This is a genomic window from Capnocytophaga cynodegmi (genome assembly GCF_002302475.1).
GTDB classification, from domain to species: Bacteria; Bacteroidota; Bacteroidia; order Flavobacteriales; family Flavobacteriaceae; genus Capnocytophaga; species Capnocytophaga cynodegmi.
Window position 1 is genome coordinate 460,839 of sequence record NZ_CP022378.1, and the last position, 57,671, is coordinate 518,509.

A 57,671-nucleotide genomic window follows, 5' to 3' on the forward strand; every position below is an offset into this window, starting at 1 on the left:
CCCTTATATTCCCCTTTTAAAATCGTTAAAAAACCTGCTTTTGCTCCATACATTTGGTGATATTCAATAATTCCATCAACACAAGCGTAAATAGGTGTTCCTACAGGGGCATAAAGACCTAATCCACTATGTTCTCCAGTACTTCTTTGTGACTTTCCATACTTCTTTACATCTTCATTTGTTGTTTGTGAATTTATTAACATCGAAGCGTAAGGATTCCACCCCTTAATTTTAGATTTCTTATTCAGATTCGTCCCTTTATTATATCATCCTCTTACCTGTGGATTTAATATTGGATCATGAATATCTCCGTGATCAGCATTATTACTGAACACCCTGTTCATTTGCTCCACCCAAGCAAAAGGCTCAAAATACCAAAACGTATCTGTTTTAAACTCTAATTTATCCCAAAAATCATACAATGCATCATATTTAGCTTGTATTTCATCAAGGTGTTCATCTACATACTCTTGCTTGGCTTTGGGATAGTGGTATTTAATAAACTTCTCATAATCTGATTTTATTTTTGCCCATTTGTATGACCATTCGCTTTTGTGTTTGCATACCATCCGAGAAAAAATATGACTCAATTAGGGTTTGTTGTACGAAGTTCACAATTAAAGAGACTTGTTTTTAGCTATTTTTTGGTATTCTGTAAAAACTATTTTTTCATAAAACTTACCTCCTAAAAAGGAATTTATTTCTATAGTTTTTTCTTTCCTTTCGATATTAAAAGTCATCTTTTGATTACCTTTTTCTTCCACATCTTTTGCTTCATGTATAGTAAAATCTCCAATATAAAACAAATTTTTATCAGAAAAATAATAGGCAAAAAAAGTAGTCGCATAATAATCTTCCAAGTGAACGAAAACTATCATATCTCCTACACATTTATAACTACTAACCATAATTTCTCCCATATCCAAAATAATATGTGTTTGATATTCAATATCATTGACAATAATATTGAAATCCTTCTCATCTGTAACTTTTAGATTAACAGAAAAATTATCAAAAACAAATAAATCTGTATTTTCTCTATGTGAAAGTAACTTTTCTTCTTTAAAAACACAATCTATTGTATCCTTTATAGAAAGAATTTCTTCTACTTGTTGCGAAGATGTGGAGGTTTGCTGCTCTGATGAATCGTTATTGATTTTTTCACTTTGAATAATTTCAACAGAATCTTTTTTGATCTGATTATCAAAATTTTGATTTGCTTTTTGATTGTTTTTACATCCAAAAAAATAAATACTTATAACACTAAATATTAGAAACTTAATTATCTTCTTCATTACCAATTATTTTTATCTTTTAATTTTTTTTGATATTCTATCTCCTCTTTTGTTAAATCGTCTTCTGTTTTAAATGCAAAATAAACACAAGGGTTAGTTTTTCCATTTAATCCTCTTGTTGAACCTCCATTTGTTATTTCAAAATGTAAATGCGGGTTACACGTTTCAAAATCCTTTCCATTCTCGCCACTAACTCCTGTTAATCCAATAATATCGTTAGGTTCTACAATATCTCCTGCTTTAAAAAAATCATTTTTACTTAAATGCCAGAACACTAAATACACTTTCTTATCTTCATCAAAATTCTGTTGTAACATTTCTCCTTTATTCGCATATTTTGGAGTATAATCTCTTTTCATTAATTTAAAAATTTCTTTGTCTAAAACTTCCAATACAACACAATGTCCAGCTAAGGATTTTGAAGTATAGATTCTATCTACTTTACTTTTTAAGCAAGCATAAACGGGAGTTCCTGGTACAGCCAACAAATCTATACCTGTATGAATTGGCGTTTTGTTCCCCACTCTAATTTTATCTCCAAAAGAACCGTGCCAAGGTTTATAGTTCCCGTTTTGAGTATATAAACACAGCATAGCATTGTCTATTGGATTTCGCCATTTTGAAACACTAAACACCCTCTTCATTTGCTCTACCCAAGCAAAAGGCTCAAAGTACCAAAACGTATCTGTTTTGAAATTCAACTTATCCCAAAAATCATACAATGCATCATATTTAGCTTGTATTTCATCAAGGCGTTCATCTACATACTCTTGCTTGGCTTTGGGATAGTGGTATTTAATAAACTTCTCATAATCTGATTTTATTTTTGCCCATTTGTATGACCATTCAGCTTTGTGTTTGCATACCATCTTAGAAAAAATATGACTCAATTCGGGTTTGTTATTCTTAGTTTTTAACCTTCAAAATCTCCACAATCACGAATACCTCCAAAATATTCTAAGTTCTCTTCTTTTATCAAAAAATTACTTACTCTTACCCTTTCTGTTTTAGAAATCTCAATTACATATTCTCCTTCATGAGTTAATGAAAAAACAGGAACATTTTTAATTTTTGAGATAATGATTTCAGATATTTCTTTTGAATCTGTTCGTATTTTTAAAGAATCATTTATAACTTCGCAATCCATAATTTGTATTTTCTTTAATTTTTCAGGATATTGATAATTAAAAATTGTTATAACTTCTTTTTCAATCTTAATAGCCATTAGTTCGCTTGAATAACAAACGTCAGCATAATCTACAGCATATCTTTTATAATCTGGTGTTTCTTCATCAGTCTCTTGTGATGCCTCTACTCCAATTAAATTTGTATTGAATATTTCATAAAAATCTTCTGTACAAAATTTCCTTATAGTATCAACTGTAATTTCAGTTTTTTTGAGTTCCTCCTCATTGATTGTGTCTATTTTCGCCTCTATTGTAGAAACAGAAACCTCATTTTGTTTTTTATCCTTACAAGAAAATATAAAAAACACAATTACAAATGCTAAAATTATTTTTTTCACGTTTAAATTATATTAACTATGCCTTTAGGGAATTTTAATATTCCACATCATCTATCTTATAAGATTGATTTTCTTTTATAATGGTTAAATTTATAGTAATGAATTCATTGATAAATTCATCTAAAAAGAGAATAGTATAATGTGTATCATCTACCTTTTTGATTTTTAATGATCTTAACAAATCAGAAGAAGCATCTTGTGCTTTTATAAGAGGATCCCAATCTAATTCTCCAAATTCAATATCATTTTTCAATTTTGAAATTAACTTTTTCGTTAAATACTTTTGTTTAATTTTTTTCTCTACTTCTAAAAAATTTAAACTGGTAGTATCAATAGCGTAAATATATTCTGTATAAAAAGATAAAAGCATTTTTTCAGCTTCATTTTTCTTACTCAATGTGTCTGAAAAAGGTTCTTCTTTTCTAGCTATATCAGTGACTATTTCTTGTGAAAAATTAGCTCTTTCGTTAGATTTATTATTTTTGTTATTACAATTAACAAAAAATAAAAGTAGAATTATATATTTTATTTTCATTACCATCTAAATATTTTAAAATTAGGCTTATATGTTCTGTAATCAGAGCCTGCCCAAAATCCTGATTGAACAAAATCAGAAACCCAACTTTCTCCATTATACATTTGAATGTGCCGTGTTCGTGATATTTATTTTTTCCTTGAAAGGCTTCAAAAACTGCAATATCTCCTTTCTGTGGTTTATATTTATCTAAGCTCAATATATGTACTTCTCCAAATTCTTTTTTAAGAAGAAATTTATCATAATTACAAGCAGAGTTTGGTCGCCCAACAGTACTCATACCTCTCGCTTCTATGGCTAATCTCACATATCTTGCACATTTTCCTAACGATTTCGAATTTGCGTTTTGATTTAAGTGTTTTACAGCTTTCTCTACATCAAATCCCTTTCGCTTAATTTCCCTAAACACCCTCTTCATTTGCTCCACCCACGCAAAAGACTCAAAATACCAAAATGCATCTGTTTTAAACTCTAATTTATCCCAAAAATCATACAAACTTTCACAACTAACCTATGATTTTTATCCTTCAAAATCTCCACAATCAGGAATGCCTCCAAATTTTTCTAAATCTTTTTCAAATATTAGAAAATTATTAAAAATAATATCATTTATGTAATGTTCTCCTTCTATTTTTTCTTCAAAGTCAAGAGAAAACAAGATAATCCCATCTTTATCTAATACCTTACTAATAATTATTTTTGGCAACTCTTTCGAATAAGTATATACAACAAGTTTATCGTCAATAACTTCGCATCTTAAAATATTGTAATATTGATTTATTGTAGGTTGAAAATAATTATATGTAAAAATTTTTTCCTTATTAACAGTCATTTTCAAAAGATTATACGAATAACAAGCACTTGCTAAATCAATCCCATATTTTTCATAATTGTATTTATCTTCTTCATTTTCTCCTAAAAACTCTACTCCAATCAAATCTTTATTAAATAAATTACAAAAATCTTCTACAAAAAATTTACTTATTGTATCTGTTAATATGTCGTTTTTTTTATTTTCTCCTATATTCGTAGTGTCTTTTTCTGTTTCTACAATAAAAACAGAAACTTCATTTAGTTTTTTATTTTTACAAGAGATAAAAAAAAATATAAATACTAATACTAAGATTACTTTTCTCATCTTTTTAATTTATTTGATTAAACTTTGATTAATACTATTTTCTAACATTTCTTCCAACAATCGCAATGGGTCAAATAAATCTTTTCTACGTTGAAAAGACATTCCTTCTTTGTATTTTCCTGATTTTGCATATAACATATCTGTATATTTTACCTTACTATCAGATAATTTTCCTATTGCTTCTCCTGTGTACATTTCTATGTGTAGCATTCCTCTTTTGTCAGGTTTAGGTTGTAACACATAAGGGCTTTTATCTTTTTTGCCTTCGTTTTTCTTATTATACAGAAGTCCTACTTCCGCGATTTGTTGTCCTTGAACTACTTTGTCGCCAACTTTTACTTTTATACCTTCTTTGCTAACCTCGCCATATAAAACTATTAATCTATGTCCTCCTTTATATTCATAATCGTGTTCTATTACAATAGCATAAGTATTATAATAATAAAAATATACATCTTTTACAATTCCATCTGCAATCGCATAAATAGGCTCTCCTATGTCATAGTACAAATCCCTTGCTGCGTGTAACCTACCTCCTTCTCTAACGACTCCAAAAGTAGGAGATTTGGATTCATTAAGAGTATAATCATAAACTTTATAACTATTGTTTTTAAATCCTTTGGGATGATTTAAAGGAATTTTCTTAAATGGAAATATAAGTTCTGATTTTTTTTCCAAACACCCTCCTAATTTACTCTACCCAAAGTATCTTTTTGAAAAAATAAAATTTTTATCAATCACAAACTTGTGTTTCTAGGCAAGCTTTATTTAAATTTTCAACGGGAATAGCGTAAAAAGAGAAGGGTTCTTCCAAAATTTCTCCATCTTGATTAATACATTCCCAAAATGTAATTCCATTTTGATTATCTACAATACTAACCCTAAATTTATTAGGAACGTGTGACTCTTTTATTATAAGTAACTCTTTTTCACTAACTTTTTCCATTTTTATTGAAAAAGTCAAAGGCTCTATTTCTGTTATAGATAAAGAATCTTTTGTTAACAAAACATATTCATAATTTGCTGTATCTGCACAACTATACTTGTATTTCTTATCTTGTTTTACAATCTCTAATAGTTTTGTATTAAGAGTAACTTTTTCTATTTCAGATAATTTTATTTCACCCATAATGGCTTTTTTACAGCCTATACTATCCATTTTCTTGTTTTCTTGGGTAATAGAAGATATGTTCTCGTTATTAGTTATGGATACTTTATTATTTTGACAAGCAAATAATACTCTAAGCATAAAAATGTATAAAAATATTTTTTTCATATTATCTATTTTTTCTGATTTGTGATACAATATAAGTTCTTTTTTTGGAATATGCTGGTTTTCCTTCAATCCTATTGCTGTAGACATATAATTTATTGTCATCACTCGCTCCTAAATTTTTATTAGAAGTGGCAACTTCGTAAAATCTATAAAATATTTGATTATTTTCATTTCCTCTCCCTATAACAACAATAAAATGGTCTGTTGTGCCTTCGTTAATTAACTTCCCTCCTTTTTTGTAGTTTAGAGTATGATTACACCAATCAAAATAGGATTTCCCTTTTCTAATTCTGCATCAAGATATTCTTTACTCTTTTCTAAATTCTCAGTTACATACTCCAACTCTGTATTATTATTTATTTCTCTTGCCAATACTATAGCATCTGCAAGGTATCCTGATTTGGCTCCTAATCCCGATTTTGTTAAAATTTGTTGGCAAGTTTTCCAACAAGCGACACTTTGAGCATTTGAATCCCCCCATTGACTATCAAATTGAGTCTGCCATTCAATCTTATCTCTCAAATCAATATCTGATTTTATTGAAGAAAACACCCTCTTCATTTGCTCAACCCACGCAAAAGGCTCAAAGTACCAAAACGTGTCTGTTTTAAAATTCAACTTATCCCAAAAATCATACAATGCATCATATTTAGCTTGTATTTCATCAAGACGTTCATCTACATACTCTTGCTTAGCTTTGGGATAGTGATATTTAATAAACTTCTCATAATCTGATTTTATTTTTGCCCATTTGTACGACCATTCGCTTTTGTGTTTGCATACCATCTTAGAAAAAATATGACTTAATTCGGGTTTGTTGTACGAAGCTTGTAACTCTTCGTTTTGGATTTTGCCGTCTTTATTCTTGTCTATAAGAGCAATTATTTTCTTGATAAACTCCGAAGTACCTTCGTAATTATTCACACTTTTTATTGGATACATCCTATGATTTTCAGCATCGTACATCTTAAACCCAAACTTATCCCAATGATACGCACTGAATTTTTCCAATTTATCACTATCCTTTATCCAGCCTTTACGCTCTATACGGTTGCCTGTCTTGTCGTGGTAATGACAAACCACATAATACCATTTATGGTTGTCAAACTTTTTTGTCTTTTTTCGTAAATCTACTGTTACTTTTTTATCAACAACTTCCTGTTTCTTTATATTGTTGGTAGGAAGTTCAAAAAAACCTCTGATATAGTATTAGGAAGCTGTATTTCATCTCCTTTTTTGATACTAACACCCTTAAAATTGTCCTTATCTACCCAATAAATCTTCTTCTCCTTACTAAAATGCGTATCTACTCGAAATTTTTCCTCGCCTATTACACGTAAAACAAAATCTACATACCATCTTTGTTGATATTTCTGTTGTTCATCGGTTATTTTTACCAAATTTTCCAAAGTCTCTAACTGAACACAATCTCCTTGTACTGCTAAAATCTTTACTTTGGTACTTTGGGGAATAAACAAAATTCGCTTAATGTAATTTTTCAAGATGGTTTTTGCTGGTAATTGGGCGTAAAATTTCTCATTTTTGCCATCATCTTCCTTATTAGAAATAAAATCTTCGCCATTATCGGGCGTAATACAGATTACCATCTACGTGCTCTAGAAGCAAATAATTTTTTAACTTTTAATTTTATTATAAGTTCCTCTTATTTTAAACTTCTCTATTTCAATAATAAAATTAGTCCCTTTGTCTCGAATCTTAAATTTTAAATTATTACAAATGTTTTGATAAGTTTCTATTGAAAAAACAGAGTTATACAACGTATTAGTCCTTTTTTCAAATTTTATTAATTCAAATGTTGGAAACTCATCACTTATCGAAGGTAAAAGCAATATAAAATCTTGATTTTTATTTGATTTTAACACCCTTATTTTTTTTAAGGATGTTTCTAATGAAGCATTATAATAGAAATTGAACGAATCGAATATTTTTTGTTTATTTATTTCAATAATTGAGCTATCTTCATCAAAGAAAATGGTAAGTTTTATACTTTCACTGACAAAAGAAATGTTATATACGTATGTTTCATCTTTTTGAGAAATCTGTTTAATTTCTGTTTTTACTTCAGAATAATCTAAGTATTCTCCTGATTGAGCGTAGTTATCACCGATAAAAATAAGCAATGTGCATATTATAAATCTTCTAACTAAATTATAAAAATACTTACTCATAATCTTTTTTTTCTTTATAAATATCTGTTAAACCTTCAAATTCGTATATTTTTCCAGCCTTAGCCGTATCCTGTTGCATTTTTTTTTCTTCCTCACTCATTGTGTTAAAATCCTTAAATTTTACAAAAAAACCAGGATTTATCCTCTCTTTTTTAGGATTTCTTATTTCAAAATGCAAATGAGGAGCACAAGTACCATCAGGAGTCTTGTTTTTTACAACTCCTGACACTCCTGCTTCCCCAATTGGAATATCTAACTTTCTGATTATCCAACCTTTTTTAACAAATATCCTTCTCAAATGAGCATATTGGAGAATTATATCCTTATCAGTTGAAAAATCACCCAATTTTTCATATTCCATATTGGGATATAATTTATTATATTTCATATAGTGTTCTATAAAAGCTATTTTATCAAGAACCTTTAAAAATATTTGCTTTCCATATCCATTCGGAACATTTCCGTCGGTAACAATTTTTTGTACTTCACATTCAACACAAGCATAAACAGCCGTACCTGGTACGGCGAACAAATCTAATCCATGATGTTCCGAGCTTCCTCTTGTTTTTCCAAAAAGTCCCCAATGTTTTCCATTTTCGTTGAATTGCCCTGAAACTTGACTTTGAGTAAAAATAGTGCACATCGGATTATCCACTGGATCGTGCCATTTTGAAACACTGAACACCCTCTTCATTTGCTCCACCCACGCAAAAGGCTCAAAATGCCAAAACGTCTCGGTTTTAAAATGCCTTTTTCTTTTAATACCCCCAAAAAAATCATATAGTAAATCGTGCTTAGCTTTCACTTCATTGAGACGTTCCTGTATTTGGGAGGTTTGGTATCAGGATAATGATATTTTAAAAATGCTTTGGTGTTTATCTTTTTTCGACCAAAAGAGTTATTATGTATCTTTTACTCAAAGATGAAGTATCATCTTCTGAATTATTTATCTCTTTCTCAAACAGCAATTCCCATTTTCCGTTTTTCTTCTGATAATATTTTCTCACAAAAGGAAAAGGAATACTAAATTCTTCATCACTATCTATTTCTATGTATTTTACAGGAACAAACATTCCTATTATTCCCCAATTTCTATTATTTTTTATCTTTTGTCTCAATATCTTGTCAATTTTTTCATTATCTCCATCTGAAAAATAATAATAATCATACAGTTCATTATACAAAGGCTTTAGCCCATTATTTTTTTCAAAATTTTTCAAATAATCAATATCTGATTTTAGTATTGGCATATAATAAATCGTAAAATGCCCTACGTTGGGTATTAGATAAGATGACAATACAGTCTTATCCGAAGTGTCAAGATATAACTTTTCGTCTTTATCAAAATATTTTATTACGTTATTATTTTGTTTTTCTTGTGCATTACAAGAAAATGATATGAAAAATATACAGCTTATTAAAAAATATTTTGTTCTCATTTTATTACATTTCCTTTTGTTGTTTCATCAAATTTGGTTTTCATAAATTGCTCGGGGTCTATTCTATTTTTCTTAGAAAAAGACTCTAAAAAAGCCTCTATATGTATATGTCTGTATTCAGGGTAAATCCCGTGTATAAGCACTCCTTTTTCGTTATAAACAGAAGCTGCATTACCTGTGCTTCCTGCTTTTCCTATAATTTCTCCGTGTTTTATTTTTTGTCCTTTCTTTACCAATACTTCATCTAAGTGAGAATATTGCAAATAGACAACTCTTCCTTCTCTGTCCTTTGATTTGATAACCAAATAGTTTCCTAAACTATTGGCTTTGTATTCATTGGGCTTAAAAACATTCACAACACTATAAACCTCTCCACAAAGCATTGCATACACTTCCTCACCAGAAGGAGCTAAAATATCTGTTCCCGTATGGTAATATCCTTTGGGATAAGGATATGTTGCATTATATCTTTTGACTCGGCGAAATCTATTTTTATTTACATTATTACTTTGATTATTAAGACGAGGAGTCGTTACCACATCTTGATAATCAACACATTGAGAACAGTCATCTGGACAAACACTGAACACCCTCTTCATTTGCTCCACCCAAGCGAATGGCTCAAAGTACCAAAACGTGTCTGTTTTAAAATTCAACTTATCCCAAAAATCATACAATGCATCATATTTAGCTTGTATTTCATCAAGACGTTCATCTACATACTCTTGCTTAGCTTTGGGATAGTGGTATTTAATAAACTTCTCATAATCTGATTTTATTTTTGCCCATTTGTACGACCATTCGCTTTTGTGTTTGCATACCATCCGAGAAAAAATATGACCCAATTCGGGTTTATTATAAGAAGCCTGTAACTCTTCGTTTTGGATTTTGCCGTCTTTATTCTTGTCTATAAGAGCAATTATTTTCTTGATAAACTCAGATGTACCTTCGTAATTATTCACACTTTTTATTGGATACATCCTATGATTTTCAGCATCGTACGTCTTAAACCCAAACTTATCCCAATGATACGCACTGAATTTTTCCAATTTATCACTATCCTTTATCCAGCCTTTACGCTCTATACGGTTACCTGTCTTGTCGTGGTAATGACAAACCACATAATACCATTTATGGTTATCAAACTTTTTTGTCTTTTTTCGTAAATCTACTGTTACTTTTTTATCAATAACTTCCTGTTTCTTTATATTGTTGGTAGGAAGTTCAAAAAAAACCTCTGATATAGTACTAGGAAGCTGTATTTCATCTCCTTTTTTGATACTAACACCCTTAAAATTGTCCTTATCTACCCAATAAATCTTCTTCTCCTTACTAAAATGCGTATCTACTCGAAATTTTTCCTCGCCTATTACACGTAAAACAAAATCTACATACCATCTTTGTTGATATTTCTGTTGTTCATCGGTTATTTTTACCAAATTTTCCAAAGTCTCTAACTGAACACAATCTCCTTGTACTGCTAAAATCTTTACTTTGGTACTTTGAGGAATAAATAAAATTCGCTTAATGTAATTTTTCAAGATGGTTTTTGCTGGTAATTGGGCGTAAAACTTCTCATTTTTGCCATCATCTTTCTTATTAGAAATAAAATCTTCACCATTATCGGGCGTAAATACTTCTATATGGGTAGCTACATAATTAGGGTTGTTGAACAATCCTTGTCTGCCTACCCAGCCGATAAACTCCCCCCCTTTTACGTCAATATTACAAGTTACCACTTCATCTTTAGGGATTTGATTTTCCAAAAATTTAGGCAATGACTTAGGCTTTGTAGTGGTTTTCTTAGCATCTTTTTTCTGATTCTCTTTATTTTCAGAAGGCTTCGTTGCCAGATGTTCCTCTAAGACAAATCCTTCTTTTTCTTGATATTTGATTTTATACCAAGTATGTTTTTTGTCCTTCCCTTGAACTTCAAATTTGTTTAAGATTGTTATCTTTTCTCCATCTTTGACAACTCCTTTTGTAGGTGCGTTCTTTCTCGCCTCTGAATACAAAAGAAGTCCTTTATCTTTTAATTTATCGCCCCAAAAGACAACTTGCCCCTCGTTGTTTAAAGTTTTTTTATCTTTCTTTTCTCGCGGGATTACAATGGTTTTACCTTCAAAAACAACTTTATAGACACCTTGTTTTTCATCTTCAGTTTGTATTTTCACTTTAGAATATAAAGGTATGAACGTACTACTATCCAACGAAAGTACACCACTTTCCTGTTGAGGTGTCTTCACTTTTACTGTGTAAGTATTCTCTTGTTTTTGTTCTTTTGGTTTGTTTTCCTCTTTCTGTTGCTGCGAACCAAAACTCAAATGTTGGTACAAACTATAAAAAGTCATTTTAGTATCCTCACTACTTTCATAATCGTGGCGTATGAGTACAAAATTGTTTGAGAAAGAAAACTCTTTTTCTCCCTTAGTTTTCACTCTTTTAAGCTCTTGATTGTACCGAAAAGCTATGATTTTTCCTTCCGCGATGGCTTTTATGGGTGTTTTATTCTCTATTCCTTCAATATGTATCCCCCCATGCCAACAATGGTAATACCCTATTGGATAAAACCCATTTTGTAAACTTGTAGTCTTTTTTGCTGGGTAACTAACCTTCATAAAAAATCACTTTTAAATGTTTAAATCAAAAAAGGGCAAGTCATTTATTTCCTCTTTTTCTTCAGAATTTATTTCCGTAAAAGCTAGTGCTTCAATGGCATCTACTCTTGTAGGAGAACTTCCTCCTGTCCCTATCAAAACCGTAGCTTCTCCACTTACTATAACGCCCCCGTGAGCTGTCATATCCCCCACTGTAGCAGCGGGTTTACCCTCTATTAGCACTGTAGAAACTCCCTGTACAATTACATCAGGGCCTCCTGCTGCACAAGTGCAAATTTCTCCCATTGTGGTTGCTGGTTTTCCACCTATCAACACACTACTTGCCCCTGTACTCACAGGTCCTCCTACGTGAGGTACTGTACCTGTTGTCATTGGGCAAGTGTGCATACTTCCTATTGTAGCTGCTTGTCCTGGCATTTTTTATTATCAATTAGTTAATTTTCACAATATTCGCAGTTATTTCAACTAAACTTTTGCCTGTAACTTTGGTTTGAGCTCCATTAAATTCAGCTTGTGTTTTTCCTTCAACAAAAGTAGTATCTGCTTTCAAAGTAGCTTTATTTTGAGCTTCAATGCTCAAAGCATCATTACTCTTCAAAGTCATATTTTCCTCTGATTGTAAGCCCATATTTGTTTTGCTAACCAACTCTATATCTGATTCAGTATTTACTACAAATTTTGATTTTGAGTTAATTAAAACGTCTTGCTGAGTGATTATCTCCACATTTTCTTCAGCATTTAATTTTATGTTTTTTGCTGAAAATTCCATCGTTTCTACTGATTGTACTAACAAAGATTTTTGCTTCGTATCAAAAGTAATTACACTTCCATCTCTATCCTTGATAGTGATTTTTTCGGCATCTTTCGTATCATCAAAAACGATAGTATGCCCGCTTTTGGTCGTTATACTCCTTATGTCATTTGACATCTCAACAGCATTCCCCTTATGAAACATATTGCCACTCACATAAGGACGATGTGGATCACCCTGTTCAAAACTCACCATCACTTGGTCTCCTACTTCAGGAATAAAAGCCACTCCCCTATTGGTCGATCCATCACTGAGTACTCCAGCATCCAAACTTTGCACACGAAGCCAATTCGTCCTCAAACTATTATGTTTCTGCCAGTAGAACTGTACTTGTACACGACCTTGTCCCTCAGGGTCTTCATTGCTTACCACTTCCGCTATCTCAGGATAAGCTATCGTTTGTGGACTGAACAACGAATACTCCAAACCTTGGGGAACCGCTACAAAATGATTCTCATAACTTCCTGACTTATCAACTCGATGTTCAACAGACACCACCCGATATACGCCTATCTCATTGCCCAAATCATAATGTGATGAAAAATGAACACAAATAAGTCCGCCTATTTTTACACGCGAAGTTTTCGTCTTGCCTTCTATCACGTGCATCTTACCTAAAGTAGCATTATACTGACCTTGTAACACTTCATCTAAGCCTCCTTCCGAACGATTTGACGACGGAGAAGCTAATATTCCCTTAGCCTTATACAACGCCTCTTTTCTGGAAATTAACGGGGTCAGTACCATATTACGACGCTCAGGCTCTATTACTGATTGTGAATGCATATATGTATCATTCGCAGAAAAATAATCATAATACGATTGCATAGAAGGAAGCGTTTGTACAGCTGTCTTCAAACTGATCAAATCCTCATCAAAAGTCAATTCTTCTTGTTCATTAGTAGTAGGTGTACCAAAATGTAACTCCTTACCATCATAGAAAAATAGTTCATTATAAAGAGATGACAAACGATTCAAAAAGGCAAAGACACTCTCCTTATATTGCATTGCAAAGGCGAGAGTCTCTTTAAAATTAGGATTGCAATGTGTTGAAAAATGACTCTGATAATCAGAAGTAAGTTCTCGTATAATGTCCGCAAGAGTATAATCCGTAAATGAAAACATAGAAGGCACGTCATCAAGTATACAAATCGCTCCCTTACCTTTATAACGTATGCAATTCGAATAAGAAATACTCTGAGGTCTTTCCCAAGAATCCATTTCAACTTCTGTAATAAACCCTACAAATTCATACTTTTTACTTTCGTGCTGAAAAACAATATGAATTCGTTCTCCTACAAATTCTGATAGAGAATTAGGCGATTTTTTACTAACCAAATCCTCTCTACCCAAAAAGTCCTCTGTAACTTCAAAAAAATGGCAAGAATTTAAACTCTGTCTCAAAACAAGGGAGTTAAAAACCAAAGGTTCGCCCTTGATATAGACATTCGATTTTACATCTTTCAAAAAAGAAAAATCGGACGAAAATGTGTTAACTGGGGTGCTCATAGAAATAAATTTAAATATAATTTTTTAGGAGTTTTTAAAAAAAATTAATATCATTTAAAAACGCACGAAAGATACAAAAAAAATAAATAAAATAGTTTTGAAGGTAATTTTTTATAGGTCAAACGCACGAAATTTAATATTTTTGTTTTTATGGATTTAGTGAGTTATTTTTCTGACATTGAGGATTTTCGTATGGTGAACAAATGCAATCATCTTCTTTCTGACATACTTCTCATTGGGCTTTTCACCTATTTGAGCAACGGCGAAGACTACGAAGATATGGTATTATTTGCTGAAAATCACCCTGATTTTGTGCCTGAATATTGTAAGCTTCCCAACGGAGTACCCTCGCACGATACCTTTAATCGAGTTTTTAGTTCACTGGATACTAGTGTTTTAAATAAATGCTTAATGGATTGTGGTAAAGCTATTTTGGACACACTTGGCGAAAAACAAATTTGTATTGATGGAAAGAAAATTAAAGGTGTAAATCCTAGAAGTCGTGGAAATATAGGGCTTTACATTGTAAATGCTTGGGTGAGCGAAAACGAACTTTGTATCGGACAGAAAAAAGTAGCAGATAAATCCAATGAAATAACGGCTATTCCTGAAATCATCAATAGTTTAGATATTGAAAATTCGGTAGTTAGCATTGATGCGATGGGCTGTCAGAAAGAAATAGCATCTTTAATTATGGCGAAAAAAGGGCATTATTTACTGTCCTTAAAATCGAATCAATCAGAATTATTTGAGGATGTGGTCTGCGGATTTAAAGCTAGGTCAAGTGATTGTTTTTCAGAAGAATGGGAATATTCTTCGTCTCGATTTGAAACTCGTAAATGCCGTATTTTACAGGCGAAAGATGTGTTGCTTGACGAAAATTTATCGGTTTGGGTGGGGTTGAAAACCTTGATTCAAATTGAATCTGAAAGGCATTTAGGTGCTGATATTCAGAAAGAAACGAGATGTTATATCAGCAGTGAAGAGGGCTTATCGGCGGATTATTTCAATGAATTAGTTCGTGGGCATTGGGGGATTGAGAATGAATTGCTTTGGCATTTGGATGTAACATTTCGGGAGGATTCGTGCCGAGCCAGAGCAGGATTTTTGGCTGAAAACCTATCTGCTTTACGGAAATTAGCTTTACAAATGATTAAGAATCAAAAAGATAAATTAAGCTTAAAGAAACGAAGACTCAAAGCCGCCTACAATACAGATTACTTAAAAGATATTATCCAAAATTTTTCATGCGTTTGACCTAATTTTTTATCAAAAAAATAAAACATAGACAATCTACTAAATCACATTAAAAGTTTCATTTACTACCTGAAATCAATTCAAAACTGATAAAAAATGTGTCTAATAGCGTACAATTTTAATTATTCTCATTTATGTAAACCTGTGTCATCTATAAAATCGAAATTTCTCCACCCTTAGCACATCGTATAGTTGATTTAACAGTTAAACACTTATTACTCCCCACAATAAAAACATCTGATAAAGTATCCCATTTTATAGGTTCAGGAACACAAGGTACAGACGGATTGCATTGCAAACAATTTCCAAAAGGCAAAATATTCTCCATCTTTTTGTTATCAGCTTCTGTAGCTACTAACAATCCCTCCACCTTACTAAAAGACTAACTCATTACCTTCAGAACACTGGTTACTAACGATTTAGAGCATCTAAGTATACTATTCTCGGTTAAAACTTCTTTCATAATCATCTCATTTTTTGTCAAACCAGTATTTTTGTCTTACGAATTTATCTATTTTGTCTATATCATATCCAATATCGCTAGATGTTTTGGAATCTGCTAAATATTTTGCAAAAAATTCTATGCCATATTTTTGCATATATTCTCTCTTTTTTTGATTTGAAGTTAAGTTTTTAAAAACTTCATCATACTCAGAACTAATGATTCCTCTATCCTTCTCTATAATTGTATCTTTTGAAAAACCATCAATCGGAAAAAACTTATTAACTTTCCATTTATTGTCCTTCTTTACTAAATTTGCCAAAAACACAAATATATTATGTCGATCATAATACCTACAAGTATAGTCCAAATCATCAACGGTGTAAAATACAAAGCATTTGTCTTTCGTAGGATTACATAATAAAGCATTAGGATAAACACGTATTTTTTCTTGAGAACAATCCTCATATATCATATAGAAAGGAAAATTACGTTTGAAACATAACTCTTTAAATTCTTGTGAGGTTATTGTTCCGAAAATCGCTCCATAGACTTCTGAAGAGGTAGACTCATACATTATTTTGGCAAGTCGTTCCTCTGTTTCTTTATGATAATGATGGTTATAACAATATTCAATGCTCCAAGCAGAAGCTAATATAATACCAACCATAAGTATCTTTTTCATAACTATTCTCATTTTTCATCAAACCAATAACGTTCATCAACAAAGTTATATCCCAATTCTTGTTTGGAAATTTCCCAAAGTATATTATAAAATTTCTCGACAGGAATTCTTTTTATATAATTACGTTTTTCTTCTTTTGAAAGAATCGTAAAATTCTGCATTTCCTCATTATCCGAGAATATAACTTGTTTTGGAATTTCTCCAAGTGTAACAAACGCATCATAAATATATCCATCACTCTCTATTTTTTCTATTTGCCAAATATTATCCCTTTTAAGTAATTTAGCCATATAAAACTCAATGCCTATGTATTCTGAATTATATGCTTTGCACTCCAAATCCAGAAGATCAACTTTATATATCGCTATACAAGATTTTCTACTAGCATTAAAAATAACAGTATAAAAATCAAATTTAATTACCTCTGTATCACAATATTCGTACAATTTCCTCATTACATATTTTAAATGGCTATCCTTAAATATCTTTGTCTGTATACTTTTTTTTATTTCTTGAGTTTCCTCTATATTTTGAGATTTTTCTACTATTTTAAAAAAACGCTGTTCTTGAGCATAACCTTTATACCATAAATCATATATCCCAACAACCAATAAAAGAACACCTATAAAAATATAAAACTTTTTCATAACCATTAATCTAAATTAAGTTTATCCAAATCCAATAAGTTTGTTTTCTCTACCCAATTCATAAAATCAAGATAAAGCGAGTCTTTTAAGTGTTTTTGGGAATATCTTTCCCATTCTCTGCGTTTATTTCTCCACAATTGAATAGGGGTTTCGCGCCAGTGTCCTTGTAAAGGTGTTAATGACAAGTGAATGGCAATCGCAATTTAAAAATATTATTTTTATCTTTATTAAAACATTTTAATTTTAACATTTTTGACAATTAATTTGAAATTAGTAGTAGTATCATCAATAAAAATTCAGTATTGTTAAATTATTATATCCAATTGATTATTCAATTTCAAAAACAAAAACTTTAAAGAGTTTTCAAGTCCTATGAGCAACACGATAACGAAAGCACCATCATATAATAAAAAAAAACATCCATATAGTGTATTAAAAAACACAACTTAAAATACTCTGTTTTTGGGTTTTTGTATATCTTTGCTAATGTATAGCAAAATCCTCAAGAAATACACTTTTCAATATACAAACTACACTTATAACAAACTTGTGGAGTGAAAATAATTTGAAAAACAAACAATGGGAAATTTAAAATTAAAAGGAAAAGATATATTAAAGTTAGGATATCCTAACAATCAATCGGTTAATGTAGCGTTAGAAGTGATGAAACGCAATTTTAACAATAAAAATCAGGCGTATATAAAATCTTTATTAAAAGAAATTCTGGCAAACCCGAAAGCATTTGAAAAACATCTGACCTTTGGGCAAATCGCTGAAGAATTGCTTTCTTCCAAAAAGACAGAAAAACGCCAACTCAATACACAGCGAACTGATTTCAAAATCTTTGGAGAAAACATTTCAGAGGAAGCCAAAAACCAACTTTACACAGCTTTAAAACTGCCTATTTCGGTGAGTGGAGCGTTGATGCCCGATGCTCACAGTGGTTATGGCTTGCCTATCGGGGGCGTTTTAGCGGTTGAAAATGCTGTAATTCCGTATGGCGTGGGGCTTGATATTGGTTGCCGTATGTGTTTGAGTATCTTAGATATACCTATTTCGTATCTCGATGGTGCGAAGGACAAATATGAGAAAATACTTGTAGAACACACCAAATTTGGAATGTATGAAACTCACAAATCGCACATCGACCACGAAATTTTCGACCGAGATACTTTCGACCTTATTCCAATTCTTAAAAGGCTAAAAGGTAAAGCCATCAAACAAATGGGAACTTCGGGCGGAGGCAATCATTTTGTGGAGTTTGGAGAGGTAAAAATTCTGGAGGAAGATGAACAAATTGGGCTTCCAAAAGGGACTTACTTAGGCATATTGTCACATAGTGGTTCGCGAGGTTTTGGGGCGGAAATAGCCCAATATTATGTGCGAAAAGCAATGGAACAATGCCCATTACCCAAAGAAGCTCAGCAATTTGCGTGGCTTGACCTCGACACACATCTCGGTTTGGAGTATTGGACAGCGATGAACCTCGCAGGGGATTATGCTTCGGCTTGTCACGAGGATATTCATCGGCGATTGATAAAGGCTTTGGGAGGAAGATTGAAAGCACGGATTGAAAATCATCATAATTTTGCGTGGAAAGAAACTCACAATGGCAAAGAAGTGATTGTACATCGCAAGGGGGCAACTCCCGCAGGTAAGGGAGAACTCGGTATTATTCCCGCATCAATGACCGAGAAAGGTTTTATCGTTCGCGGAAGAGGAAATTCTGATTCGCTTTGCTCAGCATCGCACGGAGCTGGTCGGGAACATTCCAGAGCAGCTTGTAAAACGCTTTTCACACAGAGCGACATCAAAAAAGAACTGAAAAACAAGAAAGTAACTCTCATCGGAGGGAATACTGAAGAAGCTCCAATGGCATACAAAAACATCAATGAGGTGATGAATGCCCAAACCGATTTGGTAGACATTTTAGGTAGCTTTCAACCGCGAATTGTGCGAATGGATAAATAATTTAGGTTAAATAGTGATAATCTTTTGAGGATTACTTGGGAGACTATCCCTCATATTTGTATGAAATTTAGAATATGATAGACTTATTAGCGTTTTGCAAATCAGGAGAATTTGAAAATATAAAATTGGGTCAGACCAAAGAATGGATTTTGGCAAATTTTACTGAACCTGACTCGATTTGGGATAATCAATACGGGCAAAGTATTTGGACTTATGGTGATATAGAATTTCATTTTGACAATGAAGAGTTAATTTTCATTTTTTCAGATAATTTTAGCAGAAAAGCACTTTCGACAGGCGAGAATTTAGAAATTAATCCTTGGATATTTGAAAAACCTAAAACTTTGAAACTTAAAAAAGTAATGGAGATTTTAAATACTGAAAATATAGATTTCATAAAGCAAACTACTTCTATAAGTATTATATTAAAACTTAAAAGTGGAGTGGAATTTACCTTTGAGAATGAAAAAGATATTCCTAATTTAAATCCCAATCAATACATTTTATCAGCATTTTGTTTAAAAATTTGATTAAAAACTCAACAAAAAACAATTCATTGTGAGTAAAATAGAAAACCATATAGAGGAAATAAAAATCTTTTGACAGAGTTTGATTTGAGTAGAAAATGATGATTGGAAGACTTTTTCAAAATCAAAAATTCGTGTTTTCTGATTTTAAAGGACAGAAAATAGAGCAATTAGTAGCTGTATATGATGATTCACATTGCAAAAATGTTATAATGGTCTACCTTAAAGTAAAAAATCATTCGTGGCATCAATTCTTTTTAGATATTGGCATCGGTTTTTGGGAAAATTGGGGAGAAAATGAAATAGAAATAGACGATAGCTTTACTTATATTGACAAAACTAACGATTTTGGAATTAAAAATAACATCATTGAGAAGATTTGGTGTGAAATTGACACAAATGACAATAGTCAAATTAACATAAAACTTACTGATGGCAAACAAATTACCTTAAAAACAATATGTAACACACATTGCGAAAACGAAGATAGATTGGAAATCAATAAATTTATCGATAATTCAGAAAATCCATAAGAAAAAAAGGGGAATACATTATTTCTTTCTAAAATATTCTAAACTTCAATACTATGACAAAAGAAAAAAATATATTCAAATTTCGTGATTGGCTTGTTAAAACTGAAAAACACTCAAATTTAGAACAAGAAATCAACTACATTCATTTTGAGAAAAACAAAACACGAACCAAATCAATTGTAATTGACTTAACCAATGACAAATATGTAGGTCGCTTTACAATGTGGGAAGACGATAGTTGTGTAACAGAACTTATTGAGATAGAAACAGAAAACAATATTTTATTTTGTAGGTTTGACTCTAGCAATTTGGAAGATTTTAAACGAAAATACAATGAATTACTACTTTTTTTTATTTAAATATTTTCAATAATTCACATAACGACTCAAATCTTCCTATATTTTTCATATCTTTGAGCCATTAATTTTTTAAATTCTGTAAACTATATGGTAAAAAAATTATTTCTTTCGCTATTTTCTTTAGTATTTTTTAATTTATATTCACAAAATGAACCCACTAACGACAGATTGGACTGGTTCAAAGACGCCAAATTAGGGATTTTCATTCATTGGGGATATTACGGAGTAAACGGAATCACAGAGTCGTGGTCGATGTATCATAAACGCATCTCTCACGCTGATTATCTAAAGCAAGGAGAACAATTTACGGCATCAAATTACAATCCTGAACAGTGGTTGGATTTATTTGACAGAATAGGTGCTAAATATGTGGTTCTGACAACAAAACATCACGATGGAGTAGCGCTGTGGGACACAAAATATAGTTCTTTAAACACCGTGAAACACGCAGCTGCCAAAAAAGATTTATTAGCTCCGTTTGTGAATGCAGTTCGTAACAAAGGAATGAAATTAGGATTTTATTATTCACTGTGCGATTGGTCACATCCTGATTATTCTCCCGTTACTTTTGAGCGTATTAAGAATACTAAAAAATTCTATCCACAAAAAGGACAGAAAAATAACTCTCCGTGGGAACGATTTGTAACTTTCAACTTCAATCAGCTAGAAGAATTAAGTGCATACAAACCTGACCTTTATTGGTTCGATGGTGATTGGGAACACAAAGCCGAAGAATGGAAATCGGCAGAAATTAAAAAAAGTTTATTGAAATGGAATCCTAAGGTAATCGTAAATTCTCGGCTAAATGAATACGGAGACTATAAAACACCAGAACAAGGAGTTCCAATTGTTCGCCCTGAAGGAGCTTGGGAATTCTGTATGACAATGAATGATAATTGGGGATATTTTCCTTCAGATACAAATTACAAACCAATTGCTCAAATCACTCGTACTTTTGTTGAAGTTATCAGTACTGGAGGAAGTTTATTACTGAATATAGGTCCAAAACCCGACGGAACTATCGCAAAAGAACAAGTAGAACGATTGGAAGCTCTCGGACAATGGATTCAAACACACAAAGAAGCTGTCTACAACACAGAAGCAGGGCTTCCTTATGGGCATTTCTACGGCCCTACGATGTTGAGCAAAGACCACAAAAAACTTTACTTATGTTTGTTCGATGCTCCAAAAAATTACATTCAGCTGAAAGGTATTCAAACAAAAATAAAGTCTATCAAAGTATTAGGTTCAGGTGAAAATCTCAATTTTGAGCGTAACGGAGGAGCCGCTTGGAATAATATCCCAGGTATTTTGAGAATTTCCGTTCCCTCAGAAAAATCACTTAATCCTTATGTTACCATTCTCGAAGTAGAACTTGAAAAGGAACTTGTTTTATACCGAGGTCACGGAAATGCCGTTGAATTAAATATGTAATTATCGGATATTTTTTAAATTTTCAATTGTTTTCTTCGGATTATCGGAATTGAAAACAAAACTTCCAGCAACTAAAGCATCTGCCCCTGACTCAATGAGTTTTGGGGCATTTTTATCGCTCACACCACCATCAACTTCAATAAGTGCGTTGGATTTAGCTTTTAAAATAAGTTCTTTCGTTTGGTCAATTTTTTTATATGTATTTTCAATAAATGACTGTCCTCCAAAACCTGGATTTACACTCATAATAAGTACTAAATCAACATCTTGGATAATATCCTCTAAAACAGATACAGGCGTATGCGGATTAAGTGCTACACCTGCCTTCATTCCTTCACTTTTAATAGCTTGAATGGTTCTGTGTAAGTGCGTACAAGCTTCGTAATGAACGGTAAGTATGTCGCTTCCTAATTTTTTAAAAGTAGAAATGTATCTATCTGGATCGATAATCATCAAATGTACATCTAAAGTTTTTTTTGCGTGTTTACTGATGGCATCAAGTACAGGCATTCCGTAAGAAATATTCGGAACAAACACGCCGTCCATAATATCTATATGAAACCAATCGGCTTGGCTTTCATTAACCATTTCTACATCACGTTGCAGATTTCCAAAATCTGCCGCCAAAATTGAAGGTGCTAAAATCATTTCCGCTTTATATTTATTTTTAGTTATAAACGAAAAACACAAACTCTTAACCTTTTTAAATTCAGATTAAAAGTTTGTATTTTTTTACACGATATTATTTATTGACTGATTACAAATACGTTTTCAAAATCTTACTTCGAGAAGTATGTTTCAATCGTCGGATTGCTTTTTCTTTAATTTGACGCACACGTTCGCGAGTGAGTTCAAAAGTTTCTCCGATTTCTTCAAGTGTCATTGCGTGTTGATCTCCCAAACCAAAGTACAAACGAATTACATCGGCTTCACGAGGTGTAAGTGTTTCCAATGCTCGTTCTATTTCAGTACGTAAGGAATCTAAAATCAACTCTTTATCAGGATTTGGCGATTCACTACTACGTAAAACATCATACAGATTTGAATCCTCACCTTCCACTAAAGGAGCGTCCATTGAAATATGACGACCTGCATTTTTCATTGATTCTTTTACATCGTTTACCGACATATCCAATTCCTTAGCAATTTCCTCAGCAGAAGGAACTCGCTCGTGAGCCTGTTCCAAATAGGCGTACATTTTATTAATTTTGTTAATCGAACCGATTTTATTAAGCGGCAAACGAACAATCCGAGACTGCTCTGCCAACGCCTGTAAAATAGATTGACGAATCCACCAAACAGCATACGAAATGAATTTGAACCCTCGTGTTTCATCAAAACGTTGAGCTGCTTTTATAAGTCCAAGATTCCCCTCATTAATCAAATCAGGAAGTGTAAGACCTTGATTTTGATATTGTTTTGCCACCGACACCACAAAACGCAAATTCGCTTTTGTCAGTTTTTCCAGAGCGATGTTATCCCCAGCCTTAATGCGTTGTGCTAATTCTACTTCCTCATCAGCTGTAATTAAATCCACCTTTCCTATCTCCTGAAGGTATTTATCAAGAGAAGCCGTTTCACGATTGGTTACCTGTTTGGTAATTTTTAGTTGTCTCATTTAAAAATTATCCTTATTTTTGTGTTTTCTAAAAAGTATTTTGTAATAATTACACTTCATTATACGTTTTGTGTAGAAGAAAAGTTACAAAAAGAAGAAACTTTAACATTACTTTAACTAATGAAGTATTCATTCATTATTCCTGTATACAATCGCCCTGATGAAATTGATGAGCTTTTAAGTAGTATATCAAAGCAAACATACCAAAATGATTTTGAGGTAGTTATCATTGAAGATGGTTCTTCAATTTCTTCGAAAGAAATTTGTAAAAAGTATTCGAACATATTAGATATAAACTACATCTTCAAGGAAAATACAGGACCTGGAGCGTCACGCAATTATGGAATGCAACGAGCAAGAAATGATTATTTTATAATTCTGGACTCAGATTGTTTATTACCAGAACATTATCTTGAATCGGTAGATGATTTTCTCCAAAAAAATTATGTTGATTGTTTTGGTGGCTCGGATACTGCTGATGATAATTTCACCGATATTCAAAAGGCTATAAATTATGTAATGACCTCATTGTTAACAACTGGAGGCATTCGAGGAAGCAACAAAAGTGTACAAAAATTTGAACCTCGTAGTTTTAATATGGGACTTTCCAGAAAAGCTTTTGAAGCTACAAAGGGATTTGGAAAAATACATCCTGGAGAAGACCCTGATTTGGTTATAAGACTTTGGAAATTAGGTTTTAAAACAGCATTTATTGAAGAGGCTTTCGTTTACCACAAACGCAGAATTTCTTGGACAAAATTTAAAACACAAGTTAGTAAATTCGGACAGACACGTGCCATTCTAAATCATTGGTATCCAGAAACAAAAAAAATAACCTATTGGCTACCTCTTTGTTTTTCTTTAGGGCTAATTTTTTCTATTTTATTCACTTTCTTTGGATATCCAAAAGGACTTTTTGTTTATGGTTCTTATTTTATTTTTTTGATGTTAGATAGTGCCAGAGCAAATAAGAGCATTAAAATTGGGTTTTTATCAGTTTGGGCTATTTTGGTACAATTCTTTAGCTATGGTTTTGGATTTTTATTTGCTTCTGTAAAACTTTATTTTTCTTCTAAAAAGCCTGAAATATTATTTCCACATTTATTTTTTCGGTAACAATTTACGTTTTCATAAAAACATTAGATATTCTTTTTCAAAAAAATAAAAACGATTGATTCACATCAATCGTTTTTTAAAATAATAAAAAAGAAAACTTAAAAATAAAAATTATGAAAAAAACTTTGTTATTTACTTATTTTGATAAATATTCTGTAATTCCTAACTTCTCCAACTTTGAATAAATTTCCTGCAACTGACTCGCTGTTAGTGTCACGTGAGGATATCTCGCACAACCACAATCTATTCCTAACAAACGCATAAAACTTTTTCCTCCTCCATTAAATCCGCCATAAGAAGCCACTATATTAACAAATTCTATTGCTTTTTGTTGTAAATCAGCAGCAAATTCGTTATTACCTTTCTCAAAATTTTCTTTAATTGTCAGATAAAGTTTTGCTAAATGATTGTAAGTACTACCAACCCAACCTGTTGCACCTAATGGCAAACTTGGTAAAAAAGCCTCATCAACACCAAAAAGAACATTAAATTCTTGATTACCATAAAATCTTGATTGGGTAAAATGAATCATATTATTTTGCGTGAACTTTAAACCTGCAAAAGTAGGAATCTCTTCCTTAGCTCTTTGCATAAATTGAGTCATATCAAAACTTGCCCCTGTCAAGTCAGGAATATGGTAATAGTAAAAAGGTATGCTTGGAGCTGCCTCAGCAATAGCTTTGCAATACTCTATTAATTTTTCAAGATTAGGTTTAAAATAAAAAGGTGCTAACGTGGAGATTGCATCAACCTTATCTGCAGAATGTTTTGCTAATTCAACAGCGTAATTCAAATTGATGTCCCCTACGTGGTTGGTAATGAAAAAGTCTGGAGATTTCTGCTCTGCCCACGCCTCAATAATCTCCTTTCTTTCCTCTACTGAAAGTGAAGCAAAATCACCTGTAGAGCCATTAGCAAAAATACCCTTAACACCATTTCTTTTTAAGAAATCGGCATATTGAGGAACTATTTTTGTAGATACACTCCCTTTTGAATCCATTGGAGCGTAGGTTGCAGCTATTAAACTTTTCATTTACTGTATTATGTATTACATAGTGCAAAATTACATCTTTTTTTAAAAGTACCAAAAAATATTTCAGTATTTTTAATATAATTTTCACTTCAATGTTAAAGAAATTTACAAAAGAGTTTTCACTTTTTATAATGATTTGTGATTACATTACGAACCGATACAAAACCTATCTCATCTAAATTAATTTGATTTACAGAAATCCATTTTAAAGCTTGTATCTCATCTTCTGCATTTACCTTTAACTGAGTATCTTCAAGGAAACATTCAAAAAAAATATCCATTGTACGATAAGGAACATTTTTGTACAAATAGTTGTTTGGATAAGTTGTAACATAGCTTAATTGTGAAGGTTGTATATCTAATCCCATTTCTTCCTTAACTTCACGACAAGCGGCTTGTTCTGCATTTTCATTAGGGTCAATGAATCCTCCGGGCAAATCCAACTTTCCTTTATCAGGCTCCACATTCCGAATTGTGAAGAGAATTTTATCCTGATTCCTAAACACAACAACAACCGCAGCAGCAATATTATGATAGTAAACAAACCCACAATCGTGGCACAAAAAGCGTACATCATTAGGAAATTCAACATTTGTTGAAGTACAATTAGGACAATGTTCAAAAATCATTTTTTCTATTTTTCTATAATATTTTTATTGACAAACAAAAAAGGGAAAGAGATTTCCCTTTTCATTATTTCTATCTGTATAATGTAAAATTACCATAGAACTTGCGATTATCTTTTGCTTTATTAAGCTCTAAAATATACCAATAATCACCCGATGGCATATGTTTACCTTCATAAGTTCCGTCCCAAGATTCGATAGGTGTTAATATCGTCATTTTCCTACCATTTCTATCAAAGATATACGTTCTTGATTTTGGATAATTTTCAAGATTTTTTGGTTTCCATCTATCATTTATTCCGTCGCCATCTGGAGTAAAGAAATTTAGCATTACAATATCATAGAAAATCTTTCTTATTGTAAGACTGTAAGTACAACCCAAAGCATCTGTTACCTCAACTGAAATTTCTTTGCCAACTTCGTTTGTTACTGGATCGATGTATTGCGGGTCACTTTCTTTTACAATATAAACAGGATTGTTTCCTTGATTTTGATTATTAAATGAATATTGATACGGAGCAACCCCTCCTTCTGCTTTTACTTCAATCGTATTCAAACCATTATTGGTAACTTCTGTTGCTGTTAATGCCTTGATTTCTTCTATGGTTAAAGTCAGAACTGAACTTGCGCATTTTCCTAATTGCTGACCATCAGAATGTGATTTTACGTATTCAATAGTTAAGGTTTGAGTTGCTACTGTTCTGTCGTAATTATCTATAAAACCATAATTTCCTTCAACTCTTGAAAATGTGCCTCTAACTCCATTTAGAATATAGAATGTGTGATTTATATCCACAGGACTTGCAAACCTTACTGCAATCGGGTCATAAATTCCATTAGAATTACACATTTTATCTTGATAAGCCTCTTTTGGCTGAATATCAGGAAATTCTTCAATAGTAAATTCACTTGTAACTACCGAGCAACCAGTAGCATCAGTTACTTTAGCATAATAAGTCCCTGATTTTAAAATCGCATCTGTTGTAATTGCCACTTCTGGAGCCAACGCTGGATTTGAAGGGTTAGGTGTTACATACGAAACAGGAGTAACCCTACTATTAGACTCTTTTGTGTAAACATCAATCGAATAAGGTTGTGTTCCTCCTTTGGCTTTGATATTCACATAGCCATCAGATTGTCCATAGCAAACAATTCTGTCTGAAACCGTTACATCTATTTTAGTTTCTATTAAAGTAGGTTGTGTTATTGTAGTATTTGTAACCACTTTACACCCCATATTATCCACAATCGTCACCACATAACTTCCTGCTTTTAAACTCTCAAAAACATTTGAATCCTGTATTACCTTAGTATTTACACCATCTTCCAACTCATAAGTAAACACATTTGAGCCAGATCCTCCACTCACATTTGTAACGACAATCTTACCATCGTTCTGCCCGTTACAACTCACATTCGTTGTTGTTACACTAGCAACTACCGCTTCTGGAGCCTTTAACTCAACTGTTTGCGTTCCCGTATAAGTAGAACAACCCCATCCATCTGTTAGAGTAATTGCATACACCCCTGCCGATACTCCTTTAAATGTAACAATTTTATCCTGAATCGTCTGGGTTACATTTTCTGTACCTGAAGATAACGTCACTTCGTAAGGAGCTTTACCTCCACTTAAGACCTCAACAGTGATATCCCCTTTATTGGTTTCACAACTTACCTGAGGAGTTACTGGAGTTGCTTTAATAACAATTTCAGAATCTGCTTGTGGTATTGTAAATAAAGTACTTACAGAACAACCATTCGCCATTGAAATTGCTTCAATGCGATAATCACCGGCAAACAAGTTCGAAATCTCTAAAGAAGAGTCTCCTAAAGGAACGGTTCCTGTTATTACCTGATTTGTTACCTGATGTGTAATTGTATAAGTAAACCCTTCAGTTGATTTATCTCCTCCGATAGTTGGCTTCTTATCCAAGAAAGTAAGCGTTATTCGACCATCATTTCCTTGATAACAAGAAGGTTGTCTTTCATTTGATTTATTAATTTCAAATTTATTTGCTAAATCAACAACCACATATGTGCCTTTAACACTACAATTTGTAGCCAAATTTTCAACTGTTATTTCATACTCACCTGTTGGTAATAAACTTGTAAATGTATGATTTACGGAATTTGTAGTCGTTGTTGATGAGTAGGTTTCGCTTATCGTAAAATTATCGCTCAATCTTTTTGCTGTAAAACGAAGCTCTGTTCCTGAGATGTGGTTCGGGTTAGCTGTAACATTCACCGAAATCTGTTCGTTTGCCAAACAAGTTATGGGTTTAGCAGGAGTTACTACAACGTTTGACAGATTGAACACAGGATTGATTGTTACTTCATTCGTGTTTTCTGAACAACCTGCAGAATCTCGCACTTCTACATAAAAAGTTCCTCCATTAACATCTGTAATAGAAATAGTTGGCTGATTATTTCCTCCAATAGAAGTACCCGTTGCTTTATTGAAAAATTCCCAAGTATATGGAGCGATTCCTCCACTTATTTGATTTATATCAAAGGAAATTACCGCTTCCAAGTTGGAATTCAAAGCACACGATAATTGCGTAACACTCAACGCATTATTTGCGAAAATAGGAGGATTTGCCTTAACAATCTCTTGTATTTGACGTTTACATCCGTTACTTCCTGTTAGTTCAATTGTGTATTCAATTCCTGCGATTGTCCCTGATAAATTCGTGAATTTCGCTGTATTTGAAGAAGATGACGTTGGTGCAATTGCCATAGGAGTTATTGTCCCTGTTGTCAAATCCTTCATCTGAATTATTTTAAAATCAATTGGTTCTAAATCAGCCGATATTGAGACTAACTCAATGCTTCCTTCTGCTCGTTTGTGGCAAGATTCAGGAGTTACTTTCGTCTGTTGTATGTCTATTTCTGGAAGTTTAGCAGCCTCCACAATAACAGAATTACTTACTATTGACGTTGAGCAAGAAGTCATTTGTGAATCCTTAACTCGGAATTCGTACTCTCCAACTGCCGAAACATCTACCACCACAGAAGTTGATGTATTTGAAGGAATTGTTATTGTTGATGAAGAAATTGGTGTATATACATTATTCGCTCTATCTATCACTTGTACAAGCTCATAAGTATAAATTCCTGTTCCTCCTGAAATCTCGTCTAAAGTAATTTGAGCCACTGGATTTGAACAAGAAAGACCTCTTGTTACACTTGCAGTTCCCAATTTCACTGGCGGATTTACAACAAATGTATGTGTATCTCCACAATTATTTTCATCAGCAACAGTTATGGTATAAGTTCCTGAAGATAATTCTGGAATGGTAAATGGTGTTGTATTTATTTGTACAGGAGTTGCTCCATTAAGCACATAGTGATGACCCAATGTAGGTTCTCCAAAAGTTATACTAACATTTACATTATTTTTTCCATTTGACAAGTTGCATACATCTACCTCAATATTGCCTATTGATGGCTGAAGTGCCTGAGTAATGGTAAACGTTCTTTGTGTATACTCCTTAATACAACCACTACTATCCAATACGTATACCTTATAGGTCCCTATTGGTAAGTCTAAAATATTATCTCCAAAGTTTGTTACAACATCTGTTGAACTTGGTGTAGTAAAATCGGCACTAGTAGGAAAAGGGTCTGTACTTATTCGAGCCATATAACGATACGGAGCCAACCCTTCTATCGTTGTGTCTACACGCAATTGCCCTTTATCTACACAATTCACTTTGTCTCTTACTATCGTTATATCTCTAATTTCCACAGGAGCTTTAAAATCAAATACTTCAAAGCTGGTTACCATTTTTGTTCCACAAAGGATAGATTTCTCAACCTTGTATGTGTCAGACACATTAGGTGTGTATGTCCTGTTAGTTTCTCCTACAAGCATTGAATTTCCTCTAAACCACTGATAACCTGTAAATCCTGCTTCTGCTTCAAGAATGGTTGCTCCACAAGAAATTTTTGTCTGTTTATTTTCTGAGGTATCAATTTCAATAGTTGAAGAAATCGTTTTTGTGTCGTTTCGTGAACAAGTTACTCCTCCACCCTCATAATTTATTGTAGAAGTAAGTTGAAGGACATTCATACAAGGTTTTCCTGCTTCTATCTGTCCTCCAGAAAGTTGCAACGGAATTCTAATCTTACCTCCTGATGTTGGGTAGTTTGGAATTGTAAAAGTATATGACTTATTGGCTGAATTATACAAACGTGTTGTTCCTGTTCCAGCCTCCGAAATATCAACAGAATGTGCCGTTGATGGTTCTACATTGGAATTAGTGGGCAATTGTATAGTTAATTCCGCCTTTGATATATTCTCTTGTCCTATATTTTGATAACTTACCTCATAATAAAACAGTTGGTCAGTCGTTAATGTGGTCAATTCATTTATACCTCCATCAGTGTATCTATCTGTTAAAGAAGATTCTAATTTAGGTTCCTCAATTGTGATAACCAATGTTCTTGAGGTTGTGTTTCCCAATGCATCTGTAAAAGTATAAACAACAGAATGCACTCCTGCTCTTAATTCCAGTGGTTGTGTATGCGTTGATGATACCGTTACTGTGTTAGGACAAATATCTGTATAAGTAGGTTCCTGCCAAACAATATTACTTACTGAACACAATCCTGCTGGTATGGTATGAGTCTGATTATCTGGAAATGTAGTAACTTGAGGTGCATCTCTATCATCTATTATTGTAACTGTTGTTGTTTGTACACTTCCTGAATTTGAACTACAACCAAAGTGATTTTTAAGTTTTACTGAAACCTCATAAGTTGTTTGGGTGTGTACAGTCTCTGTAAATATCTTTTGTCCAGCTCCTAATGGTCCTTCTTTTACCCCTGTGTTAGGATTAATTCGAAACCACTCAATATCAAACAAAGCAGGAGAAACATTTACTTCCATAGTAGCTACATCTGCTGGACAAATATTTTGAGAAGAATTAACTCCAAGTTGGAATACAGCATCAGAATTAACCTCTACCAGTTGTGTTACATAATCAAAACAACTATTTTTAATTCTTACACTATACTTTCCATTGTCCAAATTTTGAAAAGAATGTGTTTTCGTTGTTGATGGAAGCGTTTCTGTGACAATAGTTTGAGTTGTACCCATTTCTTCTTTGTACAAAGTATAAGTAATATCTTCATCAGCTAAATCACTAAGAGACAAATCAATGAGAACCATTCCTGAGCCACTCGTAGTTCCACAAGAAATACTTGACACATAGGGTTGAAAACTACGTGGCTCAATTTCAATATTAGGAGAATAACCTCTTGCTTCCTGAAGTATATACGGATTATCTGAAGTTCTAAGTCCTGTTAATGGATAATTTGCAAACGGAGGCAACAAAGTCCACATAAATTCTAAAGGTGAAGGACTGGCTGTTACCGTAGTATAATAATAATTTAATGTAACTAACCTATATATTCCCGCTGTTACATTGGAAAACTCGCCTTCAGGACTAAAATTTCTCACATCTATTGTATCCCAATTACCCGATGCATTTCTACGTTGAAGGTGTACGTGTATCCAATCTCGATTTGTAGCTACTTTTCCTAAAGTATATATAATTTCATTCGTGTCACATTTTTTTACAACTTGGTATGAAGGAGCGTTATTACCAGACCCAAACGACATTACATCAGTAAATCTAATTGACCTTGTTGCAGAATCACAAGCATCTTCCAACTTGAAAATGTATTCTCCTGAAGGGAAATCTCCGAATCCTACAAATTCAACTCCATTGGGGTTAATAGTACCTGGAATTAATGGTATTTCTATCGGAAAATTAATCGTTTTATTAGTAGATTGCTCAAAGAATAATGATGTTGAAAAAGACACAGAAGATTGTCCGTCAGCACGTGTAATGGTTAATTTTGCTCTGCTTCCCGTCCCTGGATTTGTAGGGTGTTCATAATAAAAATCAGTAGGAATAGGCATTCTAAAAGATACTGTACCATCATAGATTCCTCTATTTTTTTGAATGCTATTAAAAGCTTTATCAAAACGATTGGTTGAAAGATAATTTACATTACGAATAATCTGCTCCTGAACAGGACAGCCCGAACCAGAAACAACACGAACACGATAATTTCCTGATCCGTGTGGAGTCACGTCTACCACGTCGTAATCAGGTTCTGTATGAGTAACTAAAGAATAAGTCCCTGAAGGTGTTTCTTTCTCAACTTCATATCTAAATTTCCCAGAAAGCCAGTTTTGCCTTGTGTATGCATTTGCCCATTGGTATCCTGTTATTGGAAAGGTTCCTCCTGATAACAAATCAGTAAAATATTTCGTTCCTGAATTACTAAATGATGTTTTAATTCTTAAGTAAGGATCACAGGATCCAGTCTCAGAAGATGAATTAGATAAAGAAAACCCTCTCTGTGGAGTAACGTCTAATTTAAATTGTCGTTGCAAAACTGTTCCGAAGCCGTCATCAATAGTAATTAACAGCTCATCTCCCGCCAAATAAACTGGAAGTGTTCTATATCCCCAGCCATTGAAGCCTCTGGGTGGATTTGTAGTATAATAGTTAAGATTATCAACATTTCCAATTCTGGTAGGATCGGATGAATTTATGACCTCTATTTTAGCCCTTCCCGTTTCTCTAAAATAACGTAATATTTCATTACTATAACAGCCTTGTCCATCACTGTGAACAGTTTTTCCATCAGCTCTTCGTATATTTATACCAAAACTATATTTACAATCATCTTCTACACGTAAGGCTATCTGTCCCCAAACAATGTCATATGACCCTGGCATATATATCGCGGAAGGAGTAGTTATCTCAACCCTTTTGATATCCTCTTCACAATTTCTGATATTGCTTGGAACAACGTTCTTTACCACCAAAAACACTTTCATACTTGAAGGTATCTTATCTGTGGCAGATTCTTTTGTTAGTGTGTAAGAAAAATTAGCTGATGCATCAGGACGTGTTACATTCCTAATTGGCACCAATACACTTCCATTTTCATCTTCCAGACTTACCTGAAAATCGGTTCCTACACCAGTTCCTCCAACAATAGTAAACCTAATTGTTCCATCTTCTTGAGAAAAAGCTGGAGAAGTTGTACTTGTTCTGGACATCGTTGCCCCACAAAGCTCCAAATTACTAATATTCAATTTAGTATAAGTTCCTGAAACACTGATTTTTTTGGGAGAAGAAGATACTCCCGATGGGTCGTGTACCAATACAGAATACTCTCCTGAAGCCAGATTATCAAATGTAACTATCTCTCCTAAAGCCACATTATGTTTTAATCCTCCTATTGCACCACTTGGTAACTTCAGCTCTATTGTAAGTGATGCAGTACAACCAGCACTTGCCGAAGGCAGTTCTACTGAAACTTGTCCGTTTGACAGACAGACAGATTCTACAGAAGTTACTTTAAAAGCGTTAATATCATAACATTGTCCCACAACTGATTGAGACACAACAAAAAAAAGTAATATCAGAAATATTCTCCTCATCATATATAAAAAACTAAGGTTAAAAAAGAGACATAAAGATTAATTAAACCACTATAAATCAATCAAATAATTTTTCTCTATATATCTTCTAACCTTCAATTAGGTTCACTCTGCAAAATTATTTCTTTTTTCGTACGTAGGAAAAAAAATAACATTTTTAAATATCAACAAGAAAAAAAAGAGTATCAATAACTTACTTTAACAAAACTTTGTGCTTTTATTACCATTTATCAAGCTCTTCGATAACATTATATGCCGTCATATCAAATCTTATCGGAACCACAGACACATAACCATTGGCTAATGCCCACTCATCGGTATCTTCTCCAACATCTTCATTGATAAACTTTCCTGTCATCCAATAATAGGTTCTTCCTTGCGGACTTATTCTCCTATCAAATTTTTCCTGCCAACGAGCCTGAGCCTGACGACAAATCCGAATTCCTTTGATTTCATCTCTTTTCAATTTTGGAATATTAACATTCAATACCACTCCTTTCGGAAGTCCGTTTTTCAGTACATTCAATGTAATTTTTTTTACAAAATCACGAGCTTCTTCAAAGTCGGCTTCCCAACTATAATCCAATAATGAAAAACCAATTGCCGGAATTCCCTCAATACCAGCCTCTACCGCAGCACTCATAGTTCCAGAATAAATCACATTTATTGATGAATTGGAGCCGTGATTAATTCCACTTACACATAAATCGGGAGTACGTTTCAGTACTTCGTGACGGGCTATTTTCACGCAATCCACTGGAGTCCCACTACAAGTGTATTCTCTTTGTATTCCGTTATCTATATGTATTGGTTCACAATGTAATGTAGAATTAAGAGTAACAGCGTGTCCCATACCACTTTGGGGCGAATCAGGAGCTACTACAACCACCTCCCCTATTTCATTCATTACACGTATCAAACAACGAATGCCTGGAGCTGTAATTCCATCATCATTCGTAACTAAAATTAAAGGTCTTTTCTGCATTTTTTAATATTGATAAAAAGATAATTTTATTCGTCCCAGACTTCTTCTACTTCCCAATTTGCCCTAAGTTCCACCAAATTAGGATAGTATAGTATCCTCTCAGGCTGGATTCGTTTCAAAAAATTACCTGTATCCCAAATTTTATTTTTATTTTTATCTTCTATAATTCGAATTTTGTATTTACCTGGATTTATATTCTCAAAAACATATTCTTTTTGAGCAGATTCAAAGTAAAGTTCACTTTCTGTTTTATCTCCTTTTTCATTAGTAAGTTGCAAAATAACAGGAAATTGCAACTCTTTTTTGATTGTAAGTTTTAGTATAGAATAATCTTCCAATTTTTTAGTTTTCAGATTTACTCGCAAAGTATCATTAGTATTGCCAAAAAAATCGGTCATTGCTTCAGGAAGAGCTTCAATTCGGTACGACGTGTTGTATTTTTTATCGAACAAAAGAGAATATTCTAATTTATCCTTATCCAACTTGGTTTTGAAAGGAAGTTGCAACGAATCCTTATCAAAAACTTTGATTTTGGTAGTATCGACTTTCAATATTGGAATGTTAGACTTCCACGCAAAATTTTTCCCCATAGGAAGTTCTCCCGAAAAACTATTAGAAATCAATAAACTATCAGGTTTCATATTCTTCAACCGAACTTTGAAAGTATCTATCTTCTGACTTTTTTGTACGACAAAAAGCAATGAATCAGATTGTTTCGGAGAAAACCAAAAATTTAAAGTATCTTTCTTTGGTTCTTTCGAAATTATGTATTTAAAATCCCCTTTTACAGGTGAAATTGGTTTAATTTGTACACTATCAGTACTTCCTTCAAAACCAAAACTGATTCTGTTTTCAGATACCTGTGCAGGACGAGCAGGTTTATAATTCAGAATTTCCTTGAACAATGTAAGCTCATATGATGGCAACGTATCGTTATCCTCTACCGAAATAGGTTCATTCCAAAAGGCTATTTTATCTTCTTTCTGGTCAAAACGATAATTGCTGTTTTTGTCTTTCAGAGCCACCAGAATATATTTACCTTTTCGAAGATAATTCAACTCAAACGTTTCAAGGCTATCAAGCGTATTGGTAACATAAGTTGGTTTATCCTTGTACACTAATGAATCTTTATAATTCTCGTTATATTCATAAAGCATTATCGTAACAAAGTTATCTGGTTTGGGCTTGTATGCATCTCTTATTTTACCTTTAATTTTCAGCGAATCAACAAAATTTCCAGTAGAAAAAACATATTTAAAATCAGAATACGGATTTCCCTCATTATAATCTTGAATGCTGCTTCCAAAATTAAGAACATATGTTGTATTAGGCTTTAGTGTATCCAAAATACTTATATCCAATTTCTTAGAAGCCGACATTGGTGATATAATCGGAAAATTTTCCATAGGAGGAGAAATGATAAGCTGTTTACGTAAGTCCTTAATTACCAAAAACTCATCAAAGATTAGTCGTATTTTATTGCGATTAAATTGTGTTATTCCTGATTTTGGGTCGGCAAAGAGCAAAACTGGTGGCTTTTCATCTTTAGGACCTCCAGTTGGCGAACCTCTTCTTGCACATTGCCAAAACACTGATATTAAGATTATTAAAAATAAAAAATAGCTATATTTCTTTGAATTTTTCTTCATTTTATACAAACTTTTTTCGAGGTAGAAACCACAAAAGTACTATTTTTTGCAGATTATGAAAAACTTACTTCTTAAAAAACTTCCATTTTGAAACTTTCAAACACTTCCTTACTTTTGCAAAAGAATTTTAAAACTCAAAACTGCATTGATTTTGTCTTGGATATTAAATAAAGTTCCGCGTCCTTGGCTTATAAAAATAAGTTATTGTGTGCGTCCTTTCATAAGTTTGTACTTTCGTGGAAGCAAATATGAAGACCCCATTGATGGCAAAAAATTTCGTAAATTTTTGCCCTACGGGTATGCCGTTCAGCGTCCTAACGTACTTTCACCTTCCACACTTTCTTTGGAAAGACATCGATTGCTATGGCTTTATCTCACTCGCGAAACAAACTTCTTCCAACGGGAAATGAAAGTGTTACACGTAGCCCCCGAACAGGCGTTTTATAAGCGTTTCAAAAAACAATCTCTCTGGAAATACATAACCACCGATTTGTATTCACCTTTGGCAGATGTAAAAGCTGATTTGTGTAACTTACCCTTTGCTGATAATACCTTCGATTTGATTTTATGTAATCACGTTTTGGAGCATATCCCAGACGACCAAAAAGCTATGAGCGAACTATTTAGGGTTATGAAATCTGGCGGAACAGGAATTTTTCAAATTCCACAAGACTACAATCGTGAGGTTACTTTTGAAGACGACAGCATTACCGATCCTGATGAGCGTACAAAAATCTTCGGGCAATACGACCACGTTCGCATCTACGGAATGGATTACTTTGATAAACTCCGAAAAATTGGTTTTCAAGTTGATGAAGTGCATTACGCCAAGCAATTTTCCGATGAAGAAATAGAAAAATATCGCATTGTTAAGGAAGAAATCATACCCGTTTGCAAAAAACCTTGACAGAATATGAATTCTTTGCTACCTTTTTACTTCATTTTTCTTTAAATCTCTATACAAGCCCATTTGCCAATTATTTTGATTGATAAATTTTAGCAGTTTTTCAAATCGGGAAACCATTTTTTCTCCTGAATTTCGCATTACGTAACTCGGAAAATTGAATTCTTTCTGATGCAAATCGGTAAATTCCCAAGGATGAAAATACAATGTGACATAACCTCTGTATTTCATCGTTCTTTTTAGTAAAAAATGAAAAAAACATTGCGGAAAGTTGTGAAAAGAAAGCCAAAAAAGCGGAATACGAAGAAGCGGACTCACAGCTGCAGGAATTTGTAATAAATCTTCTTCAACGAATATTTGCTTGGGAACGTGTATTTTGTTATATCTGCCTGGAAGTAAGGTCGGATTTACGGACGAGTTGTACTCATAACCTGCCTTTTTCACCTCTTTTGAACAAACCTCCGCCATTCTCGGCATTCGTAGTCCCTTTACTGAAGTGCCAAACATCTGTTCAAGAGCATCTTTTGATTGTTTCAAATGTGTGTTCTCAAACTGAGAATGATAAAAGGTGTGAGAAGCCAATTCGTGTCCTTCTGCCAAAAGTCTCTCTATCAAATCAGGAACTTCTCTGGCAAAAACCACCGTCGAGAAAAACGTAGCTTTGGCATCGTAACCTTTAAGCAAATCCAAAATCGCTGTTAAACCCTCACGGGAGATATGTATTTGTCTATCAAAATCAATATCATAGCCATATTCCTTAGGCATATCAAATTCTTCTATGTCAAATGAAAGGTAAATCATCGGTACTGAAATATTTTCCTACAAGTAGTTTTACTTTTTATTAAGAATGCAAATATACATTTTATGTACGTTATTAAAAGTTAAAAGTAACTTGTTTATCTTCTCGTTTTTGCCAATAATCTTTATACATTGTCAATGACTCTTTTACAATAATGTGCAATGAATTATTTGTATCTTTTAATTCTTCCAGATGAAAGAAATCAATTTCAATTCTACCTTCATCAATCCAATCCAGCGATAGCATACAATCATTCAAAGAATTAAAATTTAACCAAAAATAAGACGGAAACTGAAACATTTCTTGCATTTTCATCAAAAAAGCTCTTTCAGTTTTAACGTTTCGCAAATCAATGGCTATTTTCAGATGATCTTTTCTGTAATCTGTGAAATTCATTGCATTGTTTTTTTAGTAATTTTTCCCTTTTATTTTAATATGCAAGAAAAGAATATTCTCACTTTTCTAAAGTTTCTTTTCAAAAATGATATAACTTGGTCTGGATTTAGTTTGTTTGAATATCTTCCCAACATAAATTCCGATGATTCCCAGTATAATGAGTTGCAATCCACCGAAGAAAACAATAGTCATTATCAATGATGCCCAACCAGAAATCTCTGTTCCATTAACAAACGACCAAATTACGTATGGAATGTACAAAAGTGAAAACAATGAAAAGGTAAATCCCAAGTAAACGGCAAAATACAAAGGTTTTACACTAAAAGCTGTTACACCTACCAACGCCAAGTGGAGCATTTTTTTGATTGTGTATTTAGTTTCACCCGAAAACCTATTCTGAGCCACATATGGGACGTACATTTGACGAAAGCCAATCCAAGGAACAATCCCCCGAAGAAAAGGTTCGCCCTCATTCATTGAACGAATAACCTCTACCACCGATTTATCCAACAGACGAAAGTCAGCCGAACCTTCTCTTATCTTTACGTCGGAAACTAAATTCAGCATTTTGTAGAAATATTTGGAGGTTTTCTCCTTTTTCTTTGATATATCTGAAGGATATGTGCGAATTGTTGCCACAACTTGGTTACCTTCCTCCCATTTTTCGACAAGTTCGGGAATAAGTTCTGGCGGATGTTGCAAATCGGCGTCCATAGAAATAACAATATCGCCAAAAGCGTGATCAAGTCCTGCCTTTACAGCCAATTGATGTCCAAAATTCCTCGAAAAGGAGATATATTTCACATTTTCATCTGTCTCGTTTAACTTTTTTAGATGGTGAAGTGTATTATCTGAACTTCCATCATTCACAAAAATGATTGTACAGGTGTATTTTTCAGAAAGTTTTTCCTTGAAGACCTTTAAAATGGCTTCATATAGGACAAATACGTTCTCGTTTTCATTATAACAAGGTACAACTATATCAATTTTCTTCTTTTGCATAGCTTGATATTTTACTGATTTCTTCAGATAATTTTCGCCAAAGTTAATCTTTTAGTTTGAAAAAATGAATACTTACAATATTTTTGATATAAATAATCAATGTCAATTACATACAAATCTATTTTTATTCTGTACAAACTTAATTTTATTACATACTTACTTTATATCATTACGTACGAATGTAATTTCATTACGTACGAATGTAATTTCATTACCTACGAACTTAATTTTCTTATCTACAGACTTAATTTTGTTATGTACGGACTTGATTTCACTTTGTACGAACTTGATTTCGCTATGTACGGACTTAATATTCTTTAAAAATATGATTTTTGAATTAAAAAAAGAGTTATTTTTTATAAAAATATAAGTTATTTAGATATATTCATTCTATTTTTAGAACATTCTACTACTATTTTACCTCTATTTATTGATAATATCTTCTATTTTATCCCAAATATAGCTCCAAACTGCGTCTTTGTATTTTAGTACTTCATCTTTTCTTTTCTGAAGTTCAAAAAGTATTTTTGTTTTATTTTCAATCATATTTTGTTTTTCCTCCTTGCTGTATTTTTCATCAGGAAGTTTTATATTATTATAAAGAAGTACGCACAAAGCATTGACAACTATATACTTTTTCTCAATGGGGAAGCTCTTATTATCGAAGGATTTGAGTAATAATTCCAGATTATCCATCTCTGCGAGTATCAAGTCCTCGTCCTGTTCCATAAAATAATAGTTTGGGTTTTCACTCCATATTGTAAAGAGTTCTTGGTCTATCTTTGGAATTGAATGGCTTACAGAAATTGTTTTAGTGGAACCACATTTGCTACAAGGTGTTTCCTTCCAGAGTTTTTTATCATCAAAAAGTTCAAAAGCGGCTTCAATTTTTGTTATCGGAAAGCTGTCCTTGTTTCCACACTGGCAAGTTTTGGTTACATTGTATGTTGTTTTCTCATTTGTTTCCTCCATAATGATTTTTGGGTCTATATTTTTGTTTCTTTTTCAATATGTTTTTCTTCATTGTAATTCAAAAAACACATCTCATAAATCATTGTAATCCAAATGATAGTAGGCGAAATAGCACGTAAGGAATATTTTATGATGTATCCCTCTTTCAAAGGCTTAAATAAGTCCGTTGGCGAGAGCGAAGCCAATATTGCCAAGACCAGAAGCATAATTTTCAGCTTTTTGTTCTTATTGGGACTGACTATAAACCAAATCCCGACGCCAACATAGGCTATAACATAGGTGCTATTCTCCGTTCCTGTACTAAACAGACATAAAAATAAACTCACTGAAGCCAAAAACATCAATTGGAAACTTATATTCTTGTATTGTTTAATCCGAAGATACGGAAGTGAAAACAAAACTAATCCCATTATGATAACAACCAGATTATTATTGTAAATTCCTGTGCGTTGCAAGAAGCCTAATAAGGAAAGATTTTGCAGATTATAGGTTACTGCGTTCAAATTAGAATTATTTTTCATAGCCAAACGCTCAAACCACTGCTGATATTGCTCAATGACGTATTCTACAGAGGAATAAATCATTGGAAAGCAGAAAAGTACAATCAACCACACGATTCCTGTCCACACAAAACGGATCCTATTCTTAGAAAAGAAGAAAAACGCCAGTCCTACAATACCATAGAGCTTCGTTAAAATACCAATAACGATAAAAAGTGTCGCCCACTGGTCTTTCCCCTTATAAATAAAGACATAAGCACCAACGAGTAAGGCTATAATGCTGATATTGAACTGTTGCATTGCGGCAGCTGTGTACAAATCGTGGGCAGCGATGCATAAAACCACGATGATTGCCTTCTTTGAAAGCGGTAGTTGCCTAATTACCCAATACAGGAAGAATGCATTTGCCATAATCCACAACGAAACGCCTAACCAGTTGGGCAAAACCGCAAACGGAGCAATCACCGCACTGAAAAATATGCCATAATGATTCACATCGAAGTATTCCGCAGGATATTCCACATAAAGGGGCAACTCTTTTATGGTATGCCAAAACACTCCTTTGAATATCAAATAATTGTTGTACTCTCCCCGAACAAAAACATTTTGAATAATGGTCGCTAATGGCAAGGCAAACCACAGAATAGTGATAAAACGATACTCTTTGAATAACTTTTTAAGCATTTTTATGAATGATTTTGGCAAAAGTAAGAAAATAAGAACAATGACCAAGCTCCAAAAATCAAAAGCTTTTTAACTTTCAAGTTATTTTTCTACTTTTGCAAAAAATCAATTCATTAGGAATATCAAAATCGTTATTTTTATAAAATGAAATATCTATTTTATTCGCTTTTCATTGTGTTGTTTGCCTTATCTGATGCTGTTTTCTCGCAAAAAAAGCCTATTTTCAAAGTAGTTTTAGATGCAGGACACGGCGGAAAAGACCCAGGAAAAGTAGCCCCAAACAAATTGTATGAAAAAGATGTCGTTCTAAATATTGTTTTGGAAACAGGAAAGATATTGGAGCAACACGCAGATATTAAAGTTGTTTACACCCGAAAAACGGATGTTTTTGTCGATTTATATGAACGTGGAGCCATTGCCAATAAAGCAAAGGCGGATATTTTTGTTTCTGTACACTGCAATGCTGCCGACAAAAAAACAGCACAAGGTGCAGAGACTTTTGTACTGGGGCTTCACGCCAACGAACAAAACTTTGAGGTAGCCAAAGTTGAAAATGAAGTAATTTATTTGGAGGACAATTACGAGAAAAAGTATGCTGATTACAACATCAATTCTCCTGAGTCTTTCATCGGATTATCAATTATGCAGGAAGAGTTTTTAGAGCAGAGCATTCAACTTGCTAAGTATGTTCAAAATAATTTTACCAACGAAATGAAACGCTTTAACCGAGGCGTAAAACAAGCTGGTTTTATCGTTCTGCATCAGACGTATATGCCGAGCATACTGATTGAAACAGCTTTTCTGTCAAATACTGAAGAACAAACCTTTTTAGCCTCAAAAAAGGGGCAAAATGAGTTTGCAAAAAACATTGCCGATGCCATTCTATCCTACAAAAAATGGGTACAAGCAAGGAGTTCTCATATAGGTCCTGATGTTTCTGTTTCAAAAGTAAAATCATCTCCCAAAGCAAAAACTTCAACGAAAGTGAGTGTAAAAAGTAATAATACAGCTAAAAAATCAACTATTACCTATAAAGTACAAATTTCGTCAAGTCCAAAGAAATTAGAAATAAAACCTTTCAACTTTAAAGGTTTATCTCCTATATCATCAGAAAAAATCGGGAAAATATATTGTTATTTTTACGGAAGTGCAAAGAAACATACCGAAGCCCTATCTCTACTTTCCAAAGCGAAAAAAAAAGGTTATAAAGATGCTTACATCGTTGCTTATTCCAACGGAAAGAAAATTACTATTGAACAAGCAAAGAAGCAAGAACGATAAATTTAACCATTTCTTTGTAAATATTGCTTTTTTATGTGTATTTTTGCCCTTTGAATCAAAAATAAATTAAATGAAATTAACGAAAGAAATTAAAACAGCATTCATTGTTATAGCTGGAATTGCTTGTTTTTTTATAGGATTTAACTTCCTGAAGTCTAAATCAGTATTCAAAAGAACTAACACGTATTATGCTGTTTTTGACCACTCTGGAGGACTAAAATCTGGTACTCAAGTAACCGTTAATGGTGTGCAAATAGGAGTTGTTGAATCTGTGAAAATAGAAGAAAAAACTACAAAAATCAAAATCACACTTTCTTGTTCAAGAGATTTCACTTTTTCAAAAAATAGCAAGGTTGAACTTTACAATAGCCTTCTAGGAGGTGCTGGATTGCAAATCGTTCCTGCGTTTGATAACGCTCCTGAAGCACAATCGGGAGATACGTTACAATCATCAATACAAATGGATATGTTACAGGCTTTAAGTACAAAGTTTGAGCCTACTCAATTGAAATTAAATAACTTACTATCTCAATCAGATACCACACTAAATTCTATAAACACACTATTAGACGATAAAACTATCGCAGATTTGAAAAAATCTATCGCAGACCTAAGTACAACGATGAATAGCTTAAGCAAAGCTTCTGTAAATCTGAATAATATGTTGGCAGAAAATCAAGAGAATTTAAAAGTAACCTTACAAAATGCCAATAAAATGACAGCTAATTTAGCCAAAGTTTCTGATGAATTAGCTCAAGCAGAATTCAACAAGATTGTTACAGACGCACAAAAAATGCTAACAAACTTAAATAATGTTTTGGTCAATATTGAATCTGGTAATGGAAGTATTGGTAAACTAATGAAAGATGAAAGCTTATACAAAAATGTTAAAAATGCTTCCAAACAACTGGAACTTCTTCTGGAAGATTTACGCCTGAATCCAAAACGATATATGCATTTTTCAGTTTTCGGTAAAAAACATCAGCCTTATCAAGAAAACGAAAAATAAATTTTCAGAAAAGCAGTCAGTTGTAATTAACAAACGAACTGCTTTTTATTTTCTGTTTATAAAATCCAATTAATTGTATTATAACAAACAATTATTGATACGTTTCTGATTATGAATCTACTACCCAACATAGTATTTTGCTTATTACTGATTATCTCCATTGGATTTTTTACAATGAATGTTCGTAAATTAATCCGTAACATTCGTTTGGGGAGAAGTGAAGACACCTCTGACAATCGAGCAAAACGCTGGAAAAATATGTTTCGAATTGCATTAGGGCAAGGAAAAATGACCGTTCGCCCAATTGCTGGAATTTTGCATATTCTTGTATATCTTGGCTTTATAATCATCAATATTGAGGTAATCGAAATCATTTTAGATGGAATTTTTGGAACGCATCGTTTGTTTGCTTTTTTGGGAGGTTTTTACGACATCTTGATTGGCTCTTTTGAGATTTTAGCTTTTTTGGTAATCACTTCGGTAACAATCTTTTGGATACGACGTAATGTTTTAAAAATCAGTAGATTTCAAAAAAAAGAGTTAAAAGATTGGGCAAAAAGAGATGGAAATATTATTTTGTACATTGAAGTTATTTTAATGTTTCTTTTCTTAACAATGAATGCCGCTGATTTTCGTCTGCAGCAATTAGGCGTTGAGCCATACATACAAGCAGGAAGCTTTCCTGTGAGTAAATGGATTAGCCAATTAATGTACAATTTTCCAGCTTCAACATTGATTATTATCGAACGCATTTGTTGGTGGTTACACATCGTAGGGATATTGTTCTTCCTGAATTATTTATATTATTCAAAGCATTTGCATATCGTTTTAGCATTTCCAAATACATTTTTCGCTTCCACTCGTCCGCAAGGAGCTCTGAAAGTGAATCAAGCTGTTTTGAAAGAAGTAAAATTGATGTTAGACCCTAATGTTGACCCTTTTGCGACAACCGAAGAAAATTCCAATCCTCCTGAAAAGTTCGGAGCTTCTGATGTTTTCGACCTCACTTGGGTACAATTGCTCAATGCATATACTTGCACTGAGTGCGGACGGTGTACTGATGAATGTCCCGCTAACCTAACTGGAAAAAAGCTTTCACCACGAAATATTATGATGAAAACACGTGACCGTTTGGAGGAAGTGAGCAAAAATATTGATACCAATAAAGGAACTTTCAAGGAAGATAACAAACAATTATTAAACGATTACATTACTCCTGAAGAGCTTTGGGCGTGTACCTCTTGTAATGCTTGTGTAGAGGCTTGTCCTGTAAGTATCAACCCTTTATCAATCATTATGGATATGCGTCAATATTTAGTAATGGAACAATCAGCAGCTCCAAAAGAACTCAATAATATGATGTCCAACATTGAAAATAATGGAGCTCCGTGGGCATATAGTCGTTCTGACAGAATGAATTGGGCTCAAGAATAGAATATCTCTTATTTTTTATAGATCTTTTGCTATGTTTTTTTTCAAAAAATTTTAAAAGATTTATTTCGTGTCAAATTGAAAAAACTTACTGAAGATTTTAATTTTCTACTCAATTATGAATCAAAAACTTAATATTCTTACAATGGCGGAAATGGCTGCACAAGGTAAATCTCCTGAAATTCTTTTTTGGGTGGGAAGTGCAGGAAGTTATGATGACCGAGCCAAACGGATTGTGAAGGCTTTTGCACACTTACTAAACCAAGCCAAAGTTAGTTTTGCTGTACTTGGAACGGAAGAAAGCGATACGGGCGACCCTGCAAAACGTGCTGGGAATGAGTTTCTTTTCCAAATGCAAGCAATGATGAATATTCAAGTGTTAGAGGCTTATAATGTTAAAGAAATAGTTACCACTTGTCCGCATATTTTCAATACTTTAAAAAACGAATATCCTGCTTTAGGTGGAAATTACAAAGTATGGCATCACACACAATATCTGAAAAAATTAATTTTAGAAGGAAAACTTTCTGTTAATCAGGATAAACTGAACGGAAAGCGAATTACTTTTCACGATCCTTGTTATTTGGGTCGTGGAAACAACATATACGATGCTCCTCGTGAGATTTTACAAAAACTTGGAGCAAACTTAACCGAAATGAAAAAGAGCAAAAAACGTTCATTATGCTGTGGTGCTGGTGGAACGCAAATGTTCAAAGAACCTGAAAAAGGAAATAAAGACATCAATATTTTACGTACAGAACAAGCTCTTGAAACACAGCCTAATATAATAGCAACTGCCTGTCCGTTTTGTAATACAATGCTTACAGATGGAATAAAATTCAAAGAAAAAGAAAGCTCCATAGAAGTATTAGACATTGCAGAATTACTTTATGAAGCTACAATATAAATAAAAAGCTGGAACTTGTTAGTTTCCAGCTTTTTTTAAAAATCTTAAATTTCCGAAATAATATTTTAATCTTCAAAATCTATCGTACGAACAAATAGCCTTGTTTTGTATTTGATTTCCCTGTAACATCTTGATATTTGAGCACATAGAAATACGTTCCTGTAGGAAGACGTTTGACTTTTCGGAAAACTCCTTTCACGTTGGCATATCCTCGGAAAACTTCACCATTTTTTTGGTAGTTTTTCGATTCATATACTTTCTGACCTAATTCGTTAAAAATCTCAATTTGAAGATTTTTGTAATTCTTAATAGGCTCAAATTTTAAATAATTCTCCGAACCAGATTCGGTAGAAACACCATTGTAAACAATCATCTCTTTCGTTGGTTCTATTTCTGTAGGTGGTTGTACTCCACCCGTAGGAGGTGTACGTTTTGAAGATTTTTTAATGGTAACTTTCTGTTCGTGAACAACTTTATTTCCACATTCATCGGAAGCTTCCCATTTGTAAATGATTACTTTGTTCCCGTTTTCTTCCTTGTTTTCTTGACTCTTGGTCACTTGAATATTTTCAGAACAATTATCCATAGCCGTTAAATCAACTTGTGTTGGAATATTGTTTTCTTCCACAGAAATATCGATAGGTAAAGACTCATTAAATGTAGGAGCTTTATCATCTGTTACAGAAATAATTTGTTCAAAACTAACGGATTGGTCGCAACCTGTTGCTGTATAAAAACGTTTGATAGTATACGTATTAGCACAACTTCCGTTTATTTTTGTATCAGTATGAGTGATATTTACAGAAGGACAGCCATCAGTTGCAAACTGCGAATAATCAGCACTCAGAACAGCATTGCAAGTAGCTGAAATACTTGCAGGTGGTGTTGTAATGAATTTCAAATCGATAGGAGGAGGTGGCGTTGCATCAGGGTCTATGGTTATGGTTTGTTCGTAGTATTCTTCATTTCCGTACGAATCGGTAGCCAACCAACTATAAATAACCACTTCTTTTCCTTGACCATTGGTTCTGTTATCTGTGGAAGATTTTACTTCAATTTTATTCCCACAATCGGTTGCTGTCAATTCTGCTCTTTGTGGTACTTCACTCCTACTTTTAACCACCATATCTTGCGGATAAGTTGATAGTTTAGGTTTTTCAATATCTCGAACGACTATATATTGCGTGTGAGAAATGGTTTTGGCTACCTCATCTACGGCAATCCAAACTCTTTTAATTTGAAACCCCTTTTGGTCACCAAACAATTGTTTGTTTTCCGTGAGATACACTTTTGGAGATTTTCCGCCAATAACCTGCAACTGAGGAGCTTCATTTTCTGTATAAGCATTATGACAATAAGTTACAAAATCTTTCGGAAGTGTTCCAACAAATTGTAAAGGCTGTACAGATTCTGGCAAAGGTTTTACTTCAATATATTGAACAAAACTTGTTTGATTGTTACAATTATCTGTGGCTGTCCAAATTCGGGTTGTGATGTTTCCGTTTTTTTCTTCTTTATTGACAATTGTTACAGGGTTCGAACCACAAGTAGAAGTGGCTGTTACATTCGCTTTCAGAGGAATTTCAGATTCTTGATTTACAACAACATATTTTTCAGGAAGATTATTTAAAGTAATTACCGATTTTTCAATCTCAAAACCTCCCTCACCTGTTGTTATATCATTATCCGTCAAAGCAAAAGCGATATGGTCAAGAACTTCAACCTTGATAAGTCCTAAGCCTGAATGAAATATAGGTCTTCCGTTTTGGTCTGTATAATAAACTTTTCTTCCTATGGCAACATTAGGCATTACGATTTCGCAACTTCCATCATTTTCTGTTTCTGGCAATAAGATATGCTTAAAGGTTTTCCCAAAATCATCAGAAAGTAATATACGTACTTTGGTATTTTGAAAAAGAGTTTGGTCTACGTCCCAAGTAAGGGTTACCTTTTCACCCATTTTGTATTTTTTCCCTTCAAACTTAGCAATTTTGAAAGGTTTTCCTTCTACAAATTTCACTTTAGCTTCGTGCATATCATATCGAGTAGCGTGATTACTTCTTTCGTTAAGGGTGTTTTTAGTATCATTTACCCCTAACCAAAAAGTATATTCTTTTCCTATTTTTAAATCATATTGTTTCCTAAGAAAGCCGTTTTCTGTCACCCAATGCGTATAGTATGCTTTTGTGTTTACAGATGAAGATTTTTCGGTTACAAATTCAGCAACAGAAGATGTTTCGTCATTTTTTATATCTGCTTGATGAATGGCGTACAGAAGAGGGTCATTATCAGGGTCAGTAGCATTAATGGTGAATTGAAAAAACGTTTCCTTTGGAAGTCTATATTCTGATTCAAGTTTTGAAACATCTATTATAGGAGCTTGATTTTTAGTGTCTATCCCGAAAACAGGATTTTCTCCTTTGAGCCATTCTTTTTTGAGTATGGTTCTGGCTCGGTCTTGATAATAAGCTCCATCTCCCAAAATTCTTCTTCGAATGAAATAAATACTTGGCAAAGAAAAGAAATCACGAGGAGAGCCATAACTCATTATAGAAGTCCCGTTCTCTGGTTCAGTTTTGATGGTTGAATCTCCTCCTGTTGTAAAGGTATGTAACGAACCAAACATATGCCCAAGTTCGTGACCGATAGTCGCATAACTTTTTATAGCCACAGCCGCTGCTTTTTTTGACGCGTCAAAAGCACCTCCGAGTACTGCTAATCCGTTGTTTTTACTTCTGGATTTGGCAATAACAATACCCACATCGTAATTGTCTGCACCTATAAGCTGATTTATTTTAAGAGTCGAATTATCAATAATATAGCGAGAGGTTTTATTATCAAAAGTCTGTTTATCACTTGTGTTAAAAATGAGTTTTTCGTCATTTACAATTTCAAACTTTATTCCTATATCTCGCATATAAATTTCATTGAGTGTAACTTCTAACGAACTCCAATATTTTTTAACCGCCTCTATACTTCCTTCTCTTCTGTAATAGTACCAATCCACCAATACTGCCAATCGATATACACGTAAAATTTCATCGGAATGTATGTGATATGTATTTTTTTCGGTTGCTGGTCGAGAAAAAAGTGTTTGTTGCGGGGTTTTTGGGTGGTGTACGTGGCAATTTCCGTCTGAACATAGTCCACATTTTTCGCCCTTTTCTTCGCTGAAAAGGATAATATAGCCATCATCAGAGGTTTTGATATCCCATTGAGTTTGCTTCCATTCAAAATTACCTAATATTTTTTGATCTTTTGAAATCGAAAGTGTAGCAACAAACTCGTCATTGTTGTAGCCCACAAAAGTACGGATACTTTCCTTTTCAGTGAATGAAGTGTTGCGTTCTTCCCACTGCAATAAAATTTTCTCATTTTTAGATATAGGCACTGCCCATTCTATCTTATTTCCTGCTGAAAATAAGCGAATTACATCAATGGATTTTATTGAAGTTTTAATCGTTTCTTGTGCAAAAGCCACTTGCCCAAAACTGATAAAACTAAAAATGAGATAGATATAGTATTTCATCAAACAATATTTTTTAGAATGAGATTTTTCAATTTTCTTTGAAAACTAAAACTCCCTTTGTAAAAGTTTTACAAAGGGAATTTTAACAATTATCTTACAAACAAATAGCCTTGTTTTGTGTTTGATTTTCCTGTAATATCTTGATATTTGAGTACATAGAAATATGTTCCAGTAGGAAGACGTTTGCCTTTTCGGAAAACTCCTTTCACGTTGGCATATCCTCGGAAAACTTCTCCATTTTTTTGGTAGTTTTTCGACTCATATACTTTCTGACCTAATTCGTTAAAAATCTCAATTTGAAGATTTTTGTAATTTTCGATAGGTTCAAACTTCAAGTAATTCTCCGAACCTGACTCGGTAGAAACCCCATTGTAAACAATCATTTCTTTAGTCGGCTCTGTCCCTGCAGGTGGTTGTACTCCACCCGTAGGAGGTGTAGGTTTTGAAGATTTTTTAATGGTAACTTTCTGTTCGTGAACAACTTTATTTCCACATTCATCGGAAGCTTCCCATTTGTAAATGATTACTCTATTTCCGTTTTCTTCCTTGTTTTCTTGGCTTTTAACAACTTCAACCTTTTCAGAGCAATTATCCGTAGCCGTTAAATCAACTTGTGTTGGAATATTGTTTTCTTCCACAGAAATATCAGTTGGTAAAGTGCCTGAAAATGTAGGTTTTACATCATCTTTTATCGTAATGATTTGAGTATGCGTGATAGTTTTTCCGCAGTCGTTAGTGGCTGTCCAAGAGCGTGTTAACACGTAATCATTTTTGCATTTCTCGTTCGATTTTGTTTCTCCATTATAAACCACTTTCGGATTACAGCTACCTGACACTTTCAATGTAGGAACTGATGGAATTTCCTTTTCGCAAGTAACTGTCATATTTTTAGGCAATTCGCCCACAAAATTGATTTCTGACGGAATAACAGTAATTTTCTGTGTGTGAGTAACTTTATTTCCACAATCATCAGAGGCTTCCCATTTGTAAATGATTACCTTGTTCCCGTTTTCTTCCTTGTTTTCTTGACTCTTGGTCACCTGAATATTTTCGGAACAATTATCCGTAGCCGTTAAATCAACTTGTGTTGGGACTTTACTTTCTTCCACCGAAACATTGGTTGGTAAAGGTTCTTTGAATACAGGTGATTTATCATCTCTTACAGAGATAGTTTGTGTAAAAATAAGACTTTGGTTACAACCCGTTGCCGTGTAAACCCGCTCTATCGTATAATTGCAGTTACCTCCTATTTTCGTATCTTGATGTGTAATATTTACCGAAACACAGCCATCAGTTGCAAATTGTGAGTTATCTGCATTCGGAATAGCCTCACAAGAAACTGAGATTGAAGCCTCAGGAGTTTTTGTAAATGTAAGTATTTCAGGTAAAGAAGGGTCACGAGTAATTGTAAAACCTCCTACTTTAGGGTCGAAAGTGGTAAGCGCATAGGCAATTCCATCAATTTCTTCTATTTTTATGATTCCTGCGTTTACATTCCATTTTTGTTCTCCAAAAGCAATCGTTTTAACCGAAATATTTGGTAGTTTTATGGTATGATTTCCATCATTTTCCGTAGAAGCATCCAAAGTGTATTTAAACGTTTTACCAAAATCGTCCGAAAGCAAAATTCGAACTTTACTAGTTTTTTTATCAAAAATTTTACTATCTACACTCCAATTAAGCTGTACATCTTCCCCTCCTTTATAATTGTTTTTCATTGAAGAAGTAATTTTAAAAGGTATTCCTTCCTCAATAATCACTTGGGTTTGAGCCATATCATACTGGCTGATATAATCGCTGGTTTGCTGAGGTTGAGCATCACTCACACCCAACCAAAAGGTAAACGTACCTACAGCATTAGGTTTGGTGTTAGCCATTTCATTACGAGTTCTTTCACTATATTCTGTTTGAAATACAACAGGATTATTAGTAGTAGCTTTTCGTGTTAAAAAACTGGCAATTGAGCGTTCAGTACCTCTGCGAATATCCGTTTGATGAGCGGCATATAACAAAGGCTTATTTTCAGGGTCTTGAGCAGGAATATAAAACTGAAAAAAAGTCTCTTTCGGAATTTTATAACTTGTTTTTATTTTCGTTTTGTTAATGGTAGGAGGTTGATTTTGAATATATTTTCCGTAAGGAAAATTAGTCACTGACGGATGATTACCTACTTTTTGAGTTCGATTAGTGTCCGAAAAATAAGGTACGTTTACCAACTTTTCTCGAATCATTTGTATGCTTCGTAGCGAAAAAAAGTCACGAGGATATCCATACGACATTATGGATTGTCCTGTCGACATTTCCGTTTTATCACTGGCAGGGTCAATTTGAGGTCTGGAAGGAGAAGTAATGGAGAAAGTATGTCTTGCCCCAAACAAATGCCCTATTTCGTGCATAATAACGGGACGAGAGACCAAAGCCACCGCCGCAGCCTTTTCGGTTTTGTAGGCGTTTTCTAAATACGCAAGTCCCGCTACTTCTGTAACTTTGGCTATGTATATTCCTAAATCATAGTTTTTTTCGCCTATTTTTGAATTTATTATTTTTGTGGCATTGTTAATGATATAATCTGCATTTCTGCCAGAAATTTCATCTCTTTGGGTCGAAATTAGTTTTTCTTCCTTTACAACTTCAAATCGGATGCCTAAATCACGCGTATACACCTCATTGAGTTCCATTTCTTTGGTTGCCCAAAATTTTTTAACTTCTTCCACCTTGCTACTGAAACCAATGATACTTGTATCAGAAAAATATTCATAACTAATTGCCATCGCTAATCGATAGACTCTAAGCACGTTAGTATTTGGAATAGAAGGTGTTGGAGTGTCAAAGTCTGACAGAAGTATAGGACGTTTGATGGAAGGCTTATCAGAATGACAATGTCCGTTAGCACACGTACCGCATTTGTGATTGGAACTTTCAGTGTACAAGATTAGAAAGCCTTCTTCCGACGTTTTTAGAACGATATCTTTTTCTTTCCAACGAATATTTCCCGAAATGGTGCTATTCAAAATAGAAATAACCGCTACTAAATTTTTATCGTGATACCCTACAAACGAACGAATGCCTTCACTTTGAGTAAATGAAGTATGTCGTTCTTCCCACTGTAATAAAATTTTCTCATTTTTAGATATAGGCACTGCCCATTCCACCTTATTTCCTGCTGAAAATAAACGAATTACATCAATAGCTTTCGTTGAAGTTTTAATGATTTCCTGTGCAAAAGCCACTTGCCCAAAACTGATAAAGCTAAAAATGAGATAGATATAATATTTCATCAAACAATATTTTTTAGAATGAGATTTTTTCAATTTTCTTTAAAAAAAGTAAAACTCCCTTTGTAAAACTTTCTCAAAGGGAATTTTAACAATTATCTTACAAACAGATAGCCTTGTTTTGTATTTGATTTTCCCGTAATGTCTTGATATTTCAGTATATAGAAATACGTTCCTGTAGGAAGACGTTTGCCTTTTCGGAAAACTCCTTTCACGTTGGCATATCCTCGGAAAGCTTCGCCATTTTTTTGGTAGTTTTTCGACTCATATACTTTCTGACCTAATTCGTTAAAAATCTCAATTTGAAGATTTTTATAATTTTCAATAGGCTCAAATTTCAGGTAATTCTCCGAACCAGATTCGGTAGAAACACCATTGTAAACAATCATTTCTTTTGTTGGCTCTGTCCCTGCAGGTGGTTGTACTCCACCCGTAGGAGGTGTAGGCTGTGAAGATTTTTTAATGGTAACTTTCTGTTCGTGAGTAGCTTTATTTCCACATTCATCAGATGCCTCCCATTTGTAAATGATTACTTTATTTCCGTTTTCTTGCCTTTCTTCTTGACTCTTGGTCACTTGAATATTTTCAGAACAATTATCCGTAGCGGTTAAATCAATTTGTGTTGGAATATTGTTTTCTTCCACAGAAATGTCGATAGGTAAAGATTCATTAAATGTAGGAGCTTTATCATCTCTTACAGAAATAGCTTGTGTGAAAATAAGACTTTGGCTACAACCTGTTGCAGTGTAAACTCTTTCTATTGTGTAATTGCAGTTGTCTCCTTTTCGGGTATCTTGATGTGTTATGCTTACCGAGTTACAACCGCTGGTTTCAAACTGCGAATAATCCGCATTTGGAATAGCATCACAAGAAACCGAAAGAAAAGCCTCAGGAGTTTTTGTAAATACTAAACCTGTTGGTGGTGGAGGTGGCGTGGTAGCCTTTTCAATTTCAATATGTTGAACAAAACTTGACGTATTACGACAGTTATCCGTAGCTATCCAAGTTCTGGTAATAAATTTTTCATTTTTTACTTCATCTAGTGTTATTTGTGTGTTACCATTAGTTGTACAATTAGATATGGCTTCTACTTCTGCCTCAGGAATATCTTTTTCATCAGATACTTTAAGATATTTTGTAGGCGTTTTAGTAAAAGTTATCGCCGAGGCTTCTATCTCAAAACCGCCTTTTCCGTTAGTAACATCATTGTCTGTTAAAGCAAAAGCAATATGGTCAAGTACTTCAATTTTAATAAGCCCTAAACCAGAGTAAAATATAGGTCTTCCGTTTTGATCTGCGTGATAAACGGCTCTTCCTATAGTAATATTAGGCATTACAATATCGCTATTTCCATCATTTTCTGTTTCAGGAACTAAGATGTGATTGAATGTTTGTCCAAAATCATCGGAGAGTAAAATACGCACTTTATAATTTTTTAGTAAATCGTCGACTTGCCAAGTAAGGTTTACTTTTTCACCTGTTTTGTACTTTTTGCTATGAAAATTCGTTATTTTAAAAGGCTTTCCTTCTACAAATTTGACTTTCGTTTCGTACATATCATAACGTGTAGGGTGGCTACTTCTTTCATCAGGAGTATTTTTAGTGTCATTCACTCCTAACCAAAAAGTATATACTTTTCCAGAATTAAAGTTATATTGTTTTTTAACAAAATTTCCTATTTGCCAATGATTGTAAAATGCTTTTATATTTTTATTGGTAGATTTTTCAGATTCAAATTCAGCATTCGATAGATTTATATCTGCTTGATGAAACGCATACAAAAGTGGGTCATTATCAGGGTCGGTTGCATCAACTGTAAACTGGAAAAAAGTCTCTTTCGGAAGTATATATTCTTCTTTAAGTTTTGAAGTGTTAATGATAGGAGCTTGATTAGTCGTTTGTATTTCAGTAACTTTATGTTGAATTTCCAATATTTTTTTACGAATGTAATAGATGCTTGGCAACGAAAAAAAGTCAACAGGATGTCCGTAACTCATAATAGACTGACCTTTACCTGGTTCGGTTAGATACGACGAACTCCCACCTGTTGAAAAAGTATGTACTGAACCAAACAAATGTCCAAGTTCGTGAGTAATGATATGCATATCGTTATTAGCCATTGCTCGAGCTTTTGATCTGGATGACCTGATGGAACCTGCGGTGGCTAACCCACCTATACTAGTATCACTATTTCTTGCAATTACAATTCCGGCATCGTAACTTTCATTACCAATAAGTTCATCTATTTTAGCAGAAGCCCCATCTATAATAGCAGCTGAACGTTTTCCATCAAAAATAGCCTCTTTACCATCACTAATAATCAATTCATCTCTATCAACTATTTGAAATTTAATACCAATTTCTCTTGTATAGTGTTCATTGAGTTTGGTTTCTAACCTACTCCAAAAACTTTTTACAGCATCCTTGCTTCCATAATATCTGTTATAATAATGTTTGTCTACCAACACAGCTAAACGAAATACACGTAGCACATTGTCTGTAGAGATTTTACGAATAATTTTTTCTGGTCTGGCAGTTAGATGGTTTCGATGGGATTTTTCATCGCTATGCGTACCACAATGTCCGTTACGGCAACCTCCGCATTCCCCTTCGGAATGTTCCTTATAAATGGAAAGATATCCATCATTGGTGGTTGCTATTTTCCATTGATGTTCTTTCCAAGTGAAATCTCCTGATACATTATCTCCACCTTTTGAAATGGACAAAGTTGCCACAAACAAGTCGCCTTCATATCCTACAAATGTGCGGATACCTTCCTTCTCGGCGAACGAAGTTTTACGTTCATACCATTGCAAATTGACTTTTTCGGAAGATGAAACAGGAATAGCCCACTGCAATGAACTGGCAGAAAAAAGGCTTACTATATCATTGACCTTTAATTGTGTGTTGATGTTTTCCTGTGCAGAAACGCCTTGCAGAAAAAACATAAATAATAAAATAATGATTTTGTATCTCATAATTAGTAAGTTAGTATTTATGTGCAAATTATTACAATTTTAGATTCTGTTGTTTAATAAGTACAAAGTTTCCTTTTTCTTAGTGAGTTAGTCGAAAACATAGAGAAACTTCGGGTGCAAAGATACATTATTTGAGTTAATTGATAAGTATTTTTATAATATTTTAGAAAACAAACATCATTTAATTATAATAAAAAATCTTATTTTAGTTAAAATTATACTTTTAAAAATTAACAAACTTTGAATAGAAAATGGACATATTTAGATATTGAAAAAGAAATATGAATTCTCAACTTAAGAATTAATTTATCTAATTTATCTTCGGAAGTTCCAACGAACGTTTGATGGCAAATAACCTAAAAGCAATTATGAAAGCAATCGCAATAAACGAGGAAATATAATCATCAAAAAGATTAATTTCTCTCAATCCCAAATAAACCAAACTACCTGTAACACAAGGAGTAGCATAAATCTCCTTATGGAAAATTATCGGAATTTCATTACATAGTATATCTCGGATAACTCCCCCAAAACAAGCACTCATCGCTGCTATCGAAATCACGATAATTGGATGTAAATCGTACGAAAAAGAAAGAGCTATCTCAGTTCCTATAATCGAGAAAAACGCTATCCCAATAGTATCAAAAAGCAAAAGAGATTTGCGTAAATAATGCATTTTTTTTCGAAAAATAATGGCAAAAAAAGTCCCTCCGAAAATCATTCCTACATAAATCGGTGCTTGCATCCAAAAAACAGGCGTTCTCCCCATCATTACATCACGAAGCGTTCCTCCTCCAAGCCCTGTAACAAAAGCGATGATGAACACTCCGAACAAATCCAATTTTTTTTCACGTGCCGCCAATGCTCCTGAAATAGCAAATACAAAAACTCCCGCTAAATCAACAATATAGAATAAATCCATCTTTTACTAAAATTGAAACGCAAAAATAAACTTAAATATCAAAATGAAAAAAACTAAGCCCAATTATTTTCGTTTTTGTATTTTCAGAATATTTGTAAACTAGAAAGAGATGAATAATCTCAAAATTTTGTTTACAAAAATAACAAAACTTTAACATCGGTCATTTGTCCTAATAATGTTATGGTTAGGTATTTTGTTTTGATTTACCCTACTCTTCAATTTGTTTTTTGGAAAAATTTCTTCGTATCTTCGCCAAGAAAAAAAGAAATGTACTATGGGAATTTTTGAGAAACGCGAAAGCTATAAACCTTTTGAATATCCGGAAGTTATGGATTTTGTAGATGCAATGCACAGGTCATTTTGGGTGCATTCAGAAGTTGAATTTACAGCAGATATT

General features: G+C 33.3%; 51 protein-coding genes (2 of these 51 cut by a window edge). 14 read left to right on the forward strand and 37 right to left on the reverse strand.

Annotation, left to right across the window (positions count from 1 at the left end; all coding sequences use genetic code 11):
- From CGC48_RS02210 to CGC48_RS02295, 18 genes are all read right to left on the reverse strand, one after another.
- On the reverse strand, positions 1 to 203 hold the beginning of the coding sequence (locus tag CGC48_RS02210) for a M23 family metallopeptidase (RefSeq protein ID WP_098028294.1). Its footprint begins 466 nt before the window's first position; the window shows 203 of its 669 coding nt (coding positions 1–203); it begins with the start codon at positions 201 to 203; its stop codon lies beyond the left edge, outside the window.
- 63 nt (positions 204 to 266) lie between these two features.
- On the reverse strand, positions 267 to 569 hold the full coding sequence (locus CGC48_RS02215; RefSeq protein ID WP_098028295.1) for a hypothetical protein: 303 nt from the start codon (positions 567 to 569) through the stop codon (positions 267 to 269).
- Positions 570 to 617: 48 nt separating this feature from the next.
- Positions 618 to 1,295 carry a hypothetical protein gene (locus CGC48_RS02220; RefSeq protein ID WP_098028296.1) on the reverse strand — a complete coding sequence of 226 codons (678 nt, stop codon included), beginning with the start codon at positions 1,293 to 1,295 and terminating at the stop codon, positions 618 to 620.
- Positions 1,295 to 2,164 carry a M23 family metallopeptidase gene (locus CGC48_RS02225; RefSeq protein WP_098028297.1) on the reverse strand — a complete coding sequence of 290 codons (870 nt, stop codon included), beginning with the start codon at positions 2,162 to 2,164 and terminating at the stop codon, positions 1,295 to 1,297. The genes CGC48_RS02220 and CGC48_RS02225 overlap by 1 nt, the downstream gene beginning before the upstream one ends.
- 44 nt (positions 2,165 to 2,208) lie before the next feature.
- On the reverse strand, positions 2,209 to 2,790 hold the full coding sequence (locus CGC48_RS02230; protein WP_098028298.1) for a hypothetical protein: 582 nt from the start codon (positions 2,788 to 2,790) through the stop codon (positions 2,209 to 2,211).
- 64 nt (positions 2,791 to 2,854) lie between these two features.
- Entirely contained in the window at positions 2,855 to 3,355 is a 501-nt protein-coding gene (locus tag CGC48_RS02235; protein WP_157909851.1) for a DUF3828 domain-containing protein, read from the reverse strand.
- Positions 3,315 to 3,851: a hypothetical protein gene (locus CGC48_RS02240; protein ID WP_098028300.1), complete on the reverse strand. Its 537-nt coding sequence runs from the start codon at positions 3,849 to 3,851 to the stop codon at positions 3,315 to 3,317. The genes CGC48_RS02235 and CGC48_RS02240 overlap by 41 nt, the downstream gene beginning before the upstream one ends.
- A gap of 24 nt (positions 3,852 to 3,875) precedes the next feature.
- On the reverse strand, positions 3,876 to 4,493 hold the full coding sequence (locus CGC48_RS02245; protein WP_098028301.1) for a hypothetical protein: 618 nt from the start codon (positions 4,491 to 4,493) through the stop codon (positions 3,876 to 3,878).
- Positions 4,494 to 4,502: 9 nt separating this feature from the next.
- Positions 4,503 to 5,171 (reverse strand): M23 family metallopeptidase, encoded by a 669-nt coding sequence (locus CGC48_RS02250; RefSeq protein WP_098028302.1) that lies wholly within the window; start codon positions 5,169 to 5,171, stop codon positions 4,503 to 4,505.
- A 55-nt stretch (positions 5,172 to 5,226) separates the two neighbouring features.
- Positions 5,227 to 5,856, reverse strand: coding sequence for a hypothetical protein (locus CGC48_RS02255; protein ID WP_098028303.1), 630 nt, complete (start codon positions 5,854 to 5,856; stop codon positions 5,227 to 5,229).
- A gap of 156 nt (positions 5,857 to 6,012) precedes the next feature.
- Positions 6,013 to 6,852, reverse strand: a complete 840-nt coding sequence (locus CGC48_RS02260) for a hypothetical protein (RefSeq protein ID WP_098028304.1) — start codon at positions 6,850 to 6,852, stop codon at positions 6,013 to 6,015.
- An 83-nt stretch (positions 6,853 to 6,935) separates the two neighbouring features.
- Complete coding sequence (locus CGC48_RS02265; RefSeq protein WP_098028305.1) at positions 6,936 to 7,376, reverse strand: hypothetical protein; 441 nt, start codon at positions 7,374 to 7,376, stop codon at positions 6,936 to 6,938.
- Between the two features lie 27 nt (positions 7,377 to 7,403).
- Positions 7,404 to 7,958, reverse strand: coding sequence for a hypothetical protein (locus CGC48_RS02270; RefSeq protein ID WP_157909852.1), 555 nt, complete (start codon positions 7,956 to 7,958; stop codon positions 7,404 to 7,406).
- A complete protein-coding gene (locus CGC48_RS02275) occupies positions 7,951 to 8,763 on the reverse strand; it encodes a M23 family metallopeptidase (RefSeq protein WP_157909853.1) in 813 nt (270 codons plus the stop codon). The genes CGC48_RS02270 and CGC48_RS02275 overlap by 8 nt, the downstream gene beginning before the upstream one ends.
- 70 nt (positions 8,764 to 8,833) lie before the next feature.
- Positions 8,834 to 9,397, reverse strand: a complete 564-nt coding sequence (locus CGC48_RS02280; protein WP_098028308.1) for a hypothetical protein — start codon at positions 9,395 to 9,397, stop codon at positions 8,834 to 8,836.
- On the reverse strand, positions 9,394 to 12,015 hold the full coding sequence (locus CGC48_RS02285; RefSeq protein ID WP_098028309.1) for a M23 family metallopeptidase: 2,622 nt from the start codon (positions 12,013 to 12,015) through the stop codon (positions 9,394 to 9,396). Before CGC48_RS02285 ends, CGC48_RS02280 begins: the two co-directional genes overlap by 4 nt.
- A 12-nt stretch (positions 12,016 to 12,027) precedes the next feature.
- Positions 12,028 to 12,432, reverse strand: a complete 405-nt coding sequence (locus CGC48_RS02290; protein WP_098028310.1) for a PAAR domain-containing protein — start codon at positions 12,430 to 12,432, stop codon at positions 12,028 to 12,030.
- Between the two features lie 13 nt (positions 12,433 to 12,445).
- Positions 12,446 to 14,335, reverse strand: coding sequence for a phage baseplate assembly protein V (locus CGC48_RS02295; RefSeq protein WP_098028311.1), 1,890 nt, complete (start codon positions 14,333 to 14,335; stop codon positions 12,446 to 12,448).
- Between the two features lie 150 nt (positions 14,336 to 14,485).
- Between CGC48_RS02295 and CGC48_RS02300 the strand changes: the two genes are divergently transcribed.
- Positions 14,486 to 15,592, forward strand: a complete 1,107-nt coding sequence (locus CGC48_RS02300) for an ISAs1 family transposase (protein ID WP_098028312.1) — start codon at positions 14,486 to 14,488, stop codon at positions 15,590 to 15,592.
- A gap of 151 nt (positions 15,593 to 15,743) precedes the next feature.
- Here CGC48_RS02300 and CGC48_RS02305 read toward each other — a convergent pair whose 3' ends face one another.
- The 3 genes from CGC48_RS02305 to CGC48_RS02315 form a co-directional block, all read right to left on the reverse strand.
- Positions 15,744 to 15,962, reverse strand: coding sequence for a PAAR-like protein (locus CGC48_RS02305; RefSeq protein ID WP_098028313.1), 219 nt, complete (start codon positions 15,960 to 15,962; stop codon positions 15,744 to 15,746).
- Between the two features lie 100 nt (positions 15,963 to 16,062).
- Positions 16,063 to 16,719: a hypothetical protein gene (locus CGC48_RS02310; RefSeq protein ID WP_157909854.1), complete on the reverse strand. Its 657-nt coding sequence runs from the start codon at positions 16,717 to 16,719 to the stop codon at positions 16,063 to 16,065.
- 8 nt (positions 16,720 to 16,727) lie between these two features.
- Positions 16,728 to 17,366: a hypothetical protein gene (locus CGC48_RS02315; protein ID WP_157909855.1), complete on the reverse strand. Its 639-nt coding sequence runs from the start codon at positions 17,364 to 17,366 to the stop codon at positions 16,728 to 16,730.
- Positions 17,367 to 17,945: 579 nt separating this feature from the next.
- Between CGC48_RS02315 and CGC48_RS02325 the strand changes: the two genes are divergently transcribed.
- The 5 genes from CGC48_RS02325 to CGC48_RS02345 all read left to right on the forward strand — a co-directional run bounded on the left by CGC48_RS02325 (position 17,946) and on the right by CGC48_RS02345 (position 22,190).
- The gene (locus CGC48_RS02325) at positions 17,946 to 19,337 is read left to right on the forward strand and encodes an RtcB family protein (RefSeq protein ID WP_098028317.1); all 1,392 of its coding nucleotides are present in this window, start codon (positions 17,946 to 17,948) and stop codon (positions 19,335 to 19,337) included.
- Between the two features lie 74 nt (positions 19,338 to 19,411).
- Positions 19,412 to 19,867: a hypothetical protein gene (locus CGC48_RS02330; protein WP_098028318.1), complete on the forward strand. Its 456-nt coding sequence runs from the start codon at positions 19,412 to 19,414 to the stop codon at positions 19,865 to 19,867.
- A gap of 95 nt (positions 19,868 to 19,962) precedes the next feature.
- On the forward strand, positions 19,963 to 20,397 hold the full coding sequence (locus CGC48_RS02335) for a hypothetical protein (RefSeq protein WP_157909856.1): 435 nt from the start codon (positions 19,963 to 19,965) through the stop codon (positions 20,395 to 20,397).
- A gap of 53 nt (positions 20,398 to 20,450) precedes the next feature.
- A complete protein-coding gene (locus CGC48_RS02340) occupies positions 20,451 to 20,756 on the forward strand; it encodes an immunity protein TriTu family protein (RefSeq protein WP_098028320.1) in 306 nt (101 codons plus the stop codon).
- An 87-nt stretch (positions 20,757 to 20,843) separates the two neighbouring features.
- Complete coding sequence (locus tag CGC48_RS02345) at positions 20,844 to 22,190, forward strand: alpha-L-fucosidase (RefSeq protein WP_098028321.1); 1,347 nt, start codon at positions 20,844 to 20,846, stop codon at positions 22,188 to 22,190.
- Here the strand turns inward: CGC48_RS02345 and rpe are convergent, their stop codons facing one another.
- A complete protein-coding gene (gene rpe / locus CGC48_RS02350; protein ID WP_098028322.1) occupies positions 22,191 to 22,838 on the reverse strand; it encodes a ribulose-phosphate 3-epimerase in 648 nt (215 codons plus the stop codon). It abuts the gene before it with no gap.
- 109 nt (positions 22,839 to 22,947) lie between these two features.
- On the reverse strand, positions 22,948 to 23,808 hold the full coding sequence (locus CGC48_RS02355) for a sigma-70 family RNA polymerase sigma factor (RefSeq protein ID WP_018279989.1): 861 nt from the start codon (positions 23,806 to 23,808) through the stop codon (positions 22,948 to 22,950).
- A 120-nt stretch (positions 23,809 to 23,928) separates the two neighbouring features.
- Between CGC48_RS02355 and CGC48_RS02360 the strand changes: the two genes are divergently transcribed.
- Positions 23,929 to 24,924 carry a glycosyltransferase gene (locus CGC48_RS02360; protein ID WP_098028323.1) on the forward strand — a complete coding sequence of 332 codons (996 nt, stop codon included), beginning with the start codon at positions 23,929 to 23,931 and terminating at the stop codon, positions 24,922 to 24,924.
- Between the two features lie 136 nt (positions 24,925 to 25,060).
- Here the strand turns inward: CGC48_RS02360 and CGC48_RS02365 are convergent, their stop codons facing one another.
- The 5 genes from CGC48_RS02365 to CGC48_RS02385 all read right to left on the reverse strand — a co-directional run bounded on the left by CGC48_RS02365 (position 25,061) and on the right by CGC48_RS02385 (position 36,685).
- On the reverse strand, positions 25,061 to 25,957 hold the full coding sequence (locus tag CGC48_RS02365) for a dihydrodipicolinate synthase family protein (RefSeq protein ID WP_098028324.1): 897 nt from the start codon (positions 25,955 to 25,957) through the stop codon (positions 25,061 to 25,063).
- 119 nt (positions 25,958 to 26,076) lie between these two features.
- Positions 26,077 to 26,586, reverse strand: a complete 510-nt coding sequence (locus CGC48_RS02370; RefSeq protein WP_098028325.1) for an NUDIX hydrolase — start codon at positions 26,584 to 26,586, stop codon at positions 26,077 to 26,079.
- Positions 26,587 to 26,656: 70 nt separating this feature from the next.
- Entirely contained in the window at positions 26,657 to 34,054 is a 7,398-nt protein-coding gene (locus CGC48_RS02375; protein WP_098028326.1) for a T9SS type B sorting domain-containing protein, read from the reverse strand.
- A gap of 217 nt (positions 34,055 to 34,271) precedes the next feature.
- On the reverse strand, positions 34,272 to 35,036 hold the full coding sequence (gene surE, locus CGC48_RS02380) for a 5'/3'-nucleotidase SurE (RefSeq protein WP_098028327.1): 765 nt from the start codon (positions 35,034 to 35,036) through the stop codon (positions 34,272 to 34,274).
- Positions 35,037 to 35,062: 26 nt separating this feature from the next.
- A complete protein-coding gene (locus tag CGC48_RS02385) occupies positions 35,063 to 36,685 on the reverse strand; it encodes an Ig-like domain-containing protein (protein WP_098028328.1) in 1,623 nt (540 codons plus the stop codon).
- A 145-nt stretch (positions 36,686 to 36,830) separates the two neighbouring features.
- Between CGC48_RS02385 and CGC48_RS02390 the strand changes: the two genes are divergently transcribed.
- A complete protein-coding gene (locus CGC48_RS02390; RefSeq protein ID WP_098028329.1) occupies positions 36,831 to 37,592 on the forward strand; it encodes a class I SAM-dependent methyltransferase in 762 nt (253 codons plus the stop codon).
- An 18-nt stretch (positions 37,593 to 37,610) separates the two neighbouring features.
- Here CGC48_RS02390 and CGC48_RS02395 read toward each other — a convergent pair whose 3' ends face one another.
- The 3 genes from CGC48_RS02395 to CGC48_RS02405 all read right to left on the reverse strand — a co-directional run bounded on the left by CGC48_RS02395 (position 37,611) and on the right by CGC48_RS02405 (position 39,786).
- The gene (locus tag CGC48_RS02395) at positions 37,611 to 38,390 is read right to left on the reverse strand and encodes a polysaccharide deacetylase family protein (RefSeq protein WP_098028330.1); all 780 of its coding nucleotides are present in this window, start codon (positions 38,388 to 38,390) and stop codon (positions 37,611 to 37,613) included.
- Between the two features lie 73 nt (positions 38,391 to 38,463).
- Entirely contained in the window at positions 38,464 to 38,784 is a 321-nt protein-coding gene (locus CGC48_RS02400) for a barstar family protein (RefSeq protein ID WP_098028331.1), read from the reverse strand.
- 66 nt (positions 38,785 to 38,850) lie between these two features.
- A complete protein-coding gene (locus CGC48_RS02405; protein ID WP_098028332.1) occupies positions 38,851 to 39,786 on the reverse strand; it encodes a glycosyltransferase family 2 protein in 936 nt (311 codons plus the stop codon).
- A gap of 99 nt (positions 39,787 to 39,885) precedes the next feature.
- Between CGC48_RS02405 and CGC48_RS11705 the strand changes: the two genes are divergently transcribed.
- A complete protein-coding gene (locus tag CGC48_RS11705; RefSeq protein WP_157909857.1) occupies positions 39,886 to 40,107 on the forward strand; it encodes a hypothetical protein in 222 nt (73 codons plus the stop codon).
- A gap of 102 nt (positions 40,108 to 40,209) precedes the next feature.
- Here CGC48_RS11705 and CGC48_RS02410 read toward each other — a convergent pair whose 3' ends face one another.
- A complete protein-coding gene (locus CGC48_RS02410; protein ID WP_098028333.1) occupies positions 40,210 to 40,758 on the reverse strand; it encodes a hypothetical protein in 549 nt (182 codons plus the stop codon).
- A 14-nt stretch (positions 40,759 to 40,772) separates the two neighbouring features.
- Positions 40,773 to 41,942, reverse strand: coding sequence for a glycosyltransferase family 87 protein (locus CGC48_RS02415; RefSeq protein ID WP_098028334.1), 1,170 nt, complete (start codon positions 41,940 to 41,942; stop codon positions 40,773 to 40,775).
- Between the two features lie 144 nt (positions 41,943 to 42,086).
- Between CGC48_RS02415 and CGC48_RS02420 the strand changes: the two genes are divergently transcribed.
- The 4 genes from CGC48_RS02420 (at position 42,087) to CGC48_RS02435 (ending at position 46,570) form a co-directional block, all read left to right on the forward strand.
- Complete coding sequence (locus tag CGC48_RS02420) at positions 42,087 to 43,223, forward strand: N-acetylmuramoyl-L-alanine amidase family protein (RefSeq protein ID WP_098028335.1); 1,137 nt, start codon at positions 42,087 to 42,089, stop codon at positions 43,221 to 43,223.
- Between the two features lie 70 nt (positions 43,224 to 43,293).
- The gene (locus CGC48_RS02425) at positions 43,294 to 44,232 is read left to right on the forward strand and encodes an MlaD family protein (protein WP_098028336.1); all 939 of its coding nucleotides are present in this window, start codon (positions 43,294 to 43,296) and stop codon (positions 44,230 to 44,232) included.
- Between the two features lie 111 nt (positions 44,233 to 44,343).
- Positions 44,344 to 45,666 (forward strand): (Fe-S)-binding protein, encoded by a 1,323-nt coding sequence (locus CGC48_RS02430; protein ID WP_098028337.1) that lies wholly within the window; start codon positions 44,344 to 44,346, stop codon positions 45,664 to 45,666.
- Positions 45,667 to 45,781: 115 nt separating this feature from the next.
- The gene (locus tag CGC48_RS02435; protein WP_098028338.1) at positions 45,782 to 46,570 is read left to right on the forward strand and encodes a (Fe-S)-binding protein; all 789 of its coding nucleotides are present in this window, start codon (positions 45,782 to 45,784) and stop codon (positions 46,568 to 46,570) included.
- 79 nt (positions 46,571 to 46,649) lie between these two features.
- On the opposite strand, the gene CGC48_RS02440 is transcribed toward CGC48_RS02435, so the two are convergent.
- The 4 genes from CGC48_RS02440 to CGC48_RS02455 form a co-directional block, all read right to left on the reverse strand.
- Positions 46,650 to 50,099 (reverse strand): reprolysin-like metallopeptidase, encoded by a 3,450-nt coding sequence (locus tag CGC48_RS02440; RefSeq protein WP_098028339.1) that lies wholly within the window; start codon positions 50,097 to 50,099, stop codon positions 46,650 to 46,652.
- 89 nt (positions 50,100 to 50,188) lie between these two features.
- Positions 50,189 to 53,377, reverse strand: a complete 3,189-nt coding sequence (locus CGC48_RS02445) for a reprolysin-like metallopeptidase (protein WP_098028340.1) — start codon at positions 53,375 to 53,377, stop codon at positions 50,189 to 50,191.
- Between the two features lie 92 nt (positions 53,378 to 53,469).
- Positions 53,470 to 56,352, reverse strand: coding sequence for a reprolysin-like metallopeptidase (locus CGC48_RS02450; RefSeq protein WP_098028341.1), 2,883 nt, complete (start codon positions 56,350 to 56,352; stop codon positions 53,470 to 53,472).
- A 310-nt stretch (positions 56,353 to 56,662) separates the two neighbouring features.
- Positions 56,663 to 57,274 carry a trimeric intracellular cation channel family protein gene (locus CGC48_RS02455; RefSeq protein ID WP_098028342.1) on the reverse strand — a complete coding sequence of 204 codons (612 nt, stop codon included), beginning with the start codon at positions 57,272 to 57,274 and terminating at the stop codon, positions 56,663 to 56,665.
- Between the two features lie 274 nt (positions 57,275 to 57,548).
- On the opposite strand from CGC48_RS02455, the gene CGC48_RS02460 reads away from it, so the two are divergent.
- A protein-coding gene (locus CGC48_RS02460) for a ribonucleotide-diphosphate reductase subunit beta (RefSeq protein ID WP_098029735.1) crosses the window boundary here: on the forward strand, positions 57,549 to 57,671 show its beginning. It continues 837 nt past the right edge of the window; only the first 123 of its 960 coding nucleotides appear in the window; the start codon lies at positions 57,549 to 57,551; the stop codon falls past the right edge of the window.

Excerpts from the sequence above, each read along its gene's own strand:
- CGC48_RS02440 (WP_098028339.1), bottom strand. The coding sequence starts at position 50,099 with ATGAAATACTATATCTATCTCATTTTTAGTTTTATCAGTTTTGGGCAA.
- CGC48_RS02420 (WP_098028335.1), top strand. The coding sequence starts at position 42,087 with ATGAAATATCTATTTTATTCGCTTTTCATTGTGTTGTTTGCCTTATCT.
- CGC48_RS02415 (WP_098028334.1), bottom strand. The coding sequence starts at position 41,942 with ATGCTTAAAAAGTTATTCAAAGAGTATCGTTTTATCACTATTCTGTGG.
- CGC48_RS02425 (WP_098028336.1), top strand. The coding sequence starts at position 43,294 with ATGAAATTAACGAAAGAAATTAAAACAGCATTCATTGTTATAGCTGGA.
- CGC48_RS02430 (WP_098028337.1), top strand. The coding sequence starts at position 44,344 with ATGAATCTACTACCCAACATAGTATTTTGCTTATTACTGATTATCTCC.
- surE (WP_098028327.1), bottom strand. The coding sequence starts at position 35,036 with ATGCAGAAAAGACCTTTAATTTTAGTTACGAATGATGATGGAATTACA.
- CGC48_RS02300 (WP_098028312.1), top strand. The coding sequence starts at position 14,486 with ATGGATTTAGTGAGTTATTTTTCTGACATTGAGGATTTTCGTATGGTG.
- CGC48_RS02265 (WP_098028305.1), bottom strand. The coding sequence starts at position 7,376 with ATGGTAATCTGTATTACGCCCGATAATGGCGAAGATTTTATTTCTAAT.
- CGC48_RS02310 (WP_157909854.1), bottom strand. The coding sequence starts at position 16,719 with ATGAAAAAGATACTTATGGTTGGTATTATATTAGCTTCTGCTTGGAGC.
- CGC48_RS02455 (WP_098028342.1), bottom strand. The coding sequence starts at position 57,274 with ATGGATTTATTCTATATTGTTGATTTAGCGGGAGTTTTTGTATTTGCT.
- CGC48_RS02335 (WP_157909856.1), top strand. The coding sequence starts at position 19,963 with ATGATGATTGGAAGACTTTTTCAAAATCAAAAATTCGTGTTTTCTGAT.
- CGC48_RS02255 (WP_098028303.1), bottom strand. The coding sequence starts at position 5,856 with ATGTCTACAGCAATAGGATTGAAGGAAAACCAGCATATTCCAAAAAAA.
- CGC48_RS02330 (WP_098028318.1), top strand. The coding sequence starts at position 19,412 with ATGATAGACTTATTAGCGTTTTGCAAATCAGGAGAATTTGAAAATATA.
- CGC48_RS02220 (WP_098028296.1), bottom strand. The coding sequence starts at position 1,295 with ATGAAGAAGATAATTAAGTTTCTAATATTTAGTGTTATAAGTATTTAT.
- CGC48_RS02340 (WP_098028320.1), top strand. The coding sequence starts at position 20,451 with ATGACAAAAGAAAAAAATATATTCAAATTTCGTGATTGGCTTGTTAAA.
- CGC48_RS02225 (WP_098028297.1), bottom strand. The coding sequence starts at position 2,164 with ATGGTATGCAAACACAAAGCTGAATGGTCATACAAATGGGCAAAAATA.
- CGC48_RS02370 (WP_098028325.1), bottom strand. The coding sequence starts at position 26,586 with ATGATTTTTGAACATTGTCCTAATTGTACTTCAACAAATGTTGAATTT.
- CGC48_RS02435 (WP_098028338.1), top strand. The coding sequence starts at position 45,782 with ATGAATCAAAAACTTAATATTCTTACAATGGCGGAAATGGCTGCACAA.
- CGC48_RS02280 (WP_098028308.1), bottom strand. The coding sequence starts at position 9,397 with ATGAGAACAAAATATTTTTTAATAAGCTGTATATTTTTCATATCATTT.
- CGC48_RS02405 (WP_098028332.1), bottom strand. The coding sequence starts at position 39,786 with ATGCAAAAGAAGAAAATTGATATAGTTGTACCTTGTTATAATGAAAAC.
- CGC48_RS02360 (WP_098028323.1), top strand. The coding sequence starts at position 23,929 with ATGAAGTATTCATTCATTATTCCTGTATACAATCGCCCTGATGAAATT.
- CGC48_RS02235 (WP_157909851.1), bottom strand. The coding sequence starts at position 3,355 with ATGAAAATAAAATATATAATTCTACTTTTATTTTTTGTTAATTGTAAT.
- CGC48_RS02325 (WP_098028317.1), top strand. The coding sequence starts at position 17,946 with ATGGGAAATTTAAAATTAAAAGGAAAAGATATATTAAAGTTAGGATAT.
- CGC48_RS02270 (WP_157909852.1), bottom strand. The coding sequence starts at position 7,958 with ATGAGTAAGTATTTTTATAATTTAGTTAGAAGATTTATAATATGCACA.
- CGC48_RS02285 (WP_098028309.1), bottom strand. The coding sequence starts at position 12,015 with ATGAAGGTTAGTTACCCAGCAAAAAAGACTACAAGTTTACAAAATGGG.
- CGC48_RS02315 (WP_157909855.1), bottom strand. The coding sequence starts at position 17,366 with ATGAAAAAGTTTTATATTTTTATAGGTGTTCTTTTATTGGTTGTTGGG.
- CGC48_RS02410 (WP_098028333.1), bottom strand. The coding sequence starts at position 40,758 with ATGGAGGAAACAAATGAGAAAACAACATACAATGTAACCAAAACTTGC.
- CGC48_RS02295 (WP_098028311.1), bottom strand. The coding sequence starts at position 14,335 with ATGAGCACCCCAGTTAACACATTTTCGTCCGATTTTTCTTTTTTGAAA.
- CGC48_RS02345 (WP_098028321.1), top strand. The coding sequence starts at position 20,844 with ATGGTAAAAAAATTATTTCTTTCGCTATTTTCTTTAGTATTTTTTAAT.
- CGC48_RS11705 (WP_157909857.1), top strand. The coding sequence starts at position 39,886 with ATGTCAATTACATACAAATCTATTTTTATTCTGTACAAACTTAATTTT.
- CGC48_RS02245 (WP_098028301.1), bottom strand. The coding sequence starts at position 4,493 with ATGAGAAAAGTAATCTTAGTATTAGTATTTATATTTTTTTTTATCTCT.
- CGC48_RS02450 (WP_098028341.1), bottom strand. The coding sequence starts at position 56,352 with ATGAGATACAAAATCATTATTTTATTATTTATGTTTTTTCTGCAAGGC.
- CGC48_RS02365 (WP_098028324.1), bottom strand. The coding sequence starts at position 25,957 with ATGAAAAGTTTAATAGCTGCAACCTACGCTCCAATGGATTCAAAAGGG.
- CGC48_RS02355 (WP_018279989.1), bottom strand. The coding sequence starts at position 23,808 with ATGAGACAACTAAAAATTACCAAACAGGTAACCAATCGTGAAACGGCT.
- CGC48_RS02375 (WP_098028326.1), bottom strand. The coding sequence starts at position 34,054 with ATGATGAGGAGAATATTTCTGATATTACTTTTTTTTGTTGTGTCTCAA.
- CGC48_RS02290 (WP_098028310.1), bottom strand. The coding sequence starts at position 12,432 with ATGCCAGGACAAGCAGCTACAATAGGAAGTATGCACACTTGCCCAATG.
- CGC48_RS02400 (WP_098028331.1), bottom strand. The coding sequence starts at position 38,784 with ATGAATTTCACAGATTACAGAAAAGATCATCTGAAAATAGCCATTGAT.
- CGC48_RS02445 (WP_098028340.1), bottom strand. The coding sequence starts at position 53,377 with ATGAAATATTATATCTATCTCATTTTTAGCTTTATCAGTTTTGGGCAA.
- CGC48_RS02385 (WP_098028328.1), bottom strand. The coding sequence starts at position 36,685 with ATGAAGAAAAATTCAAAGAAATATAGCTATTTTTTATTTTTAATAATC.
- rpe (WP_098028322.1), bottom strand. The coding sequence starts at position 22,838 with ATGATTTTAGCACCTTCAATTTTGGCGGCAGATTTTGGAAATCTGCAA.
- CGC48_RS02395 (WP_098028330.1), bottom strand. The coding sequence starts at position 38,390 with ATGATTTACCTTTCATTTGACATAGAAGAATTTGATATGCCTAAGGAA.
- CGC48_RS02215 (WP_098028295.1), bottom strand. The coding sequence starts at position 569 with ATGGTATGCAAACACAAAAGCGAATGGTCATACAAATGGGCAAAAATA.